The sequence below is a fragment of the Actinopolymorpha rutila genome, from assembly GCF_013407855.1.
Lineage (GTDB): Bacteria > Actinomycetota > Actinomycetes > Propionibacteriales > Actinopolymorphaceae > Actinopolymorpha > Actinopolymorpha rutila.
Genome location: NZ_JACBZH010000001.1, coordinates 3,386,252 through 3,442,606 on the forward strand (window position 1 = coordinate 3,386,252; position 56,355 = coordinate 3,442,606).

At 71.5% G+C, this 56,355-nt stretch carries 54 protein-coding genes (2 of these 54 only partly in view); 29 read left to right on the forward strand and 25 right to left on the reverse strand.

The window, feature by feature from the left end:
* From F4554_RS15090 to F4554_RS15110, 5 genes are all read left to right on the forward strand, one after another.
* Positions 1 to 253, forward strand: the 3' end of a protein-coding gene (locus F4554_RS15090; RefSeq protein ID WP_179787957.1) for an NAD(+)/NADH kinase. It extends 629 nt beyond the left edge of the window; only the last 253 of its 882 coding nucleotides appear in the window; its start codon lies beyond the left edge, outside the window; the stop codon is at positions 251 to 253.
* Positions 254 to 464: 211 nt separating this feature from the next.
* A complete protein-coding gene (locus tag F4554_RS15095; RefSeq protein ID WP_179787958.1) occupies positions 465 to 1,298 on the forward strand; it encodes a phytanoyl-CoA dioxygenase family protein in 834 nt (277 codons plus the stop codon).
* Between the two features lie 99 nt (positions 1,299 to 1,397).
* Positions 1,398 to 4,769, forward strand: coding sequence for a sugar-binding protein (locus F4554_RS15100; protein ID WP_179787959.1), 3,372 nt, complete (start codon positions 1,398 to 1,400; stop codon positions 4,767 to 4,769).
* Between the two features lie 112 nt (positions 4,770 to 4,881).
* Positions 4,882 to 5,589, forward strand: a complete 708-nt coding sequence (locus F4554_RS15105) for a type 1 glutamine amidotransferase domain-containing protein (RefSeq protein WP_179787960.1) — start codon at positions 4,882 to 4,884, stop codon at positions 5,587 to 5,589.
* A 44-nt stretch (positions 5,590 to 5,633) separates the two neighbouring features.
* A complete protein-coding gene (locus F4554_RS15110) occupies positions 5,634 to 6,170 on the forward strand; it encodes an LOG family protein (protein WP_179787961.1) in 537 nt (178 codons plus the stop codon).
* A 17-nt stretch (positions 6,171 to 6,187) separates the two neighbouring features.
* On the opposite strand, the gene F4554_RS15115 is transcribed toward F4554_RS15110, so the two are convergent.
* Positions 6,188 to 6,868 (reverse strand): class I SAM-dependent DNA methyltransferase, encoded by a 681-nt coding sequence (locus F4554_RS15115; protein ID WP_179787962.1) that lies wholly within the window; start codon positions 6,866 to 6,868, stop codon positions 6,188 to 6,190.
* Positions 6,869 to 6,908: 40 nt separating this feature from the next.
* Positions 6,909 to 7,421: a nuclear transport factor 2 family protein gene (locus F4554_RS15120; protein WP_179787963.1), complete on the reverse strand. Its 513-nt coding sequence runs from the start codon at positions 7,419 to 7,421 to the stop codon at positions 6,909 to 6,911.
* A gap of 301 nt (positions 7,422 to 7,722) precedes the next feature.
* Between F4554_RS15120 and F4554_RS15125 the strand changes: the two genes are divergently transcribed.
* Complete coding sequence (locus F4554_RS15125) at positions 7,723 to 8,046, forward strand: hypothetical protein (protein WP_179787964.1); 324 nt, start codon at positions 7,723 to 7,725, stop codon at positions 8,044 to 8,046.
* A 54-nt stretch (positions 8,047 to 8,100) separates the two neighbouring features.
* Here the strand turns inward: F4554_RS15125 and F4554_RS15130 are convergent, their stop codons facing one another.
* Positions 8,101 to 8,952, reverse strand: coding sequence for a hypothetical protein (locus F4554_RS15130; RefSeq protein WP_202889302.1), 852 nt, complete (start codon positions 8,950 to 8,952; stop codon positions 8,101 to 8,103).
* 142 nt (positions 8,953 to 9,094) lie between these two features.
* Here F4554_RS15130 and F4554_RS15135 point away from each other — a divergent pair, with 142 nt between their 5' ends.
* Entirely contained in the window at positions 9,095 to 10,195 is a 1,101-nt protein-coding gene (locus F4554_RS15135; RefSeq protein WP_179787965.1) for a CobW family GTP-binding protein, read from the forward strand.
* Positions 10,196 to 10,227: 32 nt separating this feature from the next.
* Here F4554_RS15135 and egtD read toward each other — a convergent pair whose 3' ends face one another.
* The 5 genes from egtD to F4554_RS15165 form a co-directional block, all read right to left on the reverse strand.
* The gene (egtD, locus tag F4554_RS15140; RefSeq protein ID WP_337796053.1) at positions 10,228 to 11,211 is read right to left on the reverse strand and encodes an L-histidine N(alpha)-methyltransferase; all 984 of its coding nucleotides are present in this window, start codon (positions 11,209 to 11,211) and stop codon (positions 10,228 to 10,230) included.
* A gap of 73 nt (positions 11,212 to 11,284) precedes the next feature.
* Entirely contained in the window at positions 11,285 to 12,013 is a 729-nt protein-coding gene (gene egtC, locus F4554_RS15145) for an ergothioneine biosynthesis protein EgtC (RefSeq protein WP_179787967.1), read from the reverse strand.
* A gap of 13 nt (positions 12,014 to 12,026) precedes the next feature.
* Entirely contained in the window at positions 12,027 to 13,400 is a 1,374-nt protein-coding gene (gene egtB, locus F4554_RS15150) for an ergothioneine biosynthesis protein EgtB (RefSeq protein ID WP_179787968.1), read from the reverse strand.
* A complete protein-coding gene (locus F4554_RS32185; protein WP_238341310.1) occupies positions 13,397 to 14,737 on the reverse strand; it encodes a glutamate-cysteine ligase family protein in 1,341 nt (446 codons plus the stop codon). The genes egtB and F4554_RS32185 overlap by 4 nt, the downstream gene beginning before the upstream one ends.
* Positions 14,738 to 14,968: 231 nt before the next feature.
* A complete protein-coding gene (locus tag F4554_RS15165; RefSeq protein WP_179787969.1) occupies positions 14,969 to 15,751 on the reverse strand; it encodes a hypothetical protein in 783 nt (260 codons plus the stop codon).
* Positions 15,752 to 15,925: 174 nt separating this feature from the next.
* On the opposite strand from F4554_RS15165, the gene F4554_RS15170 reads away from it, so the two are divergent.
* Complete coding sequence (locus F4554_RS15170) at positions 15,926 to 16,909, forward strand: aldo/keto reductase (RefSeq protein ID WP_179787970.1); 984 nt, start codon at positions 15,926 to 15,928, stop codon at positions 16,907 to 16,909.
* A 7-nt stretch (positions 16,910 to 16,916) separates the two neighbouring features.
* On the opposite strand, the gene F4554_RS15175 is transcribed toward F4554_RS15170, so the two are convergent.
* Positions 16,917 to 18,095 carry an acyl-CoA dehydrogenase family protein gene (locus tag F4554_RS15175; protein ID WP_179787971.1) on the reverse strand — a complete coding sequence of 393 codons (1,179 nt, stop codon included), beginning with the start codon at positions 18,093 to 18,095 and terminating at the stop codon, positions 16,917 to 16,919.
* A gap of 129 nt (positions 18,096 to 18,224) precedes the next feature.
* Between F4554_RS15175 and F4554_RS15180 the strand changes: the two genes are divergently transcribed.
* Complete coding sequence (locus F4554_RS15180) at positions 18,225 to 18,758, forward strand: hypothetical protein (protein WP_179787972.1); 534 nt, start codon at positions 18,225 to 18,227, stop codon at positions 18,756 to 18,758.
* A gap of 38 nt (positions 18,759 to 18,796) precedes the next feature.
* Here the strand turns inward: F4554_RS15180 and F4554_RS15185 are convergent, their stop codons facing one another.
* Positions 18,797 to 19,297, reverse strand: a complete 501-nt coding sequence (locus tag F4554_RS15185; protein WP_337796054.1) for an NfeD family protein — start codon at positions 19,295 to 19,297, stop codon at positions 18,797 to 18,799.
* A gap of 361 nt (positions 19,298 to 19,658) precedes the next feature.
* Here F4554_RS15185 and F4554_RS15190 point away from each other — a divergent pair, with 361 nt between their 5' ends.
* Complete coding sequence (locus F4554_RS15190; RefSeq protein WP_179787973.1) at positions 19,659 to 20,660, forward strand: hypothetical protein; 1,002 nt, start codon at positions 19,659 to 19,661, stop codon at positions 20,658 to 20,660.
* Positions 20,661 to 20,734: 74 nt separating this feature from the next.
* Here the strand turns inward: F4554_RS15190 and F4554_RS15195 are convergent, their stop codons facing one another.
* Genes F4554_RS15195 through F4554_RS15215 form a run of 5 tightly spaced genes read right to left on the reverse strand, consistent with a single transcriptional unit; the run spans position 20,735 to position 26,586 of the window.
* Positions 20,735 to 21,694, reverse strand: a complete 960-nt coding sequence (locus tag F4554_RS15195; protein WP_179787974.1) for an ABC transporter permease subunit — start codon at positions 21,692 to 21,694, stop codon at positions 20,735 to 20,737.
* Between the two features lie 2 nt (positions 21,695 to 21,696).
* Positions 21,697 to 22,665 (reverse strand): ABC transporter permease subunit, encoded by a 969-nt coding sequence (locus F4554_RS15200; RefSeq protein WP_179787975.1) that lies wholly within the window; start codon positions 22,663 to 22,665, stop codon positions 21,697 to 21,699.
* A complete protein-coding gene (locus F4554_RS15205; protein WP_179787976.1) occupies positions 22,662 to 23,801 on the reverse strand; it encodes an ABC transporter ATP-binding protein in 1,140 nt (379 codons plus the stop codon). The genes F4554_RS15200 and F4554_RS15205 overlap by 4 nt, the downstream gene beginning before the upstream one ends.
* 8 nt (positions 23,802 to 23,809) lie before the next feature.
* The gene (locus F4554_RS15210; protein WP_179787977.1) at positions 23,810 to 24,904 is read right to left on the reverse strand and encodes an ABC transporter ATP-binding protein; all 1,095 of its coding nucleotides are present in this window, start codon (positions 24,902 to 24,904) and stop codon (positions 23,810 to 23,812) included.
* A gap of 53 nt (positions 24,905 to 24,957) precedes the next feature.
* Complete coding sequence (locus F4554_RS15215; protein ID WP_179787978.1) at positions 24,958 to 26,586, reverse strand: ABC transporter substrate-binding protein; 1,629 nt, start codon at positions 26,584 to 26,586, stop codon at positions 24,958 to 24,960.
* 653 nt (positions 26,587 to 27,239) lie between these two features.
* Between F4554_RS15215 and F4554_RS15220 the strand changes: the two genes are divergently transcribed.
* On the forward strand, positions 27,240 to 27,782 hold the full coding sequence (locus tag F4554_RS15220) for a universal stress protein (protein WP_179787979.1): 543 nt from the start codon (positions 27,240 to 27,242) through the stop codon (positions 27,780 to 27,782).
* Here the strand turns inward: F4554_RS15220 and F4554_RS15225 are convergent.
* Entirely contained in the window at positions 27,772 to 29,538 is a 1,767-nt protein-coding gene (locus tag F4554_RS15225; RefSeq protein WP_179787980.1) for a GAF domain-containing sensor histidine kinase, read from the reverse strand. The two genes, F4554_RS15220 and F4554_RS15225, sit on opposite strands and share 11 nt — an antisense overlap.
* A gap of 989 nt (positions 29,539 to 30,527) precedes the next feature.
* Between F4554_RS15225 and F4554_RS15230 the strand changes: the two genes are divergently transcribed.
* Entirely contained in the window at positions 30,528 to 30,866 is a 339-nt protein-coding gene (locus tag F4554_RS15230) for a hypothetical protein (RefSeq protein WP_179787981.1), read from the forward strand.
* A 35-nt stretch (positions 30,867 to 30,901) separates the two neighbouring features.
* Here the strand turns inward: F4554_RS15230 and F4554_RS15235 are convergent, their stop codons facing one another.
* Complete coding sequence (locus tag F4554_RS15235) at positions 30,902 to 31,363, reverse strand: pyridoxamine 5'-phosphate oxidase family protein (RefSeq protein ID WP_238341311.1); 462 nt, start codon at positions 31,361 to 31,363, stop codon at positions 30,902 to 30,904.
* Between the two features lie 294 nt (positions 31,364 to 31,657).
* Here F4554_RS15235 and F4554_RS15240 point away from each other — a divergent pair, with 294 nt between their 5' ends.
* The 9 genes from F4554_RS15240 to F4554_RS15280 all read left to right on the forward strand — a co-directional run bounded on the left by F4554_RS15240 (position 31,658) and on the right by F4554_RS15280 (position 40,281).
* The gene (locus F4554_RS15240; protein ID WP_179787982.1) at positions 31,658 to 32,644 is read left to right on the forward strand and encodes a universal stress protein; all 987 of its coding nucleotides are present in this window, start codon (positions 31,658 to 31,660) and stop codon (positions 32,642 to 32,644) included.
* On the forward strand, positions 32,641 to 33,309 hold the full coding sequence (locus tag F4554_RS15245; protein ID WP_092655324.1) for a response regulator: 669 nt from the start codon (positions 32,641 to 32,643) through the stop codon (positions 33,307 to 33,309). The genes F4554_RS15240 and F4554_RS15245 overlap by 4 nt, the downstream gene beginning before the upstream one ends.
* Positions 33,310 to 33,345: 36 nt before the next feature.
* Positions 33,346 to 34,188, forward strand: a complete 843-nt coding sequence (locus tag F4554_RS15250) for a universal stress protein (RefSeq protein ID WP_202889303.1) — start codon at positions 33,346 to 33,348, stop codon at positions 34,186 to 34,188.
* 216 nt (positions 34,189 to 34,404) lie between these two features.
* Positions 34,405 to 34,914 carry a hemerythrin domain-containing protein gene (locus F4554_RS15255; RefSeq protein ID WP_272955881.1) on the forward strand — a complete coding sequence of 170 codons (510 nt, stop codon included), beginning with the start codon at positions 34,405 to 34,407 and terminating at the stop codon, positions 34,912 to 34,914.
* Between the two features lie 101 nt (positions 34,915 to 35,015).
* On the forward strand, positions 35,016 to 35,981 hold the full coding sequence (locus F4554_RS15260; RefSeq protein ID WP_179787984.1) for an Acg family FMN-binding oxidoreductase: 966 nt from the start codon (positions 35,016 to 35,018) through the stop codon (positions 35,979 to 35,981).
* A 153-nt stretch (positions 35,982 to 36,134) separates the two neighbouring features.
* Positions 36,135 to 38,687 carry a carbamoyltransferase HypF gene (gene hypF, locus F4554_RS15265; protein WP_179787985.1) on the forward strand — a complete coding sequence of 851 codons (2,553 nt, stop codon included), beginning with the start codon at positions 36,135 to 36,137 and terminating at the stop codon, positions 38,685 to 38,687.
* A gap of 144 nt (positions 38,688 to 38,831) precedes the next feature.
* Complete coding sequence (locus F4554_RS15270) at positions 38,832 to 39,278, forward strand: Hsp20/alpha crystallin family protein (RefSeq protein ID WP_179787986.1); 447 nt, start codon at positions 38,832 to 38,834, stop codon at positions 39,276 to 39,278.
* Between the two features lie 159 nt (positions 39,279 to 39,437).
* A complete protein-coding gene (locus F4554_RS15275) occupies positions 39,438 to 39,908 on the forward strand; it encodes a cyclic nucleotide-binding domain-containing protein (RefSeq protein ID WP_202889304.1) in 471 nt (156 codons plus the stop codon).
* Positions 39,909 to 40,005: 97 nt separating this feature from the next.
* The gene (locus tag F4554_RS15280; RefSeq protein ID WP_179787987.1) at positions 40,006 to 40,281 is read left to right on the forward strand and encodes a DUF1876 domain-containing protein; all 276 of its coding nucleotides are present in this window, start codon (positions 40,006 to 40,008) and stop codon (positions 40,279 to 40,281) included.
* A gap of 49 nt (positions 40,282 to 40,330) precedes the next feature.
* Here the strand turns inward: F4554_RS15280 and F4554_RS15285 are convergent, their stop codons facing one another.
* The gene (locus tag F4554_RS15285; protein WP_179787988.1) at positions 40,331 to 41,260 is read right to left on the reverse strand and encodes a class F sortase; all 930 of its coding nucleotides are present in this window, start codon (positions 41,258 to 41,260) and stop codon (positions 40,331 to 40,333) included.
* A 248-nt stretch (positions 41,261 to 41,508) separates the two neighbouring features.
* Between F4554_RS15285 and F4554_RS15290 the strand changes: the two genes are divergently transcribed.
* The 4 genes from F4554_RS15290 (at position 41,509) to F4554_RS15305 (ending at position 45,355) form a co-directional block, all read left to right on the forward strand.
* Complete coding sequence (locus F4554_RS15290) at positions 41,509 to 42,228, forward strand: hypothetical protein (RefSeq protein ID WP_179787989.1); 720 nt, start codon at positions 41,509 to 41,511, stop codon at positions 42,226 to 42,228.
* Positions 42,229 to 42,372: 144 nt separating this feature from the next.
* Positions 42,373 to 43,053, forward strand: coding sequence for a DUF4389 domain-containing protein (locus F4554_RS15295; RefSeq protein ID WP_337796055.1), 681 nt, complete (start codon positions 42,373 to 42,375; stop codon positions 43,051 to 43,053).
* Between the two features lie 163 nt (positions 43,054 to 43,216).
* Entirely contained in the window at positions 43,217 to 44,110 is an 894-nt protein-coding gene (locus F4554_RS15300) for a class I fructose-bisphosphate aldolase (RefSeq protein WP_179787991.1), read from the forward strand.
* A gap of 75 nt (positions 44,111 to 44,185) precedes the next feature.
* Positions 44,186 to 45,355 carry a baeRF10 domain-containing protein gene (locus F4554_RS15305; RefSeq protein WP_179787992.1) on the forward strand — a complete coding sequence of 390 codons (1,170 nt, stop codon included), beginning with the start codon at positions 44,186 to 44,188 and terminating at the stop codon, positions 45,353 to 45,355.
* Positions 45,356 to 45,361: 6 nt separating this feature from the next.
* Here the strand turns inward: F4554_RS15305 and F4554_RS15310 are convergent, their stop codons facing one another.
* The 4 genes from F4554_RS15310 to F4554_RS15325 all read right to left on the reverse strand — a co-directional run bounded on the left by F4554_RS15310 (position 45,362) and on the right by F4554_RS15325 (position 48,627).
* Positions 45,362 to 46,507 carry a DUF6596 domain-containing protein gene (locus tag F4554_RS15310; RefSeq protein ID WP_179787993.1) on the reverse strand — a complete coding sequence of 382 codons (1,146 nt, stop codon included), beginning with the start codon at positions 46,505 to 46,507 and terminating at the stop codon, positions 45,362 to 45,364.
* Positions 46,504 to 46,911, reverse strand: a complete 408-nt coding sequence (locus F4554_RS15315; protein ID WP_337796056.1) for a YciI family protein — start codon at positions 46,909 to 46,911, stop codon at positions 46,504 to 46,506. Before F4554_RS15315 ends, F4554_RS15310 begins: the two co-directional genes overlap by 4 nt.
* Positions 46,912 to 46,975: 64 nt before the next feature.
* A complete protein-coding gene (locus F4554_RS15320) occupies positions 46,976 to 47,473 on the reverse strand; it encodes a pyridoxamine 5'-phosphate oxidase family protein (protein ID WP_179787994.1) in 498 nt (165 codons plus the stop codon).
* A 140-nt stretch (positions 47,474 to 47,613) separates the two neighbouring features.
* Positions 47,614 to 48,627, reverse strand: coding sequence for a universal stress protein (locus F4554_RS15325; protein ID WP_179787995.1), 1,014 nt, complete (start codon positions 48,625 to 48,627; stop codon positions 47,614 to 47,616).
* A gap of 243 nt (positions 48,628 to 48,870) precedes the next feature.
* Between F4554_RS15325 and F4554_RS15330 the strand changes: the two genes are divergently transcribed.
* Together F4554_RS15330 and F4554_RS15335 are read left to right on the forward strand one after the other, a co-directional pair.
* Positions 48,871 to 49,482 (forward strand): Rv1733c family protein, encoded by a 612-nt coding sequence (locus tag F4554_RS15330; RefSeq protein WP_179787996.1) that lies wholly within the window; start codon positions 48,871 to 48,873, stop codon positions 49,480 to 49,482.
* Positions 49,483 to 49,534: 52 nt separating this feature from the next.
* The gene (locus F4554_RS15335) at positions 49,535 to 50,521 is read left to right on the forward strand and encodes an Acg family FMN-binding oxidoreductase (protein WP_179787997.1); all 987 of its coding nucleotides are present in this window, start codon (positions 49,535 to 49,537) and stop codon (positions 50,519 to 50,521) included.
* Here the strand turns inward: F4554_RS15335 and F4554_RS15340 are convergent.
* From F4554_RS15340 to F4554_RS15345, 3 genes are read right to left on the reverse strand one after another with little or no spacing between them, the layout of a single operon-like run.
* Positions 50,439 to 53,006 carry a glycoside hydrolase family 65 protein gene (locus tag F4554_RS15340; RefSeq protein WP_337796057.1) on the reverse strand — a complete coding sequence of 856 codons (2,568 nt, stop codon included), beginning with the start codon at positions 53,004 to 53,006 and terminating at the stop codon, positions 50,439 to 50,441. The genes F4554_RS15335 and F4554_RS15340 overlap by 83 nt on opposite strands.
* Positions 52,981 to 53,814: an HAD family hydrolase gene (locus F4554_RS32190; RefSeq protein ID WP_238341312.1), complete on the reverse strand. Its 834-nt coding sequence runs from the start codon at positions 53,812 to 53,814 to the stop codon at positions 52,981 to 52,983. Before F4554_RS32190 ends, F4554_RS15340 begins: the two co-directional genes overlap by 26 nt.
* A gap of 47 nt (positions 53,815 to 53,861) precedes the next feature.
* Complete coding sequence (locus tag F4554_RS15345) at positions 53,862 to 54,665, reverse strand: HAD family hydrolase (protein WP_202889305.1); 804 nt, start codon at positions 54,663 to 54,665, stop codon at positions 53,862 to 53,864.
* Positions 54,666 to 54,805: 140 nt separating this feature from the next.
* Between F4554_RS15345 and F4554_RS15350 the strand changes: the two genes are divergently transcribed.
* On the forward strand, positions 54,806 to 55,867 hold the full coding sequence (locus tag F4554_RS15350) for an Acg family FMN-binding oxidoreductase (RefSeq protein WP_179788000.1): 1,062 nt from the start codon (positions 54,806 to 54,808) through the stop codon (positions 55,865 to 55,867).
* A 5-nt stretch (positions 55,868 to 55,872) separates the two neighbouring features.
* A protein-coding gene (locus F4554_RS15355) for a universal stress protein (RefSeq protein WP_179788001.1) crosses the window boundary here: on the forward strand, positions 55,873 to 56,355 show its 5' portion. Its footprint extends 402 nt past the window's final position; 483 of the gene's 885 nt are visible here — the first part of the coding sequence; the start codon lies at positions 55,873 to 55,875; its stop codon lies off the right edge, out of view.

Below are 56,355 nucleotides of genomic sequence, written 5' to 3' on the forward strand. Positions count from 1 at the left end.
GTCGGCGCACTCGACCTTCGACCGGGCGCTGGTGCTGGCCGCCGACGAGCGCCCGTCCCTGCAGGTCCTGCCGGTGTCCGGGCAGCTGGCCGTGGAGGTCGACGGCCGGGTCCAGGCGTACGTCGGTCCCGGTGTACGGCTGGACGTCACGCCGGTGCGGGCCGCGGCCTTGGTGGTGCGGTTCGGGCGGACGACGTTCTACGAACGGGCCCGGCGCAAACTCAGGGTCACCGGCAGCCTCGAGGTCGAGTAGCGGGCGGGCGCACCGGGCTGGTTGCCGAACTGGTTGCCGGAAGGTGACACAACCGCGCCGGATGTTTGACCCTGTCGAAGCCGCCCGGCTAGCTTCCCAGGTGAGGAAGGACCATCCGGCCGCGGATGCCGTGGTTCCGCCGAAGCTCCTTCCTCACTTCGGCGATGAAGCCGAGGCCCATCGCCCGCTCCCTGCGTGGAGGAGAACTTTCATGGACCCGTCGTGTCTGCGACACCGCCTCACCGACAGTGAACGCCGTACGTTCGAGGAAACCGGCATCCTGCAGATCGAGAACGCGCTTTCCCCGGACCACCTGGCCGAGCTGACGCAGACCACGGACAGGCTGCACGCCCAGGAGTCGGCGGCCGGTCGGGCCAAGCCGGACGCGGCGATGTTCTACCCCAACTTCGTTCCGGTGTCGCCGCTCTACACCAACCTCGTCGACTACGACCGCATCCTCCCCAAGGTGTGGGGGATCCTCGGCTGGAACATCTACCTCTACCACGCACACCTCATCGTCACCCCGCCCTCGGGTCAGCAGCGGACCGACAAGACGTTCGGCTGGCACCAGGACTCCGGCCGCGTCAACTTCGACATGGAGGAGACCCCGCGACCGCGGCTTTCCATCAAGGTCGCCTACTTCCTCTCCGATACCAGCGAGGAAGGACGCGGCAACTTCTGGGTGGTGCCGGGCAGTCACCGCAGGGACCGGATCGACGTGCCGGACGGCAAGGGGCAGCCGGAGGGCGCGGTGCCGGTGCTCGCCAAGCCGGGCACCGCGGTGTTCTTCGACCGGCGGCTGTGGCACGCGGCCAGCCCGAACTGGTCCGACGTGACCCGCAAGGTGCTGTTCTACGGCTACGGCTACCGCTGGATCCGTACCAAGGACGACATGACGGTGCACGACCTGTGGCCGAGCAGTGACCCGATCCGCCGGCAGCTGCTGGGGCACGCCCTCAACTCCAACGGCCACTACTCGCCGACCGACGAGGACGTTCCGCTGCGCGGATGGCTGAAGGAGCACAGCCCGCAGGACGTGCGCTGACCGGTTCACGTACGACGTAGGGCGTTACACGTAGCGCGGACGGCCCGCCGCACAGCAGGTGTTCGGTTCTCGTTTCTCGGTGCTCGGGGAAGGTCGGACATGGCGTGGACGCGGTGGGTGCGGGCGACCCCGAGGCCGGGTCGGAGTACGAGGGCGTGGCGGACCAGGTGGTCCGGCCGCGTCCTCGGCTCGGTCCTCGCGGCCGGGGTGGTGGCTGCTGCCGCGGCCCCGGCGGCCGGAGCGACCGGAGCGGCCGGAGCGGCCGGAGCGGCCGGTGCACCGGCCGCCGACCCGGCGGCGGTCTCCGGTGTCGAGCAGGTGATCGGCGGCTTCGAGTCCGCGGACGAGGGGTGGCAGTTCGGTCTCGGCGCGGAGTTCCCGGGCGCCAAGGGGAGCTTCGACTACGACGGGACCGACCACCAGGAGGGCATCCGGTCCGGCGTACTCACCGCTGACTTCGCTGCCGGCGGCAACTACGTCGACATCTCCCGCACGGTCGGCCTGGACGCCACCGCGCTGCACCTGTGGGCGCGGTCCACCGACCTGTCCGGCATCGTCCTGCGGGTCTTCGACAGCACCGGCCAGGCACATCAGCAGCACCTGCGCCTGACCGCGGACGGTTCCTGGCAGCAGCTCACCGCGGCGCGCTTCGACGGTGGCGTCAACTACTCCCACTTCGGCGGCGCGAACGACGGCGCCTGGCACGGCCCGGCCACCAAGGTGTCGCTGATCCTGGACAAGGGTCTGCTCACCGGTGGCCGGGTCACCGGCACCGTCCACCTGGACGGCGTGACGATGACGGTCACCCCGCCCGACCTCGCGTTCGACCAGACCCAGCCCGGAAACATCTTCGTGGGCACGCAACCGGCGCGGATCGGCGTACGCACCAAGGGCGACGCGGTGCGCTGGTCGGCGTACGACCTCGCCGGCACCCAGGTGGGACAGGGCCGCGCGGACGTGACCGGCGGCGCTGCCGACCTGACGCTTCCGCTCACCAAACCGGGCTACTACCGGTTGACGGTGACCGCCGAGAGCGGCGGCGCCGTCCTGGCCACCAAGGACACCACGCTGGCCAGGCTGACCGCGTTCGACGTCGGCGCGGTGGCGGACTCGCCCTTCGGCATGGCCGCCCACCTGTCGGGGACGGAGAACCTCGGGGTGGCGGCCCTGATGGCCAAGGCCGGTGCCAAGAACCTCCGCGAGGACGCGTTCTGGAGCTCGATCGAGACCACCAAGGGAAGTTACGACTTCGGCCGCTACGACCCGCTTCAGTCGACGCTGGCGAACGCCGGCATGCGCTGGCTGCCGATCGCGGCGTACATCAACCCCTTCTACGACAACAACGCCACGCCCTACACCGACGCGGGCCGGGCCGGCTTCGCGCGCTACGCCGCAGCGACCACCGCCCACTACGACGGCAAGGTGAAGTGGCTGGAGGTCTACAACGAGTTCAACATCGGCTTCGGTGACACCGGCAACGGCCCGGCCGACAGCCTTCCGGAGTCCTACTTCCCGTTGCTGAAGGCGACCTACGAACAGGTGAAGGCGCGTACGCCGGACGTGACGGTCGCGGGCGCGGTCACCGCGGGCGTTCCGCTGGACTGGCTGGAGGCGCTGTTCAAGCTGGGTGGCCTGCGCTACATGGACGTCGTGTCGGTGCACCCCTACGTCTACCCGTCCGAGCCGGAGCAGGCAGCCAAGAGCCTCGAGGACCTGGACGCGCTCATCCGGCGCTACAACGGCGGAAAGCCCAAGCCCATCTGGATCACCGAGCAGGGCTGGCCGACCCACAACGCGGGCAACGGAGTGAGCGAACAGACCCAGGCCGCCTACGTCGTCCGCGCACACGTGGTCGCGTTCGCCCACGGCGTCCAGCGCTACTTCTGGTACGACGTGATGAACGACGGGCTCGACCCCGCCTACAACGAGCACAACTTCGGCCTGCTGCACAACACCGCGGACCCGGCGGGGCGCTGGACGCCCAAGCCTGGTTACGTGTCGTACGCGGCGATGACCCGGCAACTCACCGGCGCGCGGTTCGAGCGTACGGAGGACGTCGGCGGTGGCGTCTCCAGCTACGTGTTCGCCGGGAACGACGGCCCGCTTCGCGTTCTGTGGTCCGGTGGGCCGGCGGTGGTCGACGTCACCACCGACCACCCGGTCGCGGTGACCGACCTGACCGGCGACACCCGGACCTACTATCCGCAGGCCGGGCGGGTTCAGCTGTCGCTGTCGGGCGACCCGATCTACGTCGCGGGTGATGTCAAGGTGGCCTTGACGAAGAGGTTCACGCTGACCTCCGACCACGACGGGCAGGCGGTGCTCGGCGACCCGATTCCGCTGACCCTGACGGTGGACACGACCACGCCGCCCCGGGCCGCGGTCCGCGGCACCTTCGAGATCGCCGGCACGTCGGTGCCGGTGTCGGTCCCGGCGGGTACGAAGGCCACGATTCCGGTACGCGTACCGGCGGCGAGCCTGTCCGGTCCCCGGGTGCTGACCGGTGAGGTCGTGCTGCGCGGACAACCCGTTGCCCGGTTGCAGACCCGGGTCGACGTGGTGCATCCGTTCCAGGTGACCGCCACACACGTGCTGCGAGGCGACGACGACGTGCTCTCGGTGCGCGTCACCAACCGCGCCGACCGCGACCTCCCGGTCAGCAGACTGACCTGGACGATCGGGGAGCGGACCGGAACGCTCGACCTGGCCTCGCCGGTGCCCGCGCACGCCACCCGGACCGCCGAGCTCCCGCTGGGTGACCTCGCCCGTGGCCAGACGTACCCGCTGCAACTTCGGCTCAGCTCGCCCGGCCTCACCGACGCGGTGACCACCGGCAAGCTGGCCTTGCCCCCGGCGGACCAGCTGCGAACCCTGGTGGAGAAGTCGGTCACCGTCGACGGGACGCTCGACGACCTGAGTGGCGTACCCCCGATCGACCTGGCCGGTGACGGCGCCGTGCAGATTCCCGGCTACGGCGGCGCGGACGACCTGAGTGGCTCGGTGTGGTGGACCTGGGACGCCGACCACCTGTACCTGTCCGCGAAGGTGCACGACGACGTTCAGTCCCAGCCGGAGATGGGCGAACGCATCTGGGCCGGTGACGGCTTCCAGTTCAGTGTCGCCGCAGGCATGCCGGGGGAGAGCGCCCGCTGGAACGAGTACGGCGTGGCGCTGACCTCCGCCGGGCCCAGGGTCTGGCGCTGGCTGGCCGCGCAGGGGCAGCCGGGCGAGGTCACCGGGGTGGACGCCGCGGTCACCCGGGACGAGGCGAAGAAGGAGACCACCTATGAGGTCGCGCTGCCCTGGTCCGCCCTCGCGCCGTCCCAGCCGGACGACCGGCTGCTGAGCCTGTCGTTCCTCGTCAACGACAACGACGGTGCGGGCCGCGAGGGCTGGATCGAGTGGGGGTCCGGCATCGGCGGGGAGAAGAACTCCGCGCTGTTCCGGCCGATCAGGCTCGGAGCCGGCTGAGCCCGTGGTGGGGTGTCCGGCCGATCAGGCACGCGGTCGGACCCCCGTGCTGTGCCTTGGACGGCCGCGGGGGGTCAGGATGGGGGTAGACCACGACGGCTGAGGAGACATCATGACCGCAGCACTCATCGTGATCAGCGGCGCTGACCACTGGACGTTGAAGGACGGCACCCGGCATCCCACCGGCTACTGGGCGGAGGAACTGGTCGTACCGCACCGGACGTTTCGGGCGGCCGGGGTCGACGTCACGCTCGCCACGCCCGGCGGGGCGGCGCCGACGGTGGACCGGTCGAGCCTCACCCCCGATGCCAACGGCGGCGAGGACGGCGCGGACGCGATGGTGGCCTACCTCGCGACGATCCAGGACGAACTCAGCCATCCGGCCACGCTGGAGGATGTCGACCCGGACGCGTACGACCTGGTCTTCTACCCCGGCGGGCACGGGCCGATGGAGGATCTCGCCACCAACGACGCGTCCGGCAGGTTGCTGACCAAGGTGCTGGACAGCGGTGCCCCGGTCGGCGTCCTGTGCCACGCTCCGGCCGCCCTGCTGGCCGCACGGAGGCCGGACGGCAGCTGGCCGTTCGCGGGCTACCGCCTCACCAGCTTCACCGACGCCGAGGAGGCCAAGGTCGGCCTGGCGGAGAAGGCGCCGTGGCTGCTGCAGGACCGCCTGGTGGAGCAGGGTGCGCGGTTCGTGGGGGCGCCGCCGTTCACTCCGCACACGGTCGTGGACCGCAACCTCTACACCGGCCAGAACCCCGCGTCCTCCGCCGAGCTCGCGGAGGAGCTGCTGCAGGCCGTCCGCGTCCACCGTTAGTACGTGGCTCAGGGCGCCGAGACGAGGCGCTAACGTGAGGGCACATGCGGATATGTGTGTTCTGCGGCTCCTCGCCGGGGCACGGGGAAGTCTACGGCCGGGCGGCCGCCGACCTGGCCGTTCTCCTTGCCCACAAGGGAATCGGCCTGGTCTACGGCGGGGGAAATGTCGGCCTGATGGGGATCGCGGCCGACGCCGCCCTGGCCGCGGGCGGTGAGGTGATCGGCGTGATCCCCGGTCACCTGGTCGACCGCGAGGTGTCGCACGCCAGGCTGTCCCGGCTGGAGATCGTCGACACGATGCACGAACGCAAGGCGCGGATGGCCGACCTGTCCGACGCGTTCGTGGCGCTGCCCGGCGGCGCCGGGACGCTGGACGAGCTGTTCGAGATCTGGACGTGGTCCCAGCTCGGCCTGCACCACAAGCCGATCGGCCTGCTGGACGTCGCGGGCTACTACCAGCCGATGCTCGCCCTACTCGACCACATGGCGGCCGAGGGGTTCCTCCGGCCGGCCTACCGTGACGCCCTGGTCGTCGAGACGGACGTGCGCGTGCTGGTGGACCGGCTGAGCAACGCCTGAGGCGTCCACGCGGGCGGCTACCGGCCGCGCCGGGCGTACACGAACAGCTGCGTCTCGGGGTCGGCTTCCACACTGGCCGGCGCGTACGTGTGGTCGTTCACCTCCAGCACCTCGAACCCCGCGTCCTCCACCACCGCGCGCAGGTCCGCCCGCGGGTAGCCGGTGAGGCGTACCGGAGTGCCGAGGAACGACATCTCGACGTCGTCGAGGTCGGCCTCGACCATGGCCAGCGCGAGATGCCCGCCGGGGTCGAGGAGCGTGTGCAGCAGCCGCAGGGTCGTCGCCACCTGGGCACGCGTAAGCATCAGCAGCGAGAAGAACGCCACCACTCCGGCGTACGGGCCCCAGGAGGTGTCCAGGCCGGTGACGTCGGCCCGGCGGAAGGTCGCCTCCGGTACCGCCTCGCGCGCGAGGTCCAGCATCCGCTCGGAGATGTCGATACCGGTCACCCGGAGCCCGGCGTCGGTCAACTGCCGGGCGGTGGGCCGCCCGGTGCCGCAGCCAACGTCGAGCACGTGTGCGCCGGGTTCGATCCGGGCGGCCAGCCAGTCACCCGCAGCCCGCTGTCCCTCCTTGTGTGGGAACACCTCGTCGTAGTGGGCGCCGATCAGGTCGAAAGCACGTGCCTGCATGGCCGCGCGGTCCGCACGCGCCGCAGGTGTCGGGCCGCTGTCCGGCGGCGGTGGGGTCACGGTCATGGCACCGATCAAACCACGGGCGTGGCCACCGGAGCCGTAGTCACCTCGCGAGCGTGTTGAGGCGTGCGTTCCGGTCTCGCACCACCTCGGCCTGCTCGGCACCCAGCGCGGGGAGCGCTGCGATGTCGAGCAGACCCACCTGAGCGAACACCGATGCCTGGTCCCAGTAGATGTGCTCGCTGTCGATCAGTCCGTCGCGGAGACCGACGATGGCGATGACGGGAATCTCCACCGGCCGCCCGGTGGGGGCGACACCCGGCAGGATCCACGGAACCTCGATGTCGTGGGTGAACGACACCACCATCTCGTCCACGATCCGTTCCACTCCGACGGTCCGCGAGATCAGCTCGATCCGGAAGTCCTCCGGATTCAGCCCGACGAAATAGCTCGTGTAGAAGGAGCGCACGTCCTTGCTGCCGCGGCCGCCCATCGCCGTGGGTACATGTACGACCTGAGGGTCGTCGCTCATGGTCCTCATGGTGGCGGCGACGTCCCGATGCAAGAACTCACCGTCGGTGTGCGCCTTCCAGACCGCCTCGTGATCAGCGGTCATGGGCGTCACCTTCCTCTCAGGCGTCGGGTCGAGCGGGCGTACTCCTCATACCCGCTCCCGGCCCGGGCCGACCCCGGGCAACACCCGGCGTTGGTTCATGCCTGGTCAGGTCCGGGTCCCGAAGCTGTTTCGTCGAGGGGAAACCGGGGCAACTTTGGTGCCGATCTCGGCAGCATGTCGGCCGGGTTTGCCCAACGGGCACACGCATGGTTGACGTCTGTCGGCGTGGTCGATCTACCTGCACGTGGCAGTTCGCGGGCCACCGCAGTCAGGCCCAGGCAGCTCACCGCGTTCGCCAAAGGTGACCCGGACGGGCAACTCCCGCGTGCAGACGTGGGGTTTCGGCAACGTCGACACCACGCTGGCGCAACAGATGTTCGGGGTGCCGACCGTCTGGCGGAAGGAATCGAACGGCCGGCTGGTCAACTCCATCGAGACCGACGAGTTCGAGGAGGCACTGCGCTTCCTGGCGCGGATGTGGAAGGCCGGCGTCTATCACCCCGACGCACCGAACATGCAGTTCCAGAAGGTGCAGGACCTGTTCATGTCCGGGCGCACGGGATACTTCGCGCAGGGGTACATCCCGATGTTCGGCCGCACAGGGCTGGCGCGAACGCGGCGGTGACCAGATCCGCACGGAGTACGAGGAGGCGCTGAGCCGGGTACGCGGCTGAGCCTGTCAACCGCCGCTTGCCGGGGGAGGCGGGGACGGCGGGCCGCCGATCTGGTCCTTCACCGCGTCCCACCACGTCCGCCGGTCGGCGGGATACCGCGCACGCGACCGGGCACGTCGCCGCGAGGTCTGCGCGTACAGCCGGTGCGCCCAGGGGGAGTTGGGCTTGGCCAGCCGGAACGCCCCGATCATCGCGACCAACGGTACGAACACCCCGATCAGGCCGGTGCTCAGCTTGCCCTTGGCGATGGCGACGAGGGAGAAGGCCAGGTTGAAGGCGATCGTCGCGGCCGCGGCGGCCGCCCCGGTGGCCCCGGCGGTGTCCAGCGGGCTGGCGCCCAGCAGCAGCAGGATCCCGATCGTGGCGGCCACGAGCACGGCGTCCACCGACCGGCGGCCCTCGCGGGTCCAGTACACGTCCTCCAGGTAGAGCCACAGCGCGAACTCGTCCAGCGTGAGCGCGGCGCCGGCGGCGAAGATCACCGCCACCACCTGCTGGGCCGGCGGATCGGGCCGGTAGGCGAACTCCGCGGTGGCGGCGCCGATCATCGCGAAGATCCCGTACACCGCGTGGTGGACGTGGACTCCGCCGAGTTTGGCGTCCCGGAACGGCCCGCGCCCGGAGCGGATCAGCCGGGTCACCGTGCGCGTCACCAGGAACGTCACGATGAACGAGACCAGCATCCACAGCACCGTGTCGCGCCCGCCCAGCGTCAGCCTGAGGTCCACGTCAGCGGCGGTGGGCGTGAGCACGCTCACGGCGGCTCCCGCGCCCGGCCGGACCGGGACACCCGGCTGGACCGGCACGCCCGCCCGCGCCGGCACACCCGCCCACAACGCCAACCCTGCCGCGATCATGGCCCTCCGCCTCGCGTCCAGGCTATTGCCGCGGTCGGTGTGCCGTCGTGCCTTGCGTGGCAGTGGAGGTCGCTGGAAACTGAACCCATTGCCGTCCGACACTTTTCCCGCAGCGAGTACGCGCGCCGGGCAGGAGGTGCTCATGACCGAACGACTGCCGGTCAACGTCGTCGCCTCGATGGACGGTGTGCTCCGGCAGACCGCCGCCTCGGCGGTGCTCTGGGACTTCCCCCGCGGCGTCGTCGTGCAGCACGACCTGGCCCGTACCGGACAGGACGACCTGCTCCACCGCCTGGTCTACGACGTCGGGGGAGTGGTGGAGGACACCGGCGTGCCGCTCGACCACGCCTGCCTCAGCTGCGCCCTGCGCGAGGACGTCGTACCCACCGTGGTGCGGCTCGCGCGCAGCGGACGCTGGGACCGCATCGTGGTGTCCCTGCCGGTGACCGCCGAGCCCGGTTTGGTGCGCGATGCCCTGCGCGGCGCCGTTGTCGGCGGAAGCCAGGTTGCCGATCTGGTGACGTTCGCCGGAGTCCTGACCGTCGTCGACCTCACCCGGCTGGTCGACGACCTGTTCGGCGACGACCTGCTGGCCGAGCGTGGCATCGCCCTGACCGACGACGACCGGCGTGCGGTGGGCGAGGCGCTCGCGCACCAGATCGAGTGTGCCGACGTGGTGGCCACCCGCGCCGACCGGGTGCCCGACGCCCGCGAGTCCGCCGTGCTCCGCCATCTCGCCGCTCCCGGCGCTGTGTGCGCCGACCTGCACAACCTCGACCTGGCCCGCACCTTCGACCGGCCGGCACGCGGCTGCGGCCCCCAGCGGGGCGACTACCGCCTTGCCGCACCCTCCGGGGCCGCCGACACCCACGGCGTGTGGACGCTGGAGCTCACCTCGTGGCGGCCGGTGCACCCCGCGCGGCTGCACGACCGGATCGGGGAGCTCGCCGGCGGGCGGCAGCGCAGCCGCGGGTGGTTCTGGCTGCCGACGCGTCCGCACGCGGTGTGCGGGTGGGACAACGCCGGCGGCCAGCTCAGCATCGGCACGGTCGGCCGCTGGGAGGCCGGCGACCGGCAGACCCGGATCGTGGTCACCGGCATCGAGGACGTCCAGGAGCGGGTGCGGGCGGCCTTCGACGCGGTGCTGATGACCGACTCCGAGCTCGCCCGCGGACTCGACCACTGGGAGCGGCACGACGACGGCTTCTCCCCGTGGCTCGGTGACGACGACCGCGCCGCCTGAGCCTGGGCCTGGGCCTGGGCCTGGCAGGGGTGTCAGCTGGGCGCGGCCAGGGAGAGGGCGAAGTCGTCCTGCGAGTTGGTCCACCACGCCTCGAGCGTGAACCCGGCCTCGGCGAGTTCGCGCTCTACGACGTCGCGGCGGAACTTCGCGGAGATCTCGGTACGCAGCTCCTCACCCTCGGCGAACTCCACCGTCAGGTCGAGGTCGGCGATCCGGACCAGCTGTGCCTTCTGCGACCGAAGGCGCATCTCGATCCACTCCGCCTCCGCGTCCCATACCGCGACGTGGTCGAACGCCTCCGGCTCGAAGTCGGCGTGCAAGGAGGCGTTGACGACCCGCAGCACGTTGCGGTTGAACTCCGCGGTCACGCCGGAGGCGTCGTCGTATGCGCGCACCAGCCGGGCCAGGTCCGTCACCAGGCCCGTGCCGAGCAGGAGCCGGTCTGCCGGGCCCAGCCCGGACCGCACCGCGCTGAGGAAGCGTGCCCGCTGCGCCGGTGCGAGGTTGCCGATCGTGCCGCCGAGGAAGGCCACCAGGCGGGTGCCCTCCTGCGGGAGCAGCCCCAGGTGGCGTTCGAAGTCGGCGATGACGCCGTGCATGGCCATCCCGGGGTAGTCGGCCCGCAGGGACTCGATCGCACCGAGCAGGGCGCTCTCACTGACGTCCACGGGCACGTAGCGGGCCAGCCTGCCGGTCGAGCGCATCCCGTCCAGCAGCAGCCTGGTCTTGGTCGAGGACCCCGAGCCCAGCTCCACCAGGGTGTCGGCGTCGGCGAGCTTGGTGATCTCGGCGGCGTGGGTGGCGAGGATCGACTCTTCGGTACGAGTCGGGTAATACTCCTCGAGCGTGGTGATCTGCTCGAACAGTTCGCTTCCCCGCGGGTCGTAAAAGTACTTCGGAGGAAGGGTTTTCGGCGTCTGCGTCAGGCCTTCGGCGACGTCGCGGGCGAGGCTCGCCTCGAGGTCGGCGGCGGTGAGGTGGCGAGTGATCTCCGGAGCTTCACGGGAAACGGTCACGCGGGCCTCCATCGTCGGGCTTTCACCGGGTTGTGCGTTTTCGTTGCCTGGTTGGGGTTTCGTGCCGCCGGCACTACAGCGAGGTGACCACCACACCACGCCGGTCGACCTCCACCAGGGACCGGGGTGGCACCGGCGCCCAGGCCGGGTCGTCGTCGCAGGGCTCGGAGGCGAGCAGCACGCCGCCGGCGGACTCGTGCACGAACAACGTGTCGCCGTACGTCGTGCCCGCGAGGCGTTCGCCGTCGCCGGCCAGCAGGTTGAGCCGGCCACCGCCCAGTTCGGCGACCTCGCGGGTGACCCGGGCCAGTCCCTCGCCGAGCGGGCTGCCGCTCTGCCAGCGGGCCACCGCCAGGCCGAACAGCAGTGCGGAGTCGACCGGGGCGAGCGCGTCCGGCACCCACGCCACCTCGTCCCGCAGCGCCTTGCGGGCCAGCGGCAGATCACCCAGCGCGCCGTTGTGGCTGAACAGCCAGCGCCCGTGGGTGAACGGCGCCGCTCCGGACTCCTCCGACGGGTAACCGGGCGTGGCCGAGCGCACCGCGGCCACGGCGCAGCCGGCGTCCACGGTGGGCGCGAGGCTGGCGAACGACTGGTCGGCCCACATCGGCTGGGCCCGGCGGTAGCGGACGGGTTCGGGCCGCCTGGGGGTGTACCAGCCGACGCCGAAGCCGTCCACATTGATGGTGCCGTGTTCCTGTCGGCGCGGTGCGTACGCCTGCACTCCGAGCGAGTACGGCGGGTCGAGGACCAGTTCCTGCAGCGTGCGTGGCCGGCCGAGGTAGGCGAGATGACGGCACATGGGGATCCACCTCCTAGGCGTCGCGGGCGCAGCGGAACCCGGCGAAGATCTGCCGCCGGATGGGGTAGTCCCAGTTGCGGAAGGTCGTTCGCACCGCCAGCGGGTCGGTGGCCCACGATCCGCCGCGCAGCACCTTGTAGTCGTTGCCGAAGAACACCTCGGAGTACTCGCGGTACGGGAAGACGCAGAAGCCCGGGTGGCCGGTGAAGGCTGTGGACGTCCACTCCCAGACGTCACCGAGCATCTGCCGCGCGCCGACCGGCGACGCACCGGCTGGGAACGATCCCACAGGCGTGGGGTGGAAGCGGGTCTGGCCGAGGTTGGCGTGCCCGGGCCCGCCCGGTTCGTCGCCCCAGGGAAAGCGCCGCTTGACACCGTTTACCGGGTCCCACGAGGCGGCCTTCTCCCACTCCGCCTCGGTGGGCAGGCGGCGCCCGGCCCAGCGGGCGTAGGCGTCGGCTTCGTACCAGCACACGTGCTGCACCGGTTCGTCGTCCACGAGCGGCTCCAGCCGGCCGAACCGCCGGCGCAGCCACGTCTCACCCTCGCGAACCCAGTACGCCGGTGCGCGCTTGCCCGAGGCGCACCGCCACTGCCAGCCGGCCGGATCCCACAGGCATTCGTCGTCGTAGCCGCCTGCGGTGACGAACGCGCGGTAGGCGGCGTTGGACACCGGGGTGCTGTCGATCCAGAACGCCGGTAGCGACACCTTGTGCGCGGGGCGCTCGTTGTCCAGCGCCCAGCGGTCGGTGGAGGTGCCCATGACGAACTCGCCCGCCTCCACCAGCACCTCCGGCGCGAGCAGCCGGTGGTCGTGCGGGGCGGGGGCCTGGTCGCTGTCGGGAAAGACCGGCTCGCCGCGGCGCAGCTGGTGGGTGGCCAGCATCGTCTCGTCGTGCTGGTGCTCGTGCTGGATCACCATGCGGTAGACGAACCCGGCGTCCAGCAGCGGCCTGTCGGGGGAGAGCCGGATCGAGTCCAGGGAGTCGAGCACCTTCCGGCGTACCAGGTCGATGTAGCCGCGGGCCTCGGCCGGGCTGAGCAGCGGCAGGGTCGGCCGCTCCGACCGGGGATGCTCGAACGCGTCGTAGAGGCTGTCGATCTCCGGCCGCATGGGATCGATACCAGCGGCGGCCCGCAGCAGCCACAGCTCCTCGTAGTTGCCGACGTGCGCGAGGTCCCACACCAGCGGTGACATCAGCCGGGAGTGCTGGGCCACCAGGTCGGCCTCTTCCAGGACGTTGGTGGTGAGCCCGAAGCTGCGGTCGCGGGCGCGTTCCAGCTCTGCGGCCACCAGCGACTTGAACTCGTCGGCGGTCACGTGGTCGCCGTCGGCGAGCAGGGCGGCCGTGTGGGCGGACGGGCGCAGGTCTGCGTACTGGCTCATCGGGACTCCTCCCGGTCGGAATCGGACGTGAGCGGGTCGGTGCCGTCGTCGGCCGGACATCGCGCCCGCTCGACGTAGCGGATGCGGTAGTCGTCGACGAGGTTGACCAGTGCGCGATCGGCGCCCTGCCGGTCCAGCGCCTCCAGCGCCGCCTCGAAGCAGCACCGCGCGGCGTGGGCCAGCCCGCGGTGGTCCAGGCCGTCGCGGGCGGCGTTCCACCAGGCGCCGGCGACCGGTGCGGTGGCGGCCAGGGCGCGGTCACCGGCCCGCGGATCGTCCACCAGAGCGGTCAGGACAGCCATCGGGACCGGCCAGTACGCCGCCGGCACGACGTCGAGGTAGCGGATCTCGAACCATCCGCGCGGCCGGACCGGCGGGAACAGCGTCGTCAGGTGGTAGTCGAGGTCCTGCGCGGTGGGCGCCCCGTCAGCGCTGCCGTCCGCCCCGGCGACGGCCGCGCCGTTCGCCGGATGGTCGGCCCGGCCGTTCCCGGCGTGCCCGGCGTGCCCGGCGTGCCCGGCGTGCCCGGCGTGCCCGGCGTGCCCGTCGTCCGGGCGCAGGTGCAGCCACTGCCGGAAGGTCAGCCCCGGGTCGCTGTGCCACCCCTCGCCGTCACGGCGCATCATCAGCGGCGCGTCCAGCGCGTAGTCGGCCCAGGCGGCCACCGGATCAGGTCCGTACGGCGACCGGGTACGCCGGGGATCCAGCCGTTGCCAGACGGCCTGGCGTGCGGACTTCCACCCGGTCTGCCGGCCGGCGAAGCGGGGGGAGTTGGCGAACGCGCCAACCATCGCCGGGCCGATCGCGTGCAGGATCCGCCACCGCCGGTCGATGTCGGCGGCGTCGGCTCCGGCGTCCAGGTTGACCTGGACGGACGCGGTCGAGCACATCATCAGCCGGCCCTCGGGGCCGCGCCGGTCGAAGTAGGCCTCCATCGCGTCGTAGCGCGGATGGGACAGTTGCCGGCGGGGTTCGCGGAAGGGATCGATGGCGGTCCACAGCAGCCGGAGGTCGAGCGCGGCCAGTGCCGCGCGTACGTGGTCGATGTCGGACTGCAGAGTGGACCAGCAGGCGGCGACGCCGCGGGCGGGAGCGGAACTCAGCTCCAGTTGGCCGCCGGGTTCGAAGGTGACGGTACTGCCGCCGGGCGGTGGCCCGGCCTGGTCGAGCGTGGTGCGGAGCAGGTCGAGAGGGACGAGCTCACGCGGGTGGTCTGGTGAGACGACGAGCCATTCGATTTCGGTGCCGACGGTGGTGGGCGGACCGGTCTTGAAACAGATGCGCCCGATGTGGCCGTGCACCGAATCACACGAGACGACCTCGGCGGTGTCCGTCATGGTCCTCCTGCGGTCGTCCGACTGCGTCGCCGCGCCGGATTCGTTTTCACGTTCGAAGTCCGATCCTCGCGTGCGAGGGCCCTCGAAGAAAAGCTACTGAGGCCCACGTCACATCGGGGACAGCGCACACCAACACTGACCGAATGCGGGCGGAACTCACCTCGAACCCGGTGCGAACTGCCAAGCACACCAGAGTCGCACCGGACTCGCACCCCTCCTGTGGCGGGGCGTTCAGGCTCCCTGCGCCGACCGGGTACGTGCGTGGGCACCCGTCCCGGTCTGTGAGCGGCTGTGCGGCCGGCGAGTGCGGCTCTGCGGGCGGGTGCGCGAGCGCGCCCGGGTCACCGAGCGCCGCCCTCGTGCCTGTTCCTCGCGGGCCGCCTGCAGTCGGCGGTTGAGGACGTACGAACCGACCGCGACCAGGCCGGCCACCGGCCAGTCGACCACGCCGAGCGCGGCCGCCGCCGCCAGTCCGCCGTACCACAGCATCCGGCCGGTCCGCTCGTCGATGGTGACCTCGGGCAGTGACGGCAGCGACGGCATCGAGGGCATCGACGGGGTGGGCAGGTTCTTCGGGGCGTGCACCTCGGGAAGGTGCGCGCGGCCGGCGACCTCGGGCAGTCTGCCCAGGCTGGACAGCCCGGGTAGCCCGGACAGGCCCGGCAGGCCCCCGCCGCGAGTGCGGGTCGTCGCGGTCTTCCTGGTGGTTCTGGTGGCCCGCTTGGCCGCCGCCTTCTTCGTCACGGTCTTCCTGGCCGCGGTCTTCCTGGTGGCGGCCTTCTTCGTCCCTGCCCGCTTCGCCGCGGCCTTCTTGGCGGTGGCTCTCCCGGCGCCGGCGCGAGCGCCCGACGTGGGGTGTTCCTCCGGGTGCGGTGCCCGCTGGCCCGGGATGGCGGGGCCCGCGGTCCGCTTACGAGCGGCCGCCCCGCGCGGGGCCCGCTTACCGGCCGGCTGTTTACGGGCGGTCGCCTGGCGGGCGTCGGATCGGGTCGAGTGCGCTTGCGTCTCGGTCATGTCCATCCCCCCTCGCGACCCGATTCTTGGTCCGCGCCCACCACCGGGCGTAGTGCCGAAGGTCCTGCCCGACGGGTGCACGGACCCTGGCCGCGGGCGCCGTAACGTTCGGCGGGCGCCGGGGGTTCCCTCCGCTACCTGCGAGTACGTCCGCCGGGCCGTAGGCTCTCGCCCGTGGAACAACGTAATCTCGGACGAACGGGTCGCAAGGTGGGGGTTGTCGGGCTGGGGGCCTGGCAGCTGGGAGGCGACTGGGGAGAGGTCACCGAGGCCGAGGCACTGGCGGTGCTCAACGCCGCCGTCGACGCCGGTGTGACGTTCATCGACACGGCCGACGTGTACGGCGACGGCCGCAGCGAGCGGGTGATCGGACGCCTGCTCCGCCAGCGGCCCGAGGCGGACATCACGGTCGCCACCAAGATGGGCCGGCGTGCAGCGCTGGACCCGAGCCACTACACCCTCGACAACTTCCGCGCCTGGACCGACCGCTCGCGGGAGAACCTCGGCGTCGATCGCCTCGACCTGGTGCAGCTGCACTGCCCGCCGACGCCGGTCTACGGAAACGACGTGGTCTACGACGCCCTGGACACGCTGGTGGCCGAGGAACGGATCGCGGCGTACGGCGTGAGCGTGGAGACCTGTGCGGAGGCGCTGACCGCGATCGAGCGGCCGGGCGTGGCGACCGTGCAGATCATCCTGAACGCCTTCCGGCGCAAGCCGCTGGAGGAGGTGCTGCCGGCCGCCGGCCGGGCGGGGGTGGGGATCATCGCGCGGGTGCCGCTGGCCAGCGGCCTGCTGTCGGGGAAGTACGACGCCTCCACGCAGTTCGGCGACAACGACCACCGAACGTACAACCGCGACGGCTCGGCCTTCGACGTGGGGGAGACGTTCGCCGGTGTCGACTTCGCCACCGGGGTCGAGGCGGCCGGCCGGCTGGAGCCGCTGGTGCCGACCAAGGCGTCGCTGGCCCAGGTCGCGCTGCGCTGGATCCTCGACCAGCGGGAGGTGAGCGTCGTCATCCCTGGCGCGCGCAATCCCGTGCAGGTGTGGTCCAACGCCGGTGCCGCCGAGTTGCCCCGGCTCACCGCCGGTGCGCACGACGAGGTCCGCGCGGTCTACGACGAACTGATCCGCCCGCAGGTGCACGAGCGCTGGTAGCAGCCCGTCAGCGGAACGCCGACAGCCCGGTGATCGCCTCGCCGAGGACCAGCGTGTGGATCTCGCTGGTCCCCTCGTAGGTGAGGACCGACTCCAGGTTGTTGGCGTGCCGCAGCACGGGGTACTCCAGCGAGATGCCGTTCGCGCCCAGGATCGTCCGGGCGGTCCTGGCGATCTGCAGCGCGGCACGGACGTTGTTGAGCTTGCCGAAGCTCACCTGGTCCGGGCGGAGCTGCCCGGAGTCCTTGCGGCGGCCGAGGTGGAGCGCGAGGAGCATCCCCTTGTTGAGCTCCAGCGCCATCTCGACGAGCTTCTCCTGGGTGAGCTGGAACGCCGCCACCGGCCGGCCGAACTGCGTGCGCTCACGTGCGTAGTCGATCGCGGTCGCAAGACAAGACCTGGCCGCGCCGAGGGCCCCCCACACGATCCCGAACCTCGCCTCGTTCAGGCAGGCCAGCGGAGCACGCAGACCGGTGGCCCCGGGGAGGATCGCGTCCTCGGGCAGCTCGCACCCGGACAGGATCAGCTCCGAGGTCACCGACGCCCGCAGCGACAGCTTGTGGTGCATGTCGCGGGTGGTGAACCCCGGAGTGTCGCGGGGCACGCAGAATCCCCGCACCCCTTCGTCCGTACGTGCCCACACGATCGCCACGTCGGCGATGCCGCCGTTGGTGATCCACATCTTGGTGCCGTCCAGCACCCAGCCGGCGTCGGTGCGCCGGGCAGTGGTGGCCATCGCCGCGGGATCGCTGCCGTGGTCGGGTTCGGTCAGGCCGAAACAGCCGATGGCGGTGCCGGCGGCCATCGCAGGCAGCCACTCCTCCTTCTGGCGCGTCGACCCGAACCGCCACAACGCGTACATCGCCAGCGATCCCTGCACCGACACGAAGCTGCGCAGGGCGCTGTCGACCGCCTCCAGCTCCAGGCAGGCCAGGCCGTAGCTCACCGCGTTGGTGCCGGCGCAGCCGTAGCCGTCCAGGTGCATGCCGAGCAGGCCAAGCTCGGCGAACCGGGGCACCAGCGCCCGCGGGAACTCCGCGCGCTCGAACCACTCGCCGACGTGGGGCTCGGCGTGCTCGGCCAGCAGTCTGCGTACCGTCGCCTGGACCGCCCGCTCCTCGTCGGAGAGCAGGGCGGCGACGTCGAGCAGGTCGCTGGGGTCGGGTTGCCCGGGCTGTCGGCTCATGCCCAGATCTTCGCGCAGAATCCGATCCGCCGCCGGGACCGGGGTGGTGACCGCGGTGACGACCGGGGTGCACAAGGGGTCGGCACGCCGCATGCTGGGTAGACACGCCCCATGGGGAAGGAGCCCGACATGCGAAGGTCCTCGGTACGCCCGGCCACGGTCGCGGCCGGCCCGCCACGGGCGGCGATGCTCACCGCGCTGGCATGTCTGAGCGTTCTCTGCGCGATCGTCCTCGCCGGCTGCAGCGGCTCGAGCGGCTCGTCGTCCACGGCGAGCCCGACCGCCGAGGCCGCGTCCTCGAAGTCGCCGTCGGGCACCGCCAACGCCGCGGTGTGCGCACAGGCGAAGAAGCTGCAGTCCTCGCTGGCCGCGCTGAAGAACGTCAACGTGCGCGCGGAGGGGACCAACGGAGTGGAACGCAGGCTTAACGCCGTCCGCGCCGACCTGAAGGGCCTGCGGTCCGCCGCGTCCGCGGCCTGGCGTCCGCAGCTGGACGCGCTCTCGGCCGCACTGGGCGGTCTGGCCACCGCGATCAAGCAGGTCGGCGGGGGAAAGTCCACCTCCTCTCCCGCGGTGGACGCGATCACGACGGCGGCGATGAACGTCGCCTCCGCGGCGGAGTCGCTGCGCACCACGATCTCGGCGAGCTGCCCGGGCCAGTAGCGCACCTGGTCGCTCTGGCAAGAGCCGACGGTCAGCCGTCAGCCGGCCCAGGGGTCCTCACGCGGGTAGACGAGCGCCGTCGCACCCTCGATCGCGACCACGTCCACAGTCGCGCCGGGAGGAATCACCAGCGTGGAGTCGTACGCGCGTGCGCTCCACTCCTCACCGCCGATCCGGACCCGGCCGGCGTGCCTGGTCACCTCCCGCAGCACCAGCGCCTCCCGGCCCACCAGCGCCGCCGTGCCCGACCGCATCACCGGGACCCTTCGCAGCGCGTGCTGGGCGAGCGGGCGGACGAACACCACCAGCAGCAGGGCGCTGAGCGCGAACGTCGCGAACTGGAACGACACACCCAGACCCGTGGCCGCCACCAGGGCCGTCACCAGGGCCGCACCCGACACCAGGGCGAGGTAGAGCGTGAGCCGGAGGAGTTCGGCGATGCCGAAAACCAGCGCCACGACCAACCACACGACCCACGCGTCCATCGCCACCTGCCCACAGGTCTCACCGGGCTCCTTTCCGACGGTATCCCCGCTCACACCTGCCGAGGGAGACGACCGCGAAGTCCGGCGTGCCCCCGCGGGCGTGAACGCCTGACCACCAAGGCCGATCCCGAAACCCGCTCCCGAACACCTTGTGCGGCACGGATGTGACTCCCGCGAGCAACAAACCTTCTGTTCCGCGGTCGGGGACTTCCGGCCCCACCCGGGTCCGCCGATCCTCCTCGCCCGGAAGGGGATCCGCGCCCGGGTCCGGTGACGGCGCCGGGACTCCCGGCCTCTGCCGCCCCGTACGACAACGGGCTTTGCTGGGTGTCGGACCAAAGCCATCGGACCAAAGCCGTCGAAGCGACGACTCGGTGGGCGACAGGTCTGCGGGGCGACGAGAGGGGAGGCCGCGATGCGCGGAGCACTCAGCCGACGTACCGCGGCCCTCGTCCTGCTCCTGGCGCTCGTCGTACTGACGGGGATCGGTGTGCTGATCTACGCACACCGGAAGGTCCCGGCCGTGCCGGGCAGACCCACCACCGCCGGCGCGGTGTTCAGCCAGGACCTGCTGGCCACCACGCTGCCCAACTCCACGGCCTCGGTTCCCGTGCTCCGGCTCCCGCCGCTGGCGATGCTGGCGGGGGACGCGCAGTATCTCGTCGCGCAGCTGGGCGGCCGGAGCAACATCGTCCGCACGCCGATGATGGGCACCCGGATCATCTGCCTGGGCAAGGGCGGCGGTGGCGGTTCGGTGTGGACGGTTCAGAACCATCTGGGACAGGCGTACGGCGTCAACATCGAACGGCTGCGGTGGCTGTGGAGGGCGCCGAACTCCACGAGCTACACCTGCACGATGTACGGCGTGGCCACGACGGTGGTGCAGCCGGACGTCGCCCGGCTGGACATCGACCAGCGGACGACGATCCTGACCGCGACGCCGGTCGCGCGCAGTTCCGCCCAGTGGTTCATGTCAAGCGACAGTTGCGTCGGGGCCGTACCCGATCCCGGGGTGCCGGAGTGCGCGGTCGCCCGGCACTCGTCCACGGTCCTGCAACACACGGTTGACACCGGCGGCGCGACATCGGCCAGCGTGCTCACCGACGTCCAGCTGTCCCGCGAATACGGCTCCTACCCGGGCGGCACGTCCACCGTCGACGTGACCGCGCAGGCGACGGTGCTCGGCACGGACGGACAGCCGTGTGCGCCCACGAGGAGCACCACCGCGCGCCTGGTGATCACCAACGACCTGCACCACCTGAAGGCGAACGTCACCGTCACCGGTGTGCCGGTGAACCAGACCGCGAGCTGCGGCCGCTCGCTGAGCGTCTCGGCCGTGGTGAACCACGTCTCCGGCAACCCGGTGACGATCGAGGGCCCGAGCTACTCGAACGCGATGGTGATGTTCAACCGGTGAAATGCCGCGGACGCGCCGGGCATGCTCGCACCGGCGCGTCCGCGACTGCTCGTCGACTGCTCGTCACAACCTCGTCAGTTCAGGCGTACCCGCGGGTCGAGGACGGCGTAGGCGACGTCGACCAGGATGTTGGCGACGATGACCGCCACCGCGGCGAAGATGACGATGCCGATGATCACCGGCAGGTCCTGCTGGTTGATCGCGTCGATCGCCGTCTTGCCCAGGCCGTCGATGCTGAACACCGTCTCGGTGACCACCACACCACCGACGAGCTGGCCGAGGTCGATGCCGAACTGCGTCACCACCGGGGTGAGCGCGCTGCGCAGGCCGTGCCGGTAGACCACCCGGCGTTCGGAGATTCCCTTGGACCGCGCGGTGCGGATGTAGTCCTCACCGAGCACGTCCAGCATCGACCCCCGGGTCAACCGGGTGTAGGTCGCTGCCAGCACCAGCGCCAGGGTGAGCCAGGGGAGCACCAGGTGGCGGGCCCAGTCCAGTGGGTTCTGCGTGATGGGTACGTAGCCGCCCGCCGGGAAGATCGGGTACCCGGCCAGGGTGAGCTGGAAGTACAGGAAGTACAGCAGCAGCAGACCCAGCAGGAACGTCGGCATGGAGTAGAAGAACAACGCGAACCCGGTCATGCCCCGGTCCGCGATCGACCGCGGCCGGACCGCCGCCACGATGCCGTTGAACACACCGAGCAGCATCCAGATGACCGCCGCACCAAGGGCAAGGCCGATGGTGGCCGGCAGCGCGTCACCGATGATCTGCGTCACCGGCACCTGGTGGTAGTAGTCGAAGCCGAGGTCGCCGTGCAGCGCCTTCCACAAGAAGTCGAGGTACTGCTTCCAGACCGGTTGGTCCAGCCCCAGCCGCTCCTCGATGAGCTTCACGGTCTGCGGCGTGGCCTGCCGGCCGGCAAGGGTGCGGGCGACGTTGTTGGGCGCCACGAAGAAGATGGCGAACACGCCCATGGTGATGAGCAACAGCACCAACGCGCCGTGCAGGATTCGCTTTACGAGGAAACGGGCCACCGTCACTCACCCTTTGCCATTTGTTCGTTGGTGACGAGGAGTCGGTCCGCGCTCGGGTCGAAGGCGTCGCGCACCCCGTCACCGAGCAGGTTGAACGCCAGCGTGGTGACGAGCAGCGCGAGTCCGGGGAAGACGATGAACCACCAGGCGACCTGGTAGTAGTTGATCGCCTCGTTCAGCATGCCTCCCCACGTCGCAGTGGGCGGGGGCACACCCAGACCGAGGAACGACAGCGTCGCCTCCACGACGATCACCGTCGGGATGAGCAGCGTGGTGTAGACGATCACCGGTGCCATGACGTTCGGGAGCACGTCCACGAACATGATCCGGCTGTCGCTCGCGCCGAGCGAGCGAGCCGCCTCGACGAACTCGCGTTCTCGCAACGACAGCACCTGGCCGCGCACGATCCGGGCCACCGAGGCCCAGCTGAACGCGCTGATCGCGATGATCACGACCTTCAGGCTCGGCCCGGTGACGGACACCAGCGCGAGGGCGAACAGCAGGAACGGGAAGGACAGCACCACGTCGACCAGCCGGGCGAGGATGGTGTCGACGAGCCCGCCGAAGTAGCCGGCCGCGAGCCCGACCACCACGCCGATGGCCACGGTCAGCAGCGTCGCCACGACGCCGACCAGCAGGGAGATCCTTGCGCCGTAGGCGATTCGGACCAGGATGTCGCGGCCCAGGTCGTCGGTGCCGAACCAGAACTCACCGCTCGGCGCCTTGGGCATGCCGTCGGGAGTCAGGCCGTTGGTGCGGTACTGCGTGTTCACACCGTGGCCGGTGATCGCCGCCACCACGGGCGCGAACACCGCGATCGCGACGATCAGGAGGATGACCACGAAGGAGATCAGCGCCACGCGGTCGCGCCGCAGGCGCTCCCAGGCCAGTCGCCAGGGACTGCGGCCCTCGATCGAGCCCTTGGGCTGCTCGGTCTCCAGGTCGTACGGGGATTCGGTGGTGGTGCTCACGACTGGTCTCCGTTCACCAGTTCCGGAGCGAACTCGGTGCGCTCCGCGGCGATCGTTGGCCGTGCCTCGACGAGGTTCTCGCCGATCTCCACCGGGAAGTGGCAGGCGGCGAGGTGCTCCGGGCCGTCGTTCAGCCGGCTGACCAGCGCCGGCACCTCGCTGGCGCAGGTGTCGGCGGCCTTCGGGCAGCGCGGGTGGAAACGGCAACCGCTCGGCGGGTTGATCGGCGAGGGTACGTCGCCGCGCAGGATGATCCGCTCCCGCCGATCGGAAAGGTCCGGGTCGGCCAGCGGAACCGCCGACAGCAGCGCGTTGGTGTAGGGGTGGCGCGGCGCCTTGTGCAGGGAGTCGGCGTCGGCGACCTCGACCACCTTGCCGAGGTACATCACCGCGATCCGGTCACTGACGTGGCGTACCACCGACAGGTCGTGGGCGATGAAGACGTAGGTGAGGTTGAACTCCTGCTGCAGGTCGGCCAGCAGGTTGATGATCTGCGCCTGGATGGAGACGTCCAGCGCGGAGACCGGCTCGTCGCACACGATCAGCTTGGGCCGCATCGCCAGTGCCCGGGCCACGCCGATGCGCTGGCGCTGGCCGCCGGAGAACTCCGCGGGGAACCTGTTGTAGTGCTCGGGGTTGAGGCCGACGAGCTCCATCAGCTCCTGGACCTTGCGCTTGCGCTCGGCCCCCTTGCCGACTCCGTGGATGGCGAACGGGTCGCCGATGATCGAGCCGACCCGGCGCCGCGGGTTCAGCGAGCCGTACGGGTCCTGGAAGATCATCTGGATCTCCCGGCGCAGCGGCCGCAGCGCCCGTCGCGACAGGGTGGTGATGTCGGTGCCGTCGAAGGTCACCCGGCCCGACGTCACGTCGTACAGCCGCGTCATGCACCGCGCGAGGGTCGACTTGCCGCAGCCGGTCTCACCGACCAGCCCGAGCGTCTCACCCGCCCGCACCTGCAGGTCGACACCGTCGACTGCCTGCACCTGGTCCTTGCCGCGGCGGAACAGCCGGTCGGAGGAGACCGGGAACCACTTCTGGAGGTTCTCGACCTCCAGCAGCACGTCGTGGTCGCTGCCTCCGCGTGGGGTGGCGGTGGCCTTCGGCGTGCTGTTCGATGTGTCGCTGGCGTTCACCGATCGCCTCACCTGGTGCTCGTCGTGCTGGACGTAAGGGCGGCCCGTGCCTCGCCGCGGCCGGCCTCGTCGGTCGGCAGCCAGCACGCGCTGTGGTGTGCCTGGTCGCCGAACACCTCCCGCAGGGGCGGCGTCTCCGACCGGCACTGGTCGAAGGCGTACGGACAGCGGGGGTGGAAGGGGCAGCCGGACGGGGGCCTGATCAGGCTCGGCGGAGCGCCGGAGATGGGCCGCAGCCGCTGCCGCTCCCCACTCTCGGCCGGCAGCGAGCCGAGCAGACCCTCGGTGTAGGGGTGGTGATGGTGGTAGAAGAGCTCCCGCCGGCCGGTGCGTTCCATGATGCGCCCGGCGTACATCACCGCGACCTCGTCGGCGACGTCGGCCACCACGCCGAGGTCGTGGGTGATCATGATCAGTGCGGTGCCGAACTCCGCCTGCAGGTCGGCCATGACCTCCAGCACCTGCGCCTGGACGGTGACGTCGAGGGCGGTCGTGGGCTCGTCGGCGACCAGGAGCACGGGATCCAGCGCCATCGCCATCGCGATCATCGCGCGCTGGCGCATGCCGCCGGAGAACTGGTGGGGAAAGTCGTCGACGCGACGCTCGGGCTTGGGAATGCCGACCCGGCGCAACAGCTCGATCGAGCGTTCGCGTGCCGCGGACTTCGAGATCGACCGGTCGTGGGCGCGGATCATCTCGCTGATCTGCCAGCCGACGCGGTAGTAGGGGTGAAGACTGGACTGGGAGTCCTGGAAGATCATGCCGATCTTCGCGCCACGAACCTGGCGCAGGTCTTCCTTGCTCATGGTGAGCAGGTCACGGCCCTCGAAGAGCGCCCGTCCGCTGACCATCGCGCCCCGGGTCAGGCCCACGACGGTCTGGGTGGAGACGCTCTTGCCCGAACCGGACTCGCCGACGATGGCGAGGGTCTTGCCGCGCTCCACGTCGAACGACACGCCGCGTACGGCCTGTACGACGCCGTCGGAGGTCCTGAACGACACCTTCAGGTCCTGGACGGAGAGCAGCGGGGTGGCGCCGTCGCGGAGGGTGTCCGGCGCGGCGTTGGCGGAGTTGTCGATGTTGTCGACCACGGGAATCTCCATCAGGCGAAGGAGGGCGCTCCGGCCGGTCGGCCGGGCGCCCTCCTCCGTTGGGGTCAGCCGCCCTGCTTGCCCTGCTCCAACCAGATGTTGGTCGGGTCGAAGTTCTGCATGGACGGGAGGTAGACGGCGTTCTTCGTCTGCGATGCGTGGTAGTTGGCCTGCACCGGGTTGGTGATGGGGAAGAACGGCGCGTCCTTCATGACCTGCTGGTCGGCCTGTGCCCACAGGCTTCCCGCGGTGGACTCATCCTTGGCGTTGGAGGCCTGCGTGATGAGCTTGTTGACCGCAGGGTTCTCGTAGAAGCCGAAGTTGCTGCCGATCGGCGGGAACGACGGCTTGCCGGAGAACAGCGGGGCGAAGAAGGACAGTGCGGCGTTGCCGTACCAGTCCGAACCCCATCCGGCCAGGGACACGTCCCAGACACCGCGCTTGGTCACGTCCGGCGCCTGCATGTACTTCGTGTAGAAGTCGGCGTTGGGAACCGCGACGCCCTTGACGTCGACACCGACCGCCTTGAGGTCCTGCTGCACAGTCGCAAAGGTCTTGCGGCTGCCCTCGGAGGCGTTGCGGTACACGAACTTCAGCGTCAGACCCTTCTTGTAGCCCGCCTTGGCCAGCAGCTGCTTCGCCTTGGCCACGTTGTGCGGGTACGGGTCGAAGTCCTTGCTGCCGACGATGCTGCTCGGCAGGACGTGGGTCAGCGGCGGGTTGACCTTCGGCCCACCGAGCGCCTGGATGATGTTGGTGCGGTTGACCGCGTAGGCCAGTGCCTGCCGGACCTCGGGCTTCTTCAGGGCGCCGCTGTTGTTCGGCGACACCGTGTTGAACACGATGTACGGGTTCGACGAACCGGTCTCACCGAGGTTGAGGTTCGGGTCCTTCTTGGCGATCAGCTGCGGCAGCTGCGACGGCGGCGGGAAGTTGTCCCACTCCATGTCCGCACTCGGGCTGCCCGTCTGCAGCTGCTGCTGCGTGGACTCCTGGCTGACCGTCTGGTTGACGACGATCTTGTCGACGTAGGCCTTGCGCACCGGGTCGCTGGAGGCCTTCCAGGCGGGGTTGCGCTCGAACACGATCTGCTTGGTCGGCGAGTACGTCTTGATGGCGTACGGGCCGTCGGACAGCGTGTTCTTGGCCAGGTCGAGGCTGGCCGGGGCGTACTTCAGGAACTCCTTCGGCGCCGGGGAGAACGCCGGCAGCGTCAGCATGTCCACGAAGTAGGTCGCCGGGTGGGTCAGCTTGAAGACCACCGTGCGCTCGTCCTTGGCTGCGACACCCGGGAGCGGGGTGTCGTTGATGTACTTCGCCATCGCCGCGGGGCTCTGGCCGACCTTGGCGAAACCGTCGCAGAACTTCTGGTATCCGACGATCAGGTCGGCGAAGTTCGGGATGCCACCGAACGGCTGCACGGGGTTACAGGTCCGCTTGACGCCCCGGACCATGTCCGCCGCGGTCACCTGCCGCGCGGGCGAGCTGTTCCACTGCGCGCCCTGGCGGATGGAGATCGTGTAGGTCTTGCCGTCGGCGCTGATGCCCTTGTTGTCGGCGGTGGGAATCTCCTCCGCCAGGTCGGGGACCGACGTCGTCACCTTGCCGTTCTCGGCGGGGTAGGTGAACAGCTGTCGGCTCCACATGCGCAGGCCGAGGTAGCCGATCGCGTAGTAGCTGACGTTGGGGTCCATGTAGTCAACGTCGCCGGAGCCCAACATGTTGAGCGTGCCGCCCTTGACGGGCTTGCCGGCCGCAGTGGTCGTCGGAGCAGAAGGCGTGGTGCCCTGGCTGCACGCGGCAGCTACCAGGGCAAGGACGCACAAACCACTCACGGCCGCCCAATGCCGGTATCGACGTTGGCCGTTCCGTGAAGCGAACATACGGCCTTGTCACCTCCTTGGGGGCATTGTGTGTCGGTGTTCGCCAGCACATGCGGGGCAGGTGCGCGCAACGCGGACACAACAATGTGGGGCTGATTGAACTGGAACACGGTAAGGCCTGTTGTGCTGAGTGAGAAATCAGGCACCCCTTCCTGTGGGGCGTGCTTCTCGCGGAGCACCGGGCGAAGAGTACAACCGTCGGCATACCGTGTCCCAACGTGGACAGTGTTGCTCCGTATCCGAACGACGTTCGGTGAGCGTCCCATCGCGATGTGAGTTTTGGCCGAACCGTTACGGCGTCCGCGGTTTCGTTACCGCACCGCGACCGGTCCGCGCTCTCTGACCCGGCCTGGCGGCCGGCGACCATCGGCGTGCTCCGGTGGGGCACTAGGGCTCTGAGTGGCCGTCGGCATCCCGCGGGAGGGTGGTGGCGCGGGGGATCCGTCCTGCGGGGGAGGACGACCATGAGCGAGACCACGGCGGTCCCGGAGGCCCGGCGCGAGACCGGTCCCGGGGACGTGTCGGCGGTGGAGACCGCTCCGGCGGCCGCCGGCTCCTCGAACGGCCGTCCGTTCGTGGTGGTCGGAGTCGACGGCTCGGCCTCGGCGGAGGCGGCGGTGGAGTGGGCGGCCGAGGAGTGTGCCCGACGGGGCGCGCGGCTGGTCCTGCTGCACGTCCGTGAGCCGGTGGTGGGTTCGGTGCTCACCGTGGAGTCCCGGCGCTACCGGGCGCGGTCGGTGGGCGACACCGTGGGCGACCTGTGGGACCAGGTGAACCAGCTGCGGGAACGCCGGGTCGACGCAGAGGGCCAGGTGGAGGAGGGTACGCCGGACCAGGTACTGATCATGGCGTCGGAGGACGCGGAGTTGCTGGTGGTCGGCGCGGAGGGGGCCGACCGGCACCGCGGTCTGCTCCTGGGCGAGGTGGCCCAGCAGTGCGCGCGGGGAGCCGCCTGCCCGGTGGTGATCATCCCGCCGCCCGGCGGCCGGCCGGGGGCTACGGCTTGAGCGGCACCTGCCAGATGAGGACCGTTCCGCCCTGTGCACCCGGCTCCACCGTGAGGCTGCCGCCGCATCGGCGGGCCCGCTCGGCCATGTTCGTGAGGCCACTGCGGCGCGGCGGGTTCTCGGGGATGCCCACGCCGTTGTCGGTGACGTGCAACTGGAACATCCGGTGCCCCACGTCGGCCTGGATCAGGACGTCGGCGTGGCTGGCGTGAGCGTGGCGTACGACGTTGGCCAGCGCCTCGCGCAGAGTGGCCAGGACCTCCGGGCGCAGGCTGTCGGGCACCGCGGAGTCCAGCGGGCCCTCCAGCGCCACTCGTGGCTCGAACCCCAGCGAGGAGGCGGCGTCCTGGGCGATCTCCAGTACCTGGCCGCGCAGGCTGCGCCGGTCGCCGGCGCGTTCCTGCAGGGAGAAGATGGTCCGCCGGATCTCCTGGATGGTGGTGTCGAGATCGCGGACGTACCCGCTCACCCGGTCGGCGAGGTCGACGCGCACCACCTGCCGGGAGATGCCCTGCAGGCCCAGGCCGACCGCGAACAGCCGCTGGATCACGTGGTCGTGCAGGTCGCGGGCGATCCGGTCACGGTCCTCGAACACCGCCAGCCGGCCGCGGTCCTCCTGCGCCCGGGCGAACTCCAGCGCCAGCGCGGCGTGCCCGGCGAAGGTCGTCACCATGTGCATGTCGGTGGAGTCGAAGCCGGCCTGGCCGTCGGGCCGGGTGACGATCAGCACTCCCAGCATGTGCGGGCCGGAAGCGAGCGGGACGAACAGCATCGAGCCGCCCTTGAGCTGGGCCGCCCGGCCGCCGCCGTCGTCCCACCCGAGCGAGGCCGCGTCGCCGTCGTAGACGTAGGGCCGGCTGGTGAGCAGGACGTCCCCGATCGGAGTGCCGACCGTGGAGACCCGCTCGTTGCGCAGCCGGTCGGCCTGCGGGCCGGCCACCGCCTCCAGCACGAGGTCGCCGCCCTCCTCGTCGACCAGCGCGAGCATCGCCAGCTCGGCGCTGGCCACGGCGCGGGCACGCTCGACGATCAGGTCCAGGGTCTCCCCGAGCGACGCGCCGGACAGCAGGTGGGCGGTGATCTCGGTGGACGCGATGAGCCAGGCCTCGCGCCGTCGGGACATGTCGTACAGGCTGGCGTTCTCGATCGCGATCCCGGCCGCCGCGGCCAGTGCGACGACGACTTCCTCGTCCTCGTCGGTGAAGTCCCCGCCACCTTGTTTCTCGGTGAGATAAAGGTTGCCGAACGCCTCTCCGCGCACCATGACCGGAACGCCGAGGAATGACCTCATCGGCGGGTGGTTGGGCGGAAAGCCGGAGGAGTTCGGGTGCCGGGAAAGGTCGTGCAGCCGAATGGGGTGTGGTTCGTTGATGAGCAGCCCGAGGATTCCCTTGCCGGTCGGCAGGTGACCGATGTTGCGGCGCATCTCCTCGGTGAAGCCGGTGTAGGTGAACTCGCTGAGGGTGCGGTCGGGGCCGATGACTCCGAGCGCGCCGTAACGCGCGCTCACCAGATCACAGGCCGACCGCACGATTCGTTCGAGAACCTCGGGCAAGGACAGGTTGCTCGCCACGGAGACGACCGCGTCCAGGAGGCGGTGCACCCGGCGTTCGTTCTCGACCAACTGGTCCGCGCGGTCGACGAGCTCGCGCAGCAGGGTCTCCAGACGAAGCCTGCTGAGGTCCGGCAGCAACAGGTCCTGAGCGGACTGGACTTCCCTGGGTCGCTCAGGACCCGGCGTCGTCTCCGTGTCCATCGAGCCTCCTCCCGGTGAAGCCACATCTCAGGCTAGACCACGCCCTCAGTTCGCGACGTCGGTCACTACGGCACGAGTGCACGGCCTTGTCCTGCGCCGAATGTGCCCGAAGATCCGGCCGAAGATCGGGCCGGCAAACCGGTGAACAACCCGGCCGACTGTCCGGTGGACAATCTGACGGACAAAAAGCGCGGGACTTCCCCAGCTCCGTACGCGATCGTGTCGGTTCGGATATATCCACGTACCGGCGTGGCAACTCGGCCGCGGAGCAAATTGCCGTATGAGAACCGGCGGAAGCGCAAACTTGCTCCGCCGGCACTGTCAATTCGGGCCTGAATTGTCTGGAAATGATGAAATACTCAATTTCCTTGGGCGTCCTATCGCCAAGGCTACCCGCGAACTCCGTCGCGTCGGCGCCGTGATCCGTCCGGGCGCACGACTGGGCGCACCACTGGGCAAACGACCTGGCACACGATTGGGCACAGGGCCTTCGGGGGGACCATCGGCGCGTTTCCTGTGACCTTGGGCTCGGGCGCCACAGACCCGGACTTTCCGAGAGTTGTCCTGTCGTGTACCGCCCACGGGCCGAAGGAGGGGTCATGTCCGCTTCCGGTGGGGACACCACCCGGCCGACGATTCCGCGGCAACGAACCCGCGACTTCCCGGTCGAGTCCGTGCGTACGGCCGGAGCGGTCACCCGGCCGGCGCCGAGTCGCCCGGGCCACGGGAGACGGCCGCGCGCAGGGCGGGCCGGGCAGAGCGGACCGCCGGGGCAGGACAGCAGAGGAAGCCAGGGCGGCGGACCCGGCTGGCGCGGGGGACACAGTGGGCCGCAGCGGTCGGCCGATCGGGCCGCCACCCCGGCGCGACCCGGCCACCGAGCGGGCTCGCGGCTTGTCCCCATTGCCACCTCCCGGCCGCGACCGGGTGCGGGCGCGGGGCGCTGGCTTGCCGTGCTCCGTCTGGCGACCGGTGCTCTGTGTGTCTGGATGCTCGTGGGGGATGCCCTCGCCAGCCGATACCCGGCGGGGATCGCCGCGAATCATGTCGGCTGGGTGGGAGAGTCCGGTTGGTTCCGGATCGCCGTGCTCGCCGGACTGGCCGTGGTCGCCGCGGCGGTTCTGCTCGGCGTGTGCCTGCGGGGCGCCGCGCTGGTGGGAGGGGCGCTGGTGCTGGGGGTGGCCGGCGCCGGTGGCTGGGTCGTTCCCGGCCTGCTGGCGGTGGTGGCGCTGATGGTGTGCGCCGGCACCGCGGCCGGTGAGGTCTGGGGGCTCGGGCGGACCTGGGCGAACCACCCGGTCGTACGCCGCAATCCCTGGTTGCGCTGAGCGGCCGCAATCCCTGGTTGCGCGGGCCGGGGTGATCAGGCTGTCTCCGACGACGTGGCCTTCTGCGTCGTCGAGGGTGGTACGAGCCGGCGGCCGCGGACCATCTCCATCCGGACGCGGATGAAGTGGGTCGGTTCGGCCGGCGACCACGACTGGAGCGGGAGCCCCGCGAGCCGGTCGATCTCCTTGGTCTCGGTGACCATCTCCGCGTGCCCCACGACGGTGACGCTCCAGCCCACCTGGTGGCCCGCGTCGATCTGGTCCACCTCGAAGGCCACGATCGAGTTCCGCGCCGCGGCGGCCAGCTTGGAGCCGACGGTGGTCCGGATCACGACGGAGTCGCCGTCCAGTGCGTAGTGGACCGGCTGGACGGCCGGCAGCGCCTGTTCGGTGAACACGATCCTCCCGATCGGCGCCTGGCCGAGCAGTCGCAGACACTCCGCGGGCGGGAGCACCTCCAAGCCCTTGCTGTCGAACATCTGCTCCTCATCCGTCAAGCCGAAATCCGTGCCGCCGAACATCGATGACCCGCCTGTCACCGGACGCGCCGAACACACCGGACACACTCGACTTCGGGACCGGTCACTCCCGCTCGGTGCCTCCACGTTGCCGCCTCGCTCGCGGCGACGCGCAGAGGCGAAGGTCCTGCCCCGGCGTACCGACACGGGACCGGCGGCGGGGAAGTACCCACCTGATCGGGACTTTGTGCCCTGCCCGCGCTTTGTGTGGCACGGAAGTGTTGCGGCTGAGTCTCCGGCCAGGGGACTTGGGGGTTGCGGAAAAAGGTGCTGATGATCGGACCTGATGGTGCGCCAACGGGCGCGGTTGTCGTCGGAGTGAGCGAGGGAGCCTCGGCCCATGGTGCGGTGGGCTGGGCGGCGTTGGCCGCGAGGGCACGCCGGCTCCCGCTTGTCGTGTGCCACGCCTACCAGACCGGTGGCGACGGCCCACGTGGCGACAACGAGCTGCACTGCGCCGCCCGGAACCGCGCCTGGCGGACCGCCAGGGACGGTGTCCGGCAGGCGGCGGCGGCCGCGCCCGGCGTGCGTGCGGTGCCCTGGGTACTGGAGGGGTCGGTCGCGCAGGTCCTGGTGGGGGCGGTGCGTGATCCGGAGTTCCTGGTCGTCGGTGTCCGGGGGAAGGGCCGGCAGGCGGCGGAGCTGGTCGCCTCGTTCGGCCAGTGGGGCGGGGCCTTCGGCCCGTGCCCGGTGGTCGCCGTACCAGCCCGCAAGCGCGGGTTGACACGGCGGCCGCGCCGCCATCGACGCGGCCCGCGCCGGGGGGTCGAGGGCCGCGTCGTGGTGGCCGCCGAGGGTGGGCGGTCCGCGGAGGAGGTACGCCGGTTCGCCACGGAGGAGGCTCTCGCCTGGGGCGGCGAGGTCCGTGAAGTCCCGATGGCGGCGTTCGCCCTGTCCTCACCGGCGGGTTGTGAGTCGCTGTCGGCGGCAGCGCAGGATGCTGACCTGCTCGTGGTGGGTAGGCCCGGGGATGAGAACGCCGGGATCGGGGTAGGCGGACCGGTCGTGGCGTCCTCCGACGCCACCGGTGAGGTCGCCGAGCCGCCGCCGGTCGCCAGTCTGGCGAGCGTTCTCGGACCCGGTCTGCTGCGTGGGCTGGCGTCTCCGATCGCGGTGGTGCCGGTGCGCGGGCGCGACCTTGTCGGCGGGCCACGGCCGCGGCGACCACGGGCCGAACGGGGTGGGCACCCAGGTGGACACCTGGCTGAACACTGGGGGACAGCGCTGGTGAACGCACCAGGGGAGAGAGGAACCGGATGACCATCAAGGTCTTCCTGTTGGACGACCACGAGGTGGTCCGGCTCGGCCTGCGCCAGCTGCTGGAGGAGGAGGACGACATCGAGGTGGTGGGCGAGGCGTCCACCGCCGCCCAGGCACGCGCCCGGGTGCCCGCGCTGCGTCCCGACGTGGCTGTTCTCGACGTCCGGCTGCCCGACGGCGACGGGGTGACGGTGTGCCGCGACATCCGCTCCTCGATGGAGCCGCCGCCGGCCTGCCTGATGCTGACGTCCTTCTCCGACGACGAGGCGCTCTTCGACGCGATCATGGCCGGTGCCGCCGGCTACCTGCTCAAGCAGGTGAGCGGCAACGACCTGGTGGGCGCGGTGCGCCGGCTGTCGACGGGAGAGTCGATGGTCGACCCCGCGCTGACCGCCGCGGTGCTGGAACGCCTGCGCCGCGGCCCGGACCAGGAGGACCCCCGCTACGCGGCGCTCACCGACCAGGAACGGCGCATCCTCGACCTGATCGCCGCCGGCATGACGAACCGGCAGATCGCCCAGACCATGTTCCTGGCCGAGAAGACGGTGAAGAACTACGTGTCGGGCATGCTGCGCAAACTGGGCATGGAACGCCGTACGGAAGCGGCCGTCTTCGCCGTGGAGCGCAGCCGGAAGGAACGCGCGGTCGGCCCGCCTCCGCAGTAGGGCGCGCGGACCGCGGCCCTACGAGCGGGGGATCACGTGGGCGAGCGGCTGACCGAGGGACGGCCGGTGACCGTCGGTGTGGACGGGCGTCCGGGCGGAGTCCAGGCCCTGCACTGGGCCGCCGCCGAGGCCCGTGCCCGCGACGCGGCACTGCGGGTGGTGCACGCGTACCAGCTGCCGATCGCGCCGGCGGCGTACCCGCCCGGCGACTACGACGTCTACGCCCTGGACGAGGCGGCCCAGGAGGTCGTGGCCGGCGCCATGGCCGAGGCCGCACCGGAGACCGGAGGCCTCCCGGTGGTCGAGGTGACCGCCGAGGGCAACGCCGTCCAGGTGCTTCTCGCCGAGTCCGGTTCCGCGGCCCTGGTGGTCGTCGGCACCCGCGGCCGGGGATGGCTGGCACGCGGCGTTCTCGGGTCGTGCAGCGCCGGGGTGGCTGCCCGCGCCCACTGCACGGTCGTGGTGGTGCGCGGCCCGGGCGGTCCGCCGGACGCCCCGGTCGTGGTGGGCGTGGACGGAACCGACCTTTCCGACACCGTGCTGGCGTTCGCCTTCGAACACGCCGCCCGGCACGGCGTCGGCCTGCGGGCGGTGCTGTGCTCGACGTCGGATGCCGAGGCGGACGTGGACGAGCCCGCGCGGGCGGTCGCCGAGGCGCTGGCCGGATGGCGGGAGAAGTACCCCGATGTCCGGACCGACCGGACCGTCGTCCGCGGCCGTCCGGTGGACGGGCTGGTCGAGGAGTCGGCGCAGGCGCGCCTGCTCGTCGTGGGCGCCCGCGGCCGGCACGCTCTGGCCGGCACCCTGCTCGGCTCGGTCAGCCAGGGAGTCCTGCGGGAGGCGTCGGTCCCGGTGGCGGTCGTCCACCCGGCTCCCTGACCGCCCATTGCCGAGGGCCGAGACCGGGATCACAACACCCGCCGTCGCGGTGGGCGCACATCCTGCCACCGCGGGCCGGGGATTCCGCCCGAGCCGGGACCATCGTCAGGTCAGCGGGGACCATCGTCGGTCCGGCCGGGACCATCGCCCAGAGCGCGGGCGGTTGTCCACAGCGGATCCTGAGAGAGATCTAACGGGATGCTGCTGGGAGGAAGTATGGCTGAGTTGACGTGGCTACGCAGTCGACACATGGAGCTTGGTACTGAGGTGGAGGCTCTGCAGGCGACTGCCGCCTGGATGGACGACGCCACGATGCTTGAGTTGTGGGACCGGATCACCGGTCACGTGACCTTCTTCGTGAACGACCTGGTGCCGTACATCTCGGTCGAGGACGAGATCCTCTACCCCGCCTTGACCGTGGCCGCCGAGACCGCCACCCCGATTGACGTCCTTCGTGCCCACCACGCCGAGATCGACCGGTTGGCCGCCGACCTGGACGATGCACGGCGCGCCCTGCCGCTCGGTGAGGACGACGCGTGGCGCCAGGTGCGAAAGGCGCTGTACGGGCTGTACGCCGTCGCCCGCCTGCACTTCACCGTCGAGGACGAGATCGTCCTACCGCTGCTGGAGGCCGACCTCGACACCCGCGACGCGGAGGAGCTCGAGGACGCGGTGCGCGCGGTGGTGCACAACACGCAGAGCACCCTGGACTTCCAGGAGGCGTGAGCACCCGTCGAGCCGGCCGGAGTGACCCCCGGGTCTTTGGCCCCCGGGCGCAGGTGCCGAGGACTCTGGGACCGGACCGGCGTGGCCGTGACGCTCGAAGCATGCCTCGACACCACGTTCTGACCGACCGCGAGGAGCGGTTGATCGTGGACGCCGCCGTGCGGGCACCGTCGGTCCTGAACACCCAGCCGTGGCGGTTCAGCTTCGGTGACGACCTGCTGGAGATCTGGGCGGACCCGGCGCGCCAGCTCACCACGGCCGACCCTGCGGGCCGGTTCATGGCGATCTCGTGCGGAGCGGCTACGTACAACGCGCTCCTCGGTGTTCGTTACGTCGGGCACGAGGCGTGGGTGCAGGCCCAGCCACGGCCGCAGACACCGTTCCTCGCCTCGGTCGTGCACTTCGGTGTCCGCCGGCCGATCGCCGCCGACGACCTCGCGCGGTACGACATGATCGCCGAGCGGCACACCAACCGCGGCCCCTACCGCGACTGGCGGTTGCCGTTCTCGCTGGTGACCCGGCTGGAGGAGGCCGCGGAGGCCGAGGGCGGCTACATCCGGGTGCTCACCTCCAGCGAGGTCGAGCGGGTACGCCACCTGGTGGTCGAGGCCGAGCGGGCCCAGGAGCCCGACGAGGCCCTGGAGAAGGAGATGGAGCCCTGGATCGGCACGCGGGACAGCGCCGACGGCATCCCGGTCGGCGCGCTCGGGCCCCGGTCGGCCGACTCCCAGGCTCCGGTCCGCGACCTGGACCCCCATCGGCACGCCGGCCCCCGCGACGTGGCGATCTTCGAGCACCGGCCGACCCTCGCCGTCCTGTCCACACCCGGTGACGGCCACAAGGACTGGGTACGAGCAGGGATGGCGTTGCAGCGGGTCCTGCTCACCGCGGGCCAGCACGGCGTGGTGGCGTCCTTCCTCAACGCACCGATCGAGGAGCTCACCGAGAGGGGCCACCTGCGCAGTGCGGCGCCGGGGCTGGACCATCCGCAGATGGTGCTGCGGCTTGGGTATCCCCGTGGTGAGGCGGTACCGACGCCGCGTCGGTCCGCCGACCAGGTGATGTGAGGGCGGTCCGACAGCGCGAACTGTCCGGCTGAACCGCTGGGTGATCAGCTGGGCGGCCTGCTGGGTAACAGGTGGGCGAACCTGCGGGGCGACGGGGAACGAGGGGGAGACCATGGCCGGACCGGTGTTGTCCACCCGTGACGGTGGGCGGCGATGAGCGGGGCGGTCACACGTCCTGTCCCCGAAAGTGAGCTACCGGCCCGGCAGGCGCAGCGTGTGCTGGTCGCGGGCTCGGTGGTGGGCGTGGGGCTGCGCCGGCACCTGAGCCTGGTCGCGGGCGAGTGCGGGCTCGACGGTACGGCGCGGACGGTGCGCGACCAGGTGGTGGTCGAGGTGGCCGGCCCACCGGCCGCGCTGGCGGAGTTCGTCCACCGGGTCAGTACGCAGGCACCGCGGCCGGCCCGGGTGAGCCTGGTGGACGTGGTGGAGCTGGAAGGAATGACGCCGCACCCGGGTACGGGCTTTCGGGTGCTGTTCGACGACGTGGACCCGCCGGTGGCGGCCGGGTCGGGCCGTGCGTCCCTCGCCGCGCACCCCGCCCGCCCGGTCCACACCCGCGCGGGTCGCGACGACCTGCCGCCCTCGGGCGCCGAGCCGGACGGTGCGCTGCCGGCCGGGGCCGACCGGGGTGTCTGCCCGGCCTGCCTTCGGGAGCTGTTCGACCCGGCCGACCGGCGGTATCGCTACCCGTTCCTGTCCTGCCGCCACTGCGGCCCTCGGCACTCGCTCCTGGCCGAGCTGCCGCCGGACGGGATGCTCGGCGCCCTCGGCGAAGGACCTGAGGACCGGGCGAGCACCGCCCTGGCCGGGTTCGCGTTGTGTGCCGCCTGCGCTGCCGAACGCGACGACCCGGCCGGCCGGCGCCACCACGCGCCGGCGCTGGCCTGTCCCGAGTGCGGTCCGCACCTCACCTGGCGTACCGCCCAGGCCGGCGGCGACGGCAGAGGGTGGGGCGACGGCGGCGGCCGGCTCTGGGCCGGCGCCGCCTCGGGTGATCGCCTTTCCGACGCCGACGCGCTGGCAGCCGCCGCGGAGATGGTGGCGGCCGGCGGCGTCGTCGCGGTGAAGGGTCCCGGCGGCTACCAACTGGTCTGTGACGCGACGGCTCCCCGGGCGGTGGCCCGGCTGCGCGCGCGGACGCACCGGTGGACCCGCCCGCTCACGGTGCTGGCCCCGGACCTGTCGGTGGCCAGGGCGGTCGCCGACCTGGGAACCACCGAGATCGACCTGCTGGTGTCGCCGTCCCGGCCAGTGGTGCTCGCCCCGCTGCGGCGCAGCCGGCTGCCGATCGCCGCCGGGGTCAGCGTGGGCTCGGACCACGTGGGGCTGGCCCTTTCCGCCACGCCGCTGCAGGCCCTGCTCGTGCACGACCTGGACCGTCCGCTGGCGGTGACCGGCGCGCACCCCGCCGAGGAGCCGGTGGTGGCCGACGACGCCGACGCCCCGGCCCGGCTGGCCGGGCTGGCCGACGGGTTCCTCGGGCACGACCTGCCGATCCGCACCCGGGCCAGGGACTCCGTTTACTGGGTCGTGCGCGGACGCCCGGCGGTCCTGCGCCGCGGCCGGGGGCTCGTACCCGCCGCGGTGCCGCTGCCGGTGCCGGCCCGTCAACCTGTGCTTGCGGTCGGCGTGCAGCTGTCCCACACCTGCACGCTGGCAGGGGATTCGCGGGCGTACGTCGGTGAACAGCTCGGCGACCTGACCAGTCCGGCGAAGCTGGACGCGTTCGAACGCGAGCTTGGCCGGCTCGTCCCTCTGGTCGGCGGCACCCCAGCGATCGTGGCGCACGACCTGCATCCGGGTTACCTCGCCAGCCAGTACGCCAGGCGCTGGCCGCAGGACCGGCGGATCGCCGTACAGCACCACCACGCGCACGTCGCGGCCTGTGCGGCCGAGCACGGGGTGACCGGGACCTTCCTCGGCGTCGCCTACGACGGCCCGGGACTCGGGGACGACGGCACGCTGTGGGGCGGTGAGATCCTGGTCGCCGACCTGCGCGGCTACCGCCGGGCCGGGCGGTTCGGTCGCGCGCCCCTTCCCGGAGGTGAGCTGGCTGCCCGCAGCCCCATTCGTACCGCACTGGGTTATCTCCTCGCCGGCGAACGCCTCGGCGGCGCACCGATCGACCCGGACCTGATCGGCGCCCGCACCGAACGGCTGTCCGCGCGCGAGCTGGAGACCGTACGCCGGATGGTCACCGGCGGGGTGAACAGCCCGCCGGCGTCCAGTGCCGCCCGCCTGGTGGACGCGGTGGCCGGCCTGCTGGGACTGCGGGAGGACGCGGCGTACGAAGGCGAGGCCGCGACCGTGCTGGAGACCGCGGCCCGGGGCCGGCGGGAGGAGGAGCTGCCGTGGCGGATCGTCACCGCCGACGGTGTGCGGGTGTACGACCCGGGGGTGACCCTGGCGGCGGTGCTGTCGGGGATGGCCGACGGCGTGTCCGTCGGCCGGCTCGCCGCGGCGTTCCACGCCACGCTGGTCGCGGTGACCGTCGCCCTGTGCGTGGACGCGGGACGGGAGGCCGGGGTGCGGACGGTGTGCCTGGCCGGCAGCACCTTCACCAACCGGCTGCTCACCGGCGGCGTCGTGGACGCCCTGGGCCGCGAGGGCTTCGAGGTCCTCGTGCCCGAGCAGGTGCCCACCGACGACAGCGGGGTGAGCTACGGCCAGGCCGCGGTCGCGGCGGCGCGGCTGGCCGCCGGTTGACCGAGCCGGGTGACCGGATCGAGTGACCGATTTACCGGACATCGGGACCGTTCGGGCGAAGGACCCACACTCCCGGGTCGGTCGACCCTGCTGAGCGCGGCGCTCCCGGTGATGGGCTGAGGTACGACTGAGGAGGCGATCGGTATGGCAGGCGGCACACCCGAGGTCCGGCGCGAACGCCGTTCGCTGCCAGACCTGCTCGACTGGGCGGAGAACCTCCCCGAATCGCTGACCTGGACCAACTGGCCGGCACCCGCGGGGATGCGGGGCATCCGCGTGGAGGAGTTCCTGGACGAGGACGGCACCTTCGTCGCTCGCGCGGAGCTCCCCGGGATGGACCCCGAGAAGGACATCGACCTCGAGATCGACAACGGCATGCTGGTGATCCGCGCCGAGCGCCAGGAGGAGAAGCGCGAGCGCGGCCGCACCGAGTTCCGCTACGGGAAGTTCACCCGCCGGCTGGCCCTGCCCGAGGGCGCCGACGAGTCCGAGGTCAGTGCGCGCTACACCGACGGCATCCTCGAGGTCCGGATGCCGGTGAGCGAGAAACGCCCGGAGGCGCGCGCGATTCCGGTGCAGCGCACCGGCTGAGGGGGAATGGGGGGACCCGCATCGGCTCCGGGGGGCGTCCGATGCGGCAGGTGCGGCCCGCGCGCACGGGCCGCACCTGTTCCTCTCGGGCCCTTTTCCGGGCTCTTCGTCTCGGGCTCCGATCGATCGGTCCCTCTCCTTGCGCGGAGGAGGTGAGCGGTGGGCCGGCGGGAGCTGGAGGAGTTGGCAGCCCACCCCTTTCTGGCCGGACTGCCGCGGGCCTTCGTCGCCCAGCTGGGCGAGCACGCGCGCACGGTCACGCTGCCGGGGTCGGCCAGGCTGTTCGACGAGGGCGCGGCCGCGGACCGCTTCTGGTTGCTGTGGGACGGCCAGGTGATGCTGGACCTGCACGTGCCCGGACGCGGCACGCTGCTGGTGGAGACGCTCGGCCACAGCGACGTACTCGGCTGGTCCTGGCTGTTCCCGCCGTACCGCTGGCGTTTCGGCGCCGCTGCGGCCGTGCCCACACCGGCGGTCGAGATCGACGCCGAGCCCCTGCGTGGGCTGGTGCGCGAAGACGCGGAGTTCGGCCGGGCGATGTACCAGCGGTTCGCCGAGGTGGCGGTCGACCGGCTGCAGGCGACCCGGTTGCGGCTGCTGAACGCGTACGCCATGCCCGGGGAGGGCTGACCGTGACCAATGGGTCGGACCGTACGGCCGAACGCCCCTGTCCGGCTCGCACCGGGCCGGGCTGGACTGCGAGGGAAGAGGGCGACAGGAGACCACGATGACCGACACCGCACAAGTCACCAAGCACTGGAACGTCGACATCTTCATCGACGAGCACGACGGCCAGACCCGCGCGGAGGCCCGGCTGGTCTCCGGTGACCGGACGCACCTGTCCGGCGCCGGCCGTGCCCGCCGGAATCCGGCCGACCCGAGCGTGCCGGAGATCGGCGACGAGCTGGCGGTCGCCCGCGCGCTGTCCGAGCTCGCCCACCGGCTGCTGCACGCCGCTGCCGACGACATCGAGGGCGTAACCGCTCGCCCGGCAGACCGCTGAACCAGCCTGGCGCGGCGCGGTCGGACGACCCGCCCTGCCGGGCAGTCGGCTACCCGGCGGCGACTGCCTTCCAGGCGGGAGCGGACTGGGTCGCGAAGACGATGATGTTGTCCCGGTAGGACGTCTTCTTCGACCACGGACCGCCGCAGGTGACCAGGCGCAGCGTCGACTTGTTCGAGCTGCCGTACACGAGGTCGGTCGGGAACTTCGCCTTCGGGTACGCCTTCACCCCGTCGACGCGGTACGGCACTGTCAACCCGTCCTTGCGGACGATGCTGAGCTTGTCGCCCGGCCGGAGCTCACCGAGCCGGAAGAAGACCGCGCGGCCGATCTTCACCGAGTCGACGTGCCCGACGATCACCGTGTTGCCGATCTCACCAGGACTGGGCCCGAACTTGTACCACCCCGCGAGGTTGGCGCGATCGGGTGTCGGCACCTGGATGGTGTTGTCCTTGTTCAGTCCCAGCTGCATGAGCTTGGTGGCCACGCCGATGCGCGGGATGGACAGGCTCTTCGGGATCGAGGGCGGCAGCCCGGTCGGGGTGGGTATGGGCGCTGCGGTGGGCATGGGCGCCGCGGTGGGCATGGGCGCCATGGTAGGCATGGGCGTCACGGTCGGCATGGGCGCCGCAGTGGGAGTCCCCGGGGCGGGTGGTGTCACCGTCCCACCGGGGGTGGCACCATCCGTCGGCACTGGCGGCCTGGCCGCCGAGGTGCTCGTCGGTGTGGGGGCCGTCGGCGAAGCGGTCGGTGCCGACGTGGGAGTCCCCGTGGTCGCCGGGGTCGGGGTGGCGAGGAACGCCGGTGCGGCGTCGCCCGCGGGCATCGGCGGCCGCTCCGCGGGCATGTTGAACGCCATGACCAGCATGGTCGCGCCGGCGAGTGCGAGCAGGGTGACGAGGCCGAAGCCGACGGCTCGGCGCACTTTCCCGCGCCGGCTGACGGCCCCGCTCGTCTCCGGGTCAGATCTGCGCCCCATCGAAGGCGACCTTTCCGAGGTATTTCTTCGACACCTTGTGTCACTCCCTTTGGTTGCCCTTACAGGCCGATCTCGGCTTTCGCCGACCTGAAGAAAGATCCCCGCGGTTCGTCCCCCGACAAACTGAATTCGGATTGAAAAGGAACCCTCCCGAGGCCCCTGTCCCGGTCGATAGCGTGGATCCATGTTCGTACGCAATTTTCACGGACACTAAGGCTGTTTTCGGCGGCGTTGTGAGGATCGGGTTTGTGGGAACCTCGGCAACGAGTGTCCGGGACCGGGGTCGCGCCCGGTGTGCGGTTCCGGCCGGACTCGCCCTGGTCGCCGGGATCGCGCTGGCACTGACCGGCCTGGTGGCGGCCTCGGGTGAACTCGCGCACCGGACCGGCTCGCCGACGGCCCGGGCGGGTATCCGTCTCGCGGTGCCCTCGACGGCGCTGGTCGCCGGCCAGCCGGAACTGCGAAGGCAACCAGCCCTCCTGGACCGGCTCACCTTCCGGCGCCCCGGCGCGGTGAGGGTCACCGCCGCCCGGGTGGACGGCGAACCGGTGTTCCTCGGGATCGCCAGGTCGGCCGACCTGGCGACGTACCTACGGGGGACAGGGCTCGCCCACGCCGACTTCCGGGCGTCGCAGGTCGGGGTACGGTACGCACCCGTGGCCGCCGGTCGCCAGGTGAGAAGCCCAGTCCAGGAAGGGGTCTGGGCCGCATGGTCGGTCGGGCCTGGTGCCCGGACCCTCACCTGGCCGCTGCGCCGCGGCGGCTGGGAACTGGTGGTGATGAACGCCGACGGCGGCCGGGGTGTCGACGTCCGGCTTTCCGTCGGTACGCCGTCGTGGCCGCGCTGGCCGGTGTCCGCCGCCTTACTGTCCGGCGGCGTGCTGCTCGTGGCGGTGGGCCTGACCGTTCTCCACCGTGCTCCGCCGGGCCGGCGTCACCCGTACGACGTCACCGGCCACGTCCGTTGACCAGGAGGGACTTGCGCAATGGGTCCGAACCAGCCAGACCAGCCAGATCGGCCACACCCGGACGAGCCACCTCGGCCAGGTCACGGTTATCCGCTCCGAGTCGAAGGTCACCTGCAGCCGGACCTGTCCCGGTGGCTGTGGCTGGTGAAGTGGATTCTTGCCATTCCACATTTCATCATCTTGTGGATTCTGTGGTTCGTGCTGCTGGTCCTGACCGTCGTCGCCGGAATTGCCGTGCTTTTCACCGGACGTTATCCGCCGCCGATCTTCGGCTTCGCCGAGGGCGTGTTGCGATGGAGCTGGCGGGTGGCCTTTTATGCACTCGTCCTTGGTTGCGACAAATATCCGCCGTTCAAGTTCGAGTCCGACCCCACCTATCCGGCCGATCTTTCGATCGACTGTCCGCAGCGGCTGTCGCGCGGGCTGGTGCTGGTGAAGTGGTGGCTGCTGGCGATTCCGCACTACCTGGTTCTCGCGGTCTTCAGCGGCCGGACTCTGACGGTCGGTTCGCACGGCGACGCGTGGGGCTCGTGGCCCGGTGGGGGAGCGGAGTACGGGTTCTGGCGGGTCGGACCCGGCCTGATCGGGCTGCTGGTCCTGTTCGCCGCGATCTCGCTGCTGTTCCGCCGCGTCTACCCGGGCGGGATCTTCGACTTCGTGATGGGGATGGAGCGCTGGGGCTACCGGGTCAGTGCGTACGTCCTGCTGCTGCGCGACGAGTACCCGCCGTTCCGGCTCGACCAGGGCGGGGAGGACCCGGGCGGGCCCGCAGGGGCCCCGGACCGGCCCGCCCGGACGGGTGAGCCGCCCGCCCGACCGGCCTGAGCCGCGGACGAGCGAGTACGGCAGATCACCCGAACGGCTCGGCCACGCCCGGGCCAGACCGGACCTTCGCCCCTGTCCCAACAGGGGCATCGGCTGAGAAACCTGGAGAAGAACCAGGTCCTACGCGGGACCTGAGATCGACACAGCGGGGAGGATCACCACGATGGCCAGCCGCCCACAGCTTCGTCAACTCGGCCTGAACACCGGCAAGAAGGCCCGCCTGCACCGCATTCTCTTCCAGCACGGCGTCGGCAACGGCACCGCGATGTTCCTGCCCTACGACCAGGGGCTCGAGCACGGTCCGCGCGACTTCTTCGCCAACCCGGCGGCCGCCGACCCGGCCTACATCGTCAAGCTCGCCCTGCGCGGCGGCTTCAACGGCATCGCCGTGCAGATCGGCCTGGCGGAGAAGTTCTACTGGGACTACGCCGGTGAGGTTCCGCTGGTCCTGAAGCTGAACGGGCGAACGGAGATCCCCGCGGCCGACCACCCGGTGTCGCCGCTGAACGCCGACGTGGCCGACGCCGTACGACTGGGTGCGGACGCCGTGGGCTACACCATGTACGTCGGATCCCCTGCGCAGGAAGACGACTTCGCGCAGTTTCGCCAGGTCCGCGAGGACGCCCACCACTACGGCCTGCCGCTGATCGTGTGGGCGTACCCGCGCGGCTCGGCGGTGGACGCCAAGGGCGGCAAGGACTCCTTCTACGCCGTCGACTACGCCGCCCGCACCGCCACCGAACTCGGCGCCGACATCGTCAAGGTGAACTTTCCTCATCCGGAGCTGCGGAAGGGGGTGCGGGCGGAGTACGACGTGGACGTCTCGCCGGCGCAGGCCATCGATGCGGTCGTGCGTTCGGCCGGCCGCACCTACGTGCTGGTCTCGGGAGGGGAGAAGGCCGACGACGCGGCCATGCTGGACAAGGCGCGGATGGCCATGGACGCCGGCGCGCTCGGCCTGATCTTCGGCCGCAACGTCTGGCAGCGCCCCTGGGACGAGTCGCTGGCGCTGGTCGACCAGCTCAAGGTGATCCTCGCGAAGTACCCCACGGCCTGACGCGTCGTACGAACCGAACGATCCGAACGATCCGACAGGCTTTTCCGACCCTCTCAAGGCTCCATGGGAGCGAGCATGATCGATGCCAGGCAGGTGGAACGGCTCCTCGGCTACCGCGATCCCGACGGGGCGGTGCTCTCGCTCTACGTCGACGTACCGGTCCAGGCGGTCGCGGTACGGGAGATGTTTGTCCGGGTGGACAACCTGCTCACCGAGCAGGCCGACTCAGCGCGGGACGCGCCGCACGCCGTGCGGCGGGAGCTCGCCGAGGCCCGTACGCGGGTGCGCGAGGCACTCACCATGCACGTGCGGGACTGGCTCGGGCACGGCGTCGCGCTGATGGCCGCGCCCTCCCTCGGCCTGCAGGAGGCCATGCCGGTGTCGTGGCCGGTGAACTCGCGGGTGGTGGCCGACCGCCGTCCGTACGTGCGCCCGCTGCTGTCGGCGCTCCACCACGCGCGGCCGTACTACGTCGTGGTCGTGGAACGCCGCGAGGCGTGGATCTTCCGGGTGGACGGCGAGAGCATCGAGTCGGTCAGCAAGCTGGTCGGGGACGGCGTACGTGACGCCTCCCACGCCGGCTGGGCGGGCTATGAGGAGTACAACACCCGCCACCGGGCGGCCGAGCTCGCCCGGCGCCACTACCGGACGACCGCCGCGACGGTGGAGAAGCTGCTGGCGGCCAACGGCCGCGACCTGGTGGTCGGCGGCCACGAGGTCGGCATCGTGGAGTTCGTCGGCCAGCTGCCCGACGCCGTGCGACGGCGCCTGGTGGGTACGTTCGTGGTCGACCCGCACACGATGACCGCCGGCGACGTCCGCGGACTCAGTGCCCGGGCCCGCGACCGGCGCCGGCGCGAGCACGAACGCCGGGTGCTGGCCGAGGTCGCCGACCGGGAGGCGAGCGGCCTCGCGGTGAGCGGGATCGAGGCGTGCGGACAGGCGGTCAACCGCGGGCAGGCCTCGATGCTCGTCGTACGCGGCGACGCAGTAGTGGCGGGCTTCGACTGTGAGACCTGCGGCGAGCTGACCCCGAAGGCGGCGGCGAGCTGCCCGCACTGCGGCGGGCCGCTGCGCCCGGTGTACGACCTCGTGGACGAGTTGCTCGCCCGGGTCGTGCAGCAGGGCGGCCAGGTGGAGTTCGCGGACGAGGTCGGCGGGGCCGGCGAACCCGGCCCGCCGGATCTGGCGGACGAACCGGTCAGCGCGATGTTGCGCGGCCGGCTGGTGCGCCCGGACCGCTAGGGTGCGTCACCGGCGCAGCAGCTGGCGTACCCGCGCGGCCTCCCGGGTGAGGTGGTCGCGCTCCGGCACGCTGGTGGCGGCCCGGGCGGCCTCGGCGTACAGCTTCGCCGCCTGCTCGAGGTCACCGGCACGCTCATGGAGGTACGCCGTCACCGCGGCGTAGCGCGGCAGGTCGGGACCCACCTCGGCCAGCGCCGCCATACCCGCCCGCGGCCCGTCGGCCTCGCCGACCGCGACCGCGCGGTTGAGCCGCACCACCGGACTGCCGGTGAGGCGCAGCAGTTCGTCGTACCACTCCACGATCTGCACCCAGTCGGTCTCGGCAGCCGTCGAAGCGTCCGCGTGCAGGGCGGCGATCGCGGCCTGCGCCTGGTACTCGCCCAGGCGGTCGCGGGCCAGCGCGGTCTGCAGGACCGTCACCCCTTCGGCGATCAGGCCGGTGTCCCAGCGCGACCGGTCCTGCTCGGCCAGCGGCACCAGGCGGCCTCCCGGTCCGGTGCGGGACGCCCGGCGCGCGTGGTGCAGCAGCATCAGCGCGAGCAGCCCCGCGACCTCGGGTTCGCCGGTCAGGGCGACCAGCTGGCGGGTGAGGCGGATCGCCTCCGCGGCCAGGTCGACGTCGCCTCCGTACCCCTCGTTGAAGACGAGGTAGAGCATCCGCAGCACCGTGCCGAGGTCGCCGGGCTGGTCCAGGGCCACCCCGGAGATCCGCCGCTTGGCCCGGCTGATCCGCTGTGCCATGGTCGCCTCGGGGACGAGGTACGCCGTCGCGATCTGCCGCGTCGTCAGGCCGCCGACCGCGCGCAACGTCAGCGCGACCGCCGAGGCCGGCGGCAGGGTCGGGTGCGCGCACAGGAAGTACAGCCGCAAGGTGTCGTCGGTGGCCGGCGCCGGGCCGGCGGACGGCTCGATCTCCACGGCGAGTTCCCGGCCCCGCCGCGACGCGTCGGCCCGGGTGGCGTCGAGGAACCTGCGCCACGCGGCGGTGACCAGCCACGCCTTCGGATCGCGGGGCGGATCGTCCGGCCAGGTCTCCAGCGCCCGGATCAGCGCCTCCTGTACGGCGTCCTCGGCCGAGGCGAAGTCGGCTCCGCGCCGGACGAGGACGCCGATCACCGCGGGGACGAGCTCCCGCAGCAACTCCTCGTTCACTCGCCGGCCGTGGGCATGTCGCTCAGGAACGGCCGGACCTCCAGCCACTCGTGGATCGGCTTGCCGCCTGGTCCGGGTGCGGCGGACAGCTCCCCGGCCACCTGGACCGCGCGGTCCCAGGACTCCACGTCGATGATGTACCAGCCGGCGATGAGGTCCTTGGTCTCGGCGAACGGACCGTCGGTCACCGGCGGGCGGCCCTCGCCGTCGTAGCGGACGAACGTCCCCTCGGGCGTCAGTGCCTGGACGTCGACGAGCTCGCCCGTCTCCTGCAGGCGGTCGCCGAAGTCGCGCATGTACTGCACGTGCGCGTCGACCTCCTCCGGCGTCCACTGGTCCATCGACCCGTAGTCGACGGCGGGGGCCGGGCCACCCCGGTAGTGCTTCAGCAGCAGGTACTTCACGTTGTCTCTCCGTTTCCTGGGTTCTTCTTCCTGGATTCTTCCGGACCGGTCGCCGGCGCCGCGCTCAGGCGTGCAGGCGTTCGGCGCGCTGGCGTACCAGCTCCTCCACAGCGCTCGGGAGGGTGGTCTCGAAGTCGATCAGCTTCGCCCACGTCGGGGTCACCACGATCCGGACCATGCCGTCGTACAGCGAACGCACCTCGGCCTCCCACTCCACGCGCTGCTCGGCCGTCATCTCGTAGCTGCCGTTCATCTGGAGGTACTCCTCCGGGATGCCGTCGACGACGTCGAGTTCGGCCCGGCCCCGGATCAGCAGGATCTTCGGCGGGTGCACCTCGGTGTCGATCGTCAGCGCGACCGCCGGGTTGTGCCGCAGGGCCGGCAGCTTCGGGGCGTTCTTCGTCGTGCACATGACGATCTGCGAGCCGTTCCAGGTGAACCCGATCGGGACGCTGCGGGGTGTGCCGTCCTTGGCGACGTAGGCGAGCCGGGTCAGGTCTCGGGCCAACAGCTCCTGGCTGATCGGGCGGTTCAGGATCTCGGTGATCTCGTTCGGCTGCACGGTCGGTTCTCCCTTTTCGTCAGGCCTTCGTAAGGTCTGCGGGCTTCGTCGGGTGGCCCGTGGTGGGCACTGGTGATCCTGGGACGGAGCCGGCACGACGTTCTCGACACCGGAGGCGGGCCGATTTCAGAAAACTTCGGTCAGGCGGAGTCGCGCGAAACCTTCGCGGTCTCCGGGCTGTGCACGACGGCCACCGGGCAGGACACCCGGCGCAGCACCGCGCGGGTCGTCGACCCGGTGACCACTTCCGACCGGGGATGCACCCGGCCGCCCAGCACCAGCAGGTCGGCCGGGCGGGCGTGGCCGACCAGGGCGCTCACCGGATGGGACCGCTCGACCAGGGTGGCCACCGGCACCTCGGCGTACTTCTCCCGCCACGGCGCGAGGGTCTGGGTGAGCGACCGGGTCACCCCGGCGTGGTGTTCGGCCTCCGCCTCGGCCAGGGCGGCGGGGTTGTAGACGTAGGGGTCGGCAAGGTCCCAGGCGGCCACGGCCAGCAGCGGCAGCCGGCGTGCCATCGCCTCCTCGAACGCGAACTCCACCGCCGTCTCACCGGCCGGCGACAGGTCGGCCCCCACCACGACCCGGGGCCCAGCCGTTCCCGCCGTTCCGCCCGATCCGTTGGCGCTGTCCGCTCCGTTCGCCTCACCCGCTGCTACGGCGGTCGGCTCACGCCGCGCGGGTACGACCACCACCGGGACCCGGGCGTGCACGGCCAGGCTCATCGAGGTCGACCCGGGCAGCAGGGAGGACAACCCGCCACGGCCCCGCCGGCCGACCACGCACATCCGGGCCCGGGAGACCATCTCGACCAGGACCTGGGCCGGTGCCCCCTCGTACAACGCCGTGCCGACCACCAGGTCCGCGTGCCGGTGCCCGGCCAGGTGGGCCCGCGCCGCCGCGAACACCTCCCGCCCCTCCTCGTACATCGCGATCATCCGCGGGGAGGCGCCGTGAGCACGCTCGGCGCGCCGGTGCGCGGAGGGCACGTAGGCGTACACCAGGCGGATCGGACAACGGTGTGCGGCGGCTTCCTCGAGCGCCCAGTCCAGCGCGCGAAGGCCGTTGTCGGATCCGTCGATCCCGACCACGATGGCCGGGTTGTTCCCCGGTCGCGGCATCTGCGCGTCCCCCTCGGCCTGCGCTGTGGACACCGGGCTCCGGTCAACCCTGGCAGGAGATTCCGGGCGAGGTGGCGCACACTTCGCGGCCCGGGACGGTCGGCGCTGGATCACGGACCAAGTGCCCTGGGTGGTGCACTGCCTCGCTGATGACCCTGAACGGTGGAGAGGTGTGGAGCCGCCGGGCGTACACCACCGGGCCGGCGTCGCACGAGTCACTTCTGGAGGCAGCGGACAGTACGCGCATCGCGCGCAGGACGCGCCGGGGAGGTCCGCATGGCGCGAGGCCGGCTGAGGCGGTGGACGGTCCTGGCGATTCGTCGGCTGGGCTGGAGCCGTAACCCGCTGTGCCGTGCGTCGGACCGCGTGGAGGGTCTGCTGATCGCCGCGACGCTGGTGGCGGCGCTGGTGGCGATACCGGTAGCGATCGGGATGGGCCGTGGCGCCTATGCCGAGGGCGCGGCCAGGTCGGCGTCCCAGCAGGCGGCCGGCCACTGGGGTACGGCCAGGCTGCTGGAGTCCGCGCCGGGCTCGGTGGATCCCGGTCAGGACGCGCCCAACCCGGTGACCACCTACGCCCGGGCGCGCTGGCAGGGACCGAACGGTTCCTGGTCGGAGGGGGACGTACCGGTGCGGGCCGGTACGGACGTGGGCTCGACGGTGCGGATCTGGGTGGACGCTGCCGGCCAGGTGACCCGGCCGCCGCTCACTCCGTCGCAACTGTCCGACAAGGGCGTGGCCACCGCGATCACCGCTCTGATGGGTCTCGAACTCGGCATCGTCGTCTGTTCGCTGCTCGCCCGCTGGTCGCTGGACCGGCGCAGGCTCGCCGCCTGGGGGCAGGAGTGGGAACGGGTCGCGCCGCGCTGGAGCCGCAAGTACCACTGATGCACCCGGGTCCACCACGGCCCAGGCTGACCACACTGACGAGGAGGTCGGGATGTTCGTGACTCTCGATCTGCGCAAGCACACCGAGGAACTGGTGAGCACCGCACGGCTGGCGCCCTCGCTGCACAACGCCCAGCCGTGGGCGTTCCGGGTCAATGCCCGCAGCGTGGAGGTGTACGTCGACCGCTCGCGCGCGGTGGCGGTGGTCGACCCCGACGACCGGCAGATGCTGATCGGGGTGGGCGCGTCGATCTTCGCGGTCCGGCTGGCGGTGAGCGCGCTCGGCTCCGAACCGACGGTGTCGTTGATGCCCGGGGACGAGCGCGGCGACCTGGCCGCGGTGGTCTCCCTCGGCCCGGACCACCTGCCGTCGATGGCCGAGACCCGGCTGCTCCAGCACGTGCCGCTGCGGCGCACGATGAGGTCCCGGCTGGACCCGAACGTGCCGCCGCGGACCAGGAGCGTGCTGGCGGGGGAGGCCGAGCTGGAGGGCGCACAGCTGCGCTGGATCACCGACCGGCCCGAACGCGGCGTGCTGTCCCGGCTGGTCACCGCCGCCGAACGCCGGGAGCAGGCCGACCCGAAGTTCCGGCGGGAGCTGGCCCGCTGGGTGGGCGGTGAGGCACCGATGTACGGCACCGGGCTGCCCGAGGCGGTGCTCGGCGTGTCCGCCAAGGCGGGCCACGAGGCAGACTTCCCGATGCGGGACTTCGCCGGCGGCCGGCGACGGCTGTCCTCCTCACCCGGCCGGCCGGAGCGGGACCCGGTGATCGCGGTCCTGTTCACCAGCGGGGACCGCCCCGTGGACTGGCTGCGGTGCGGGCAGGCGCTGATGCGCATGCTGTTGTGGGCCAGCGTGGAGGGCCTGGCGGCGTCCTACCTCAACCAGCCGCTGGAACTCCCCGACCTGCGCACCCGCGTACGCGACGACCTCGGCCTGCCCGGGTTCGCCCAGCTCATCCTGAGGTTCGGTCGTCCGGTCGCCGGGCTGCCGCTTCCGACGCCGCGCCGGCCGGTGGCGGAGCTGCTGCGCCGCTAGCACGGGTGCCTCGCGTGCCGCGTGGGCCGCGTGGGCCACCCACCCCGTGCGACGCTCGGGGTGGGTGGTGTACCCGCCAGGACTGCCCGGGGCGCAGCGTCGTCTGCTCGTCCTTCACCGCCACCGTGATCGGCGCGGCCGCGGACCGCCGCAGCCCGATGCGTACCTCCTCCTGCGTGCAGCGCACGGTGACGCCCCAGTGGCCGCGGTAGCGCAGCTGCAGCTCCAGTTCGGTGAGCTCGCGCGGCAGCCGGGGATTCAGCCGGAGCACGTCGTCGCGCGTCTCGATCCCCGGGTAGCAACGCTGCAGCAGGTCGACGCAGCCTGCCATCGCACCCAGGTGGACTCCCTCCGCGGTCGTGTCCTGCGCACCGCCCCGCACGTCGGAGCCCAGTGCCTGCAGGAAGAACGCCCAGGAGCCGTGCCGGTCGGTGCGTGCCAGAACCCACGCGTGCACCACGGCACTGAGGGTGGAGCCGTGGGAGGTGCGGTCGAGGTGGTACTCGATCGTACGGAGGATCGTCGCCGGGTCCAGGTCGTAGCCGAGCTGGTTCAGCACCTGTGTCAACTCGTCCTTGCCGAGGAGGAAGAACAGCATCAGAACGTCCGCCTGCTTGGAGACCTGGTACCTCCGGACCGAGTCGCCCTCGGCCTCCAGGATCCGGTCCAGCCGGCGGATGTCGCCGTACTTCGCGCGGTAACCGGCCCAGTCCAGCTCCGCCAGTTCGTCGTACCCCTCGAACTGCCCGATGATCCCGTCGTGGAACACCACCCGCAGCCGCCGGCTCACCTCCTCGAACCGGTCCAGCTCGGCGTGGCGCAGGCCGAGCCGGGAGGTGAGCTCGGTTCGCCGGTACGCGGGGATCACGGCGAGCGCGTCCAGCGCCCGGCGCAGCACCCAGGCGGCCATGACGTTGGTGTAGGAGTTGTTGTCGATGCCCGGACGGGTGGCACCGGGATAGGCGTCGTGGTACTCGTCCGGCCCCATCACGCCCCGGATCTCGTATCGCCCGCCGATCGGCTCGTAGGTCGCCAGGCCGCTCCAGAAGCGCGCGATCTCGACCAGCATCTCCGCGCCGTGGCCGGCGAGGAAGGAGACGTCACCGGTCGCCTCGTAGTACTTCCACACGTTGTACGCCACCGCCAGCCCGACGTGGTGCTGCAGGTGGGTGTTGTCCGGCACCCAGCGGCCCGACAGCGGGTTGAGGTGCAGCCGCTGCGTCTCGTCCCGGCCGTCGCTCCCGCTCTGCCAGGGATACATGGCGCCGCGGTGGCCCGCGGCCCTCGCTGCCAGCCGGGCCTGGGGCAGCCGCCGCCAGCGGTACATCAGCAGTGCCCGGGCCACCTCGGGCAGCCGCAGCAGCAGGAACGGGAAGACGAACAGCTCGTCCCAGAAGACGTGGCCGCGGTAGGCCTCGCCGTGCAGCCCGCGGGCGGGTACGCCGACGTCGAGCTCGACGGTGTGCTCGGACAACGTCTGCAGGATGTGGAACACGTACAGGTCCAGCGTCTGCTGCGGACCGCCGTCCACCACGGTCCGGCAACCGTGCCACAGCCGCGACCACGCGAGCTCGTGCCGGGCCAGCAGGTGCTCGGGGCGGCCGGCCCGGCTCGCGGCGTCGCAGGCGGCGGTCAGGCTCTCGGTGATCGCCCGGTCCCTGGAGGTGTGGATCGCCACCGTCTTCTCCACCGTCACCGGCACACCGCGCTCCACCGCGAACGTCAGGTCGAGACCCACCCAGCGCGGCCTCTCCTCGTACCGGCGTTCCACCGGTCCCGCCGCACCGTGCACCCGCACCCGGGCGGCCTCGGCGAACCGCACCCGCGACTGCGCGGTCTCCACCTGCAGCCACAGCAGGTCCTGCCCGTCGTACCCGCCGGTGACCGGCAGCAGGTGGTCACCGGCCAGGTCGGCGTAGCGGCGTACGCCCCGGTTGGCGACGGTGCCGTCCAGCGCGGTCCGCACCTGTAGCCGGCCGGACCAGTCCTCGGGCTCGAGCTCGGTCTCCAGGACCGCGAGGTGCGGGTCGTCCATGGAGACCCACCGCCGCTGCGCGAGCAGGGTGGTCCGTCCGCCGGGGTCGCGGAACCGCACCCGCCGGGTCAGTACGCCGCGGCCGAGGTCCAGCTCCTGCCGGAAGTCGAGGACCCGCACCCGGGCCAGGTCGAACCACCCGCCGTCGGCGGAGTCTGTGCCGTCCGGGTCGCCTGTGCCGTCCGGGTCGTCGACAGGCCGGAAGGTCAACGGCAGCCAGTTGGGTGCGTCGACCAGGTCCTCGTTCTCCACCACCCGGCCGGCGACCCGCGACTCCAGCCGGTCGTAGCAGCCGGCCAGGTAGGTGCCGGGGTAGTGCACGCCGTCGGCATGGGACTCGGGGGCGGCGCCGCGGGTGGCGAAGTAGCCGTTGCCGAGGGTGCACAGGGCCTCGCGCAGCCCCTCCCGCGCCGGGTCGTACGAGTCATAGGTCAATACCGAACGGCTCACGTCGTCTCCCGAAGACCCGCACCTGCGCGAGATCCGCGGCGGGGATGGCGGAGCCGGGGTCGCCGGCGACCGCGGGGGTCGCCGAATGAACGGAGGCCGCGGAGCCGTTGGGGCCGGCGACCGCGAGAACGGTCCCGAACCCCGCCCGCCGCCCGGCGCGCTCACCGTCGGCCGAGGCCACCAGCAGGCCGGCCTGGGCCGGTGGGATCGCCAGCTGCCGGGCCGCCGCGGCGAACACCTCCGTCCCCCCGCGAAAGACCCTCGCCGGCACGGCCCGTCCGCCATCGGCGGCTCCCTGGTCCGCGCCTGCCCGCGCACTGTCCAGGACGGCGTCGAACAGCCGCCGTACCTGCGCCGCCGCCACGATCTCCGCGCAGTGGCCGCCGGTGCACACCGCGGCCGTCCGGGCACCACGGGCACGCAGTTCGTACAGCAGGCGGACCGCGACCGGATTCGGAGGTACGCCGTACCGCGCGATCTCGGTCAGGAAGCTGCGCATCTCGCAGTCGGCCAGCGACGACACGCTGTTCTCCGCGCCGTTGTCGGGCAGGTCGATGCCCCGGTCGGCGAGGAAACCGCGCAGGCCGGCGATCCGGGGCCGGCCGGCGAAGTGCCGCAGATAGTCCTCGCGTACGTCGAACGGCGCGAACGCCACCCCCACCATGCGGCCGTGCCGGCGCAGGAACGCGTCCAGGCAGCGCTTCCAGGCGGCGGCGTGCGCCCTGGCGGTGTCGGGAACCACGACGTCCACCTCGAACACCACGGCACCGATCCGGTCGAGTCGCAGAACCGTCGGCTCGGAAGTCATCGGCGCGTACCTCCTGGTCCGCTGCGTCAGGCGGGCGAAAGGGGGCGTCACCGATGGGCGAGCAGCTCCTGCCTGCTCCGCCCGGAGAGTACGAGTTCGGTCAGGTCGCGCAGCACGACGTGCGCGCCCCTGCGGTAGAAGTCCTCGGCGCGGGCGTACCTGTCGACGGCGACGATCGGTTCGAAGCACCCGTGCCAGCCGGCCTCCACCCCGACCAGGCTGCCGCTCACGACCGCCGTACGCCTCGGGGAGACGCCCAGCCGGTGGGTCGCCTCCAGCAGCAGGCCCGGGTCGGGTTGCGGCAACAGGCCGAGCAGCGCGGCGTCTCCGCCGTCCACACACATGTCGAACAGGTCGGCGATCCCCGCGGCGGACAGCAGCTGCTCGCAGCCCCGGTCACCCGCCACCGCCGCGAGCCGGACCCCGCGGGCGGCGAGGTCGCGCAGCAGTTCGACCGAGGAGGGGTAGGCGCTGACACCGACCCGCCGCACCTCCTCGGCGAAACAGGCGTCCTTGTGCTCGGCCAGCGTGCGTACCGTCTCCTCACCGGGCTCGGGAGAGTGGTCGGCCAGTGCGAAGCCGCGGGCGGTCAGGAAGCCGCGTACTCCCTCGGCGGTGGTCCGGCCGGCGGCATAGCGGAGGTAGTCGCCGGGCAGTTCGAACGGCGGGATCCGCGACCCGCTGCCGGCGCTGTCGGCGTCGAGCCCGGCCCTCCGCCCACGGCGGCGCAGGAACGAGTCGAAGGTGCGCTGCCAGGCGGCGGCGTGCAGGAGCGCCGTGTCGACCACCACGTCGTCCAGCCCGAACAACGCGGCGTCGAGCCGGTCAAGGTGGAAAGTGGGCGAGTTCATCCGCACCCGCTCAGCGTGGCGGCCGGCCGGCGGAGCGGGCGAGAGGCTTCGGTCACGGGGCGCCGGGACCTTCGCCCGCTGCCCCGCGGTGTGGTGCGAAACGACCCTGAAAACGGGCCGGCCAACCGTGGAGGTGTGCGTTGCTCGTCGGAGAGCTCGACCAGACCGAGCGGGACACGCTCGTCGGGGCGGCGGTGCTCGCTCCGTCCATGCACAACGCCCAGCCGTGGTGTTTCCGCTTCCGTGGCCGGTCGGTGGAGATCCACCGCGATCCCGCCCGCGAGCTCGCCGCGGAGGACCCGGAAGGTCGGATGACGCTGATCGGGGCGGGTACGGCGCTGCTCAACCTGCGGGTGGCCGCCGCCGCGATCGGGGCGCACACCACGACGTTGCTGTTCCCCGACCCGGACCGCCCGACCCTGGTCGCCCTGGTGAGCGTGGGCAACCCGAGCGAGGACGCCGGTCAACTGGCCGCGTTGTTCCCGTTCCTGCCCCGGCGGCGTACCAACCGGCAGCCGTTCACCGAGCGGGCGGTTCCGGACGAGGTACGCGCGGACATAAGCCAGGCGGCTGCCGGCGAAGGCATACGGCTGGAGTGGATCGACGACCGCGACCGGCAGCGCTGGCTGATGGAACTGGCCACCGACGCCGACATCGCCGAGGCCGACGACCCGCGCCGGCTGGTCGAGCGCCAGGTGTGGGTCGGCGGGCAGCGCACCAGCAGCGGCGTGCCGTCCAGCGCGCTCGGGCCGCGTGCGGAGGGCAGCGCCCCGGTCCGCGACCTGGCCGTGGATCCCGGTGACCGGCTCCGCCCGAGGGGGAAGTTCGAGGACTCGCCGACCATGGCCGTGCTGTCCACCACCCGGGACACCCCGCAGGACTGGGTCACCGCCGGGCAGGCCCTGCAGCGGGTGCTGCTGACCGCCACCACCCACGGCGTCGCCGCGTCCCTGCTGAACCAGCCGATCGAGCACACCGACCTGCGCTGGCTGGTCCGCGACCCGCGGTCGGGCTGGACCGAGCCACAGATCCTGCTGAGGTTCGGGTACGGGCCGGAGGTCCCGCCGACCCCGCGCCGGCCGGTGGCAGAGTTCATCCTGGCCGAACGAGACCCCGACCCGGCACCGCCCGAGCAGGGCATGGCTGACGAACCCGGGCAGACCGTGCCCGGGCCGCGAGCCCCGCAGGACCCGGAGGAGTGAGCCGTATGTCCACCGAAACACCGAGACCGGTCGTGGTCGGCGTCGACGGTACGCAAGGCTCGCTTGACGCCGTGGCCTGGGCGGCCAACACAGCGGCGCTGCGCAAGGTGCCCTTGCGGCTCGTGCATGCGTTCGCCTGGCCCCTGCTGCACGTCCCCGCCGCCATGTGGCAACTGGGCCCCGAGGACGGGCTGCGCGCCCACGCGGACTCGCTGGTGGGGGAGGCGGTACGAACGGCTCGGGACGCAGCACCCGACATCGAGATCGCGACCACGGTGGAGACCGACTTTCCCCTTCCCCTGTTGGTGGAGCTGAGCAGGGACGCGACGTACGTCGTCGTCGGTACGGCCGGCCGCGGCTCGGTCGCGGACGCCCTGGCGGGTTCGCTCACCATCGAACTGTCCGCCCGCTCCCACGCTCCGGTCGTGGTCGTCCGCGGCACGCTGTCACCCGAGCGCACCGACAACCTCGTGGTGGTCGGGGTGGAC

Excerpts from the sequence above, each read along its gene's own strand:
- F4554_RS15095 (WP_179787958.1), top strand. The coding sequence starts at position 465 with ATGGACCCGTCGTGTCTGCGACACCGCCTCACCGACAGTGAACGCCGT.
- F4554_RS15100 (WP_179787959.1), top strand. The coding sequence starts at position 1,398 with ATGGCGTGGACGCGGTGGGTGCGGGCGACCCCGAGGCCGGGTCGGAGT.
- F4554_RS15105 (WP_179787960.1), top strand. The coding sequence starts at position 4,882 with ATGACCGCAGCACTCATCGTGATCAGCGGCGCTGACCACTGGACGTTG.
- F4554_RS15110 (WP_179787961.1), top strand. The coding sequence starts at position 5,634 with ATGCGGATATGTGTGTTCTGCGGCTCCTCGCCGGGGCACGGGGAAGTC.
- F4554_RS15115 (WP_179787962.1), bottom strand. The coding sequence starts at position 6,868 with ATGACCGTGACCCCACCGCCGCCGGACAGCGGCCCGACACCTGCGGCG.
- F4554_RS15120 (WP_179787963.1), bottom strand. The coding sequence starts at position 7,421 with ATGACCGCTGATCACGAGGCGGTCTGGAAGGCGCACACCGACGGTGAG.
- F4554_RS15130 (WP_202889302.1), bottom strand. The coding sequence starts at position 8,952 with ATGATCGCGGCAGGGTTGGCGTTGTGGGCGGGTGTGCCGGCGCGGGCG.
- F4554_RS15135 (WP_179787965.1), top strand. The coding sequence starts at position 9,095 with ATGACCGAACGACTGCCGGTCAACGTCGTCGCCTCGATGGACGGTGTG.
- egtC (WP_179787967.1), bottom strand. The coding sequence starts at position 12,013 with ATGTGCCGTCATCTCGCCTACCTCGGCCGGCCACGCACGCTGCAGGAA.
- egtB (WP_179787968.1), bottom strand. The coding sequence starts at position 13,400 with ATGAGCCAGTACGCAGACCTGCGCCCGTCCGCCCACACGGCCGCCCTG.
- F4554_RS32185 (WP_238341310.1), bottom strand. The coding sequence starts at position 14,737 with ATGACGGACACCGCCGAGGTCGTCTCGTGTGATTCGGTGCACGGCCAC.
- F4554_RS15165 (WP_179787969.1), bottom strand. The coding sequence starts at position 15,751 with ATGACCGAGACGCAAGCGCACTCGACCCGATCCGACGCCCGCCAGGCG.
- F4554_RS15175 (WP_179787971.1), bottom strand. The coding sequence starts at position 18,095 with ATGAGCCGACAGCCCGGGCAACCCGACCCCAGCGACCTGCTCGACGTC.
- F4554_RS15180 (WP_179787972.1), top strand. The coding sequence starts at position 18,225 with ATGCGAAGGTCCTCGGTACGCCCGGCCACGGTCGCGGCCGGCCCGCCA.
- F4554_RS15190 (WP_179787973.1), top strand. The coding sequence starts at position 19,659 with ATGCGCGGAGCACTCAGCCGACGTACCGCGGCCCTCGTCCTGCTCCTG.
- F4554_RS15210 (WP_179787977.1), bottom strand. The coding sequence starts at position 24,904 with ATGGAGATTCCCGTGGTCGACAACATCGACAACTCCGCCAACGCCGCG.
- F4554_RS15215 (WP_179787978.1), bottom strand. The coding sequence starts at position 26,586 with ATGGACCCCAACGTCAGCTACTACGCGATCGGCTACCTCGGCCTGCGC.
- F4554_RS15220 (WP_179787979.1), top strand. The coding sequence starts at position 27,240 with ATGAGCGAGACCACGGCGGTCCCGGAGGCCCGGCGCGAGACCGGTCCC.
- F4554_RS15225 (WP_179787980.1), bottom strand. The coding sequence starts at position 29,538 with ATGGACACGGAGACGACGCCGGGTCCTGAGCGACCCAGGGAAGTCCAG.
- F4554_RS15230 (WP_179787981.1), top strand. The coding sequence starts at position 30,528 with ATGCTCGTGGGGGATGCCCTCGCCAGCCGATACCCGGCGGGGATCGCC.
- F4554_RS15240 (WP_179787982.1), top strand. The coding sequence starts at position 31,658 with ATGATCGGACCTGATGGTGCGCCAACGGGCGCGGTTGTCGTCGGAGTG.
- F4554_RS15245 (WP_092655324.1), top strand. The coding sequence starts at position 32,641 with ATGACCATCAAGGTCTTCCTGTTGGACGACCACGAGGTGGTCCGGCTC.
- F4554_RS15255 (WP_272955881.1), top strand. The coding sequence starts at position 34,405 with ATGGCTGAGTTGACGTGGCTACGCAGTCGACACATGGAGCTTGGTACT.
- F4554_RS15260 (WP_179787984.1), top strand. The coding sequence starts at position 35,016 with ATGCCTCGACACCACGTTCTGACCGACCGCGAGGAGCGGTTGATCGTG.
- hypF (WP_179787985.1), top strand. The coding sequence starts at position 36,135 with ATGAGCGGGGCGGTCACACGTCCTGTCCCCGAAAGTGAGCTACCGGCC.
- F4554_RS15270 (WP_179787986.1), top strand. The coding sequence starts at position 38,832 with ATGGCAGGCGGCACACCCGAGGTCCGGCGCGAACGCCGTTCGCTGCCA.
- F4554_RS15280 (WP_179787987.1), top strand. The coding sequence starts at position 40,006 with ATGACCGACACCGCACAAGTCACCAAGCACTGGAACGTCGACATCTTC.
- F4554_RS15285 (WP_179787988.1), bottom strand. The coding sequence starts at position 41,260 with ATGGGGCGCAGATCTGACCCGGAGACGAGCGGGGCCGTCAGCCGGCGC.
- F4554_RS15300 (WP_179787991.1), top strand. The coding sequence starts at position 43,217 with ATGGCCAGCCGCCCACAGCTTCGTCAACTCGGCCTGAACACCGGCAAG.
- F4554_RS15305 (WP_179787992.1), top strand. The coding sequence starts at position 44,186 with ATGATCGATGCCAGGCAGGTGGAACGGCTCCTCGGCTACCGCGATCCC.
- F4554_RS15330 (WP_179787996.1), top strand. The coding sequence starts at position 48,871 with ATGGCGCGAGGCCGGCTGAGGCGGTGGACGGTCCTGGCGATTCGTCGG.
- F4554_RS15335 (WP_179787997.1), top strand. The coding sequence starts at position 49,535 with ATGTTCGTGACTCTCGATCTGCGCAAGCACACCGAGGAACTGGTGAGC.
- F4554_RS32190 (WP_238341312.1), bottom strand. The coding sequence starts at position 53,814 with ATGACTTCCGAGCCGACGGTTCTGCGACTCGACCGGATCGGTGCCGTG.
- F4554_RS15345 (WP_202889305.1), bottom strand. The coding sequence starts at position 54,665 with ATGAACTCGCCCACTTTCCACCTTGACCGGCTCGACGCCGCGTTGTTC.